Below are 57,671 nucleotides of genomic sequence, written 5' to 3' on the forward strand. Positions count from 1 at the left end.
AGGAACGTTGAAGACGACGACGTTGATAGGCCGGGTGTGTAAGCGCAGCGATGCGTTGAGCTAACCGGTACTAATGAACCGTGAGGCTTAACCTTACAACGCCGAAGATGTTTTGGCGGATGAGAGAAGATTTTCAGCACTGATTCAGATTACATCAGAACGTAAAAACGGTCTGATAACAGAATTTGCCTGGCGGCCGTAGCGCGGTGGTCCCACCTGACCCCATGCCGAACTCAGAAGTGAAACGCCGTAGCGCCGATGGTAGTGTGGGGTCTCCCCATGCGAGAGTAGGGAACTGCCAGGCATCAAATAAAACGAAGGGCCCTGTCGGAAGACAGGGCCTTTTGTTTTATCTGTGGTCTGTCGGTGAGCACTCTCCTGAGGAGGAGAAATCCGCCGGGAGCGGATTTGAACGTTGCGCAGCAACGGCCCGTAGGGTGGCGGGCATCAGACAAGTGAAGAAGCCCGTTCTGACGGACGGGCTTCTTTGCGTGTGTGGTAACTGTAAAACCGTAGGCCTGATAAGCGCAGCGCCATCAGGCAACCGGTACCGCCGGATGGCAGCTTCGCCTTATCCGGCCTACAAGGAACGTGCTTTCTCTAACCACCGCAAAATGAAGGCAGAAATCTGCGATACATCATTAAGATCCAAAACGGGTACCGCTACGGCAAGTGGAATATCACTGGCAACCGCAATAACATGCTCATCAAGAATCAATTCCTCCTCGCTGTGCCCACATCCCTGACGAAAAAGTAAGATCTTCGCAACTGCCTCGTGTTTAAACCCTTCTACCAGCACCATATCTAGCTTTGATGCATCCATCCGGCTCACCAGCCATGCCAGATCCAACTCTTCTTGCCCCGGCGTTTCAGTCATTAACGCCCAGCGCTGCTGACTGGCAACCAGCGTTTGTGCTGCCCCGGCCTTACGTAATTCGTAGCTATCTTTACCCGGTTTATCAACATCCATATCATGATGGGTATGCTTAATCAGCCCTGGCCGAATACCGTGCGCACAAAGTGCTGGGATCAGTTTTTTCAGCAGTGTTGTTTTTCCCGTGCCGCTCCACGCGGCAATGGCGAGTAGCGGTATCATGGTCTCTTTTGCCATTGCGCGAGTTCCTCCGGCGTGTTGACGTTCACAAATGCCTCCTTACAATCGCTGAAATCAACGGCGTGTCCGCCTACCTGGCGCATAAAAATCATTACCCGCCGCTCGCCTGCTTGCAAATAAGCTGTCAACTGGGGCTCAACGGCACGATTAATCAACGCGATCGTTGGATGATCGCGCTCTCCATCATGAACCCAAACCACGGGTGCGCCATGACGCTGCGCTGCTAAACGATCGACCAGGTTGTGGGGGATACAGGGATTGTCACAGGGGCAAAACAGAAACCAGTCGCCTGCTGCCTGCTGAAAAACGGAAAGCATACCCGCCAGCGGACCGGGAAAGTCAGCGATTGAATCCGGAATGACTTTCAGGCCGCTGGCCTGGTAGATATCCAGATGGCGATTAGCACTAATGACGACCGTAGCCAGTTGCGGCGCGAGCGCATCGGCAACGTGCCGCCAGAGCGGTTTCCCGTCCAGTTCAAGCAGACCTTTATCCGCACCTCCCATCCGCCTGGCTTTACCGCCTGCCAGCACCACGCCGGTTATTACTTCATCCAGATTCACCGATATCGCCTCTTTTATTGTGGGATTGACCCTGCTACCGTGTCTGTATCAAGAATAAGGAGCACAGCTATGAAATGTAAACGCCTGAATGAAGTCATTGAACTCCTCCAGCCAGCCTGGCAGAAAGAGCCTGATCTTAATCTGACGCAATTTTTGCAGAAACTGGCGAAAGAGTCAGGTTTTGACGGCAAACTGGAAGATTTAACTGATGATATCCTGATCTACCATCTGAAAATGCGCGATTCCGCCAAAGACGCCGCCATTCCAGGGATTCAAAAAGACTATGAAGAGGACTTTAAAACGGCGCTTTTACGCGCCCGCGGCGTTATTAAAGAGTAAAACCTTGTAAGCGGCGCCACCGAAATCGCCACGAAATGATATCCTGAATCATTCGTAGTATTTTCCGGATGATGGGATGAACGACAACGCTTTTACTTTCCAGACGCTACACCCGGAAACCATCATGGATGCGCTGTTTGAACAGGGGATCAGGGTGGATTCCGGGCTGACTCCACTAAACAGTTATGAAAACCGCGTCTATCAGTTTCAGGATGAAGACCGTCGACGTTTTGTCGTTAAGTTTTATCGTCCTGAACGCTGGTCTGTTGATCAAATTCGGGAAGAACACCAATTCGCGCTTGAACTGGTGAAGGATGAGGTTCCGGTTGCTGCTCCGCTCGCGTTTAATGGCCAGACGCTGTTAGCACATCAGGGCTATCATTATGCCATTTTCCCCAGCGTAGGCGGTCGTCAGTTTGAAGCAGATAATATCGATCAGATGGAGGCGGTAGGGCGTTATCTTGGTCGATTGCATCAGACGGGGCGAAAACGTCCTTTCACTTTCCGGCCTGACATTGGGCTTGCAGAGTATCTTTTTGAACCTCGCCAGGTATTCGAAGATGCCGCACTGATTCCCTCCGGGCAAAAAGCGGCTTTCCTGAAAGCCACTGATACTCTACTGTCTGCAGTTACCGAATGCTGGCGCACCGATTTCGCCACGCTGCGATTGCACGGCGATTGTCATGCCGGCAACATTCTATGGCGTGATGGACCGCTGTTTGTCGATTTAGATGATGCCCGTAACGGCCCGGCGATACAGGATTTATGGATGCTGCTGAACGGCGACAAAGCCGAACAGCGAATGCAGCTTGAAACCATTATTGAAGCTTATGAAGAAGTTAGTGAGTTCGATACGGCTGAAATTGGTCTCATTGAACCTTTACGCGCCATGCGTTTAGTTTATTATCTTGCCTGGTTGATTCGTCGTTGGGGCGATCCTGCGTTTCCAAAAAACTTTCCCTGGTTAACAGGGGAAGATTACTGGCAGCGACAGACAACGACTTTTATTGAGCAGACTAAAATTTTGCACGAACCCCCTTTACAATTAACGCCAATGTATTAATCGGAGAGAGTTGATCATGAAAAAGATTTGGCTGGCGCTGGCTGGTATGGTTTTAGCTTTTAGCGCCTCGGCAGCACAGATCAGCGACGGTAAACAGTATATCACGCTGGATAAACCGGTCGCTGGCGAACCCCAGGTACTGGAGTTTTTCTCCTTCTACTGCCCACATTGTTATCAGTTTGAAGAAGTGCTTCATGTGTCTGACAATGTGAAGAAAAAGCTGCCGGAAGGCACCAAAATGACCAAGTACCACGTTGAGTTCCTGGGGCCGTTGGGCAAGGAGCTCACCCAGGCATGGGCGGTGGCGATGGCGTTGGGTGTAGAAGATAAAGTCACGGTCCCGCTGTTTGAAGCCGTACAGAAAACCCAGACAGTACAATCTGCCGCGGATATCCGTAAAGTGTTCGTTGATGCGGGCGTCAAGGGCGAAGATTACGATGCGGCATGGAACAGCTTCGTGGTGAAATCACTGGTTGCGCAACAGGAGAAAGCCGCGGCTGACCTGCAACTGCAGGGCGTTCCGGCGATGTTCGTCAATGGCAAATACCAGATTAACCCACAAGGTATGGATACCAGCAGCATGGATGTTTTTGTTCAGCAGTATGCTGATACCGTGAAATATTTGGTTGATAAAAAATAAAAAGAACGCCGGTCACTGACCGGCGTTTTTATAAGATGTTTTAATCTCTTCTATCTGTATATCTTTCTTATCCCACAGCGTATTAAGCCAACGTTGAAAACGGCGTTTGAATGTTTTGTCGTTCACGTAATCGCCGTGCAGTTCTTCATTTATGGGTTCCAGTTGCACCCGAACAACAATACGCGTCAGCCTACCGCTTAGCATATCGTAGAAAGGGTGGCGATCGTTGTTTGGGTAACACAACGTAATATTAAGCAGCTTATCGAACTGTGAGCCTAAAACGTTAATCGCCATTGCAATACCGGCTGCTTTTGGCGGCAACAGATGTTGATAAGGTGAATGCGTTTGCTGACGTTTCTCATGCGTAAATCGCGAGCCTTCAACAAAGTTAACGATAGTGGTGGGATACCGACGAAACTTTTCGCAAGAGCGACGAGTTGTTTCAACATCTTTGCCGCGTCGATCGGGGTGTCGGAGCAGGTAGCTACGGGAGTAGCGCTTCATAAACGGCATATCTAATGCCCAGCACGCCAGGCCGATGAACGGCACCCAGGCCAATTGCTGTTTAAGAAAGTACTTATTCATTGGGATATGCTTGCGGAACAGAACGCAAAGCACAACGATATCGGCCCAGCTGCGATGATTACAAATCAGTAAATACCAATTTTTCTTGCTCAGCCCTTCTAACCCTTCTACATCCCATTGCAAGTGCGGATTAAGGCGTAACAGCGCTGCAAGACCAGCACACCAGCAATACATCATGAAATTGCAGAAAATGGAGACCTTGCGCCAGATACCGGGAACAGGCAAAAGGAGCTTTACCATACCGGCAACGATGATCGGTACGGAGCAAACAATAGTGACCAGGATGGTCAATACGATACTCAATGGGAGCGTGATAGCCGCGAGTATTCTCGTCATAATAAATTATTCAAAAGTTAGCCATAAACGGTGCGCGAAAAGGGCGCAAGAGGCTGATTCTATCAGAAAACGATGCTAATGATGGCGCTGAGTGAAATAGAAACACTCGTAACAACTATCCACATTATGATAACGGCATGAATCAGATAATCAGAAAAACGTGATGTTAACAACTCATTGAAAATAATGGTTAATTATTAAGATGAGAAGGCTATCGCGCTGATTTTAAAGTAATGGTAAGAATTTACACACAAAGTTATCCACAGGTTGTTTTGCGAGCGATCCTGAAGATCGACAAAACTTTTCCGCAAATGCGGCGAAAAACTCAAGTTTTCCTCCTGTATGTGGCATCCTTTAACCATAATCTGTTATACAGGCACGGACATTATGGTTCAGATCCCAGAAAACCCACTTATTCTCGTAGATGGCTCATCCTATCTCTATCGCGCCTATCATGCGTTTCCGCCGTTAACCAACAGCGCGGGAGAACCTACGGGCGCAATGTATGGTGTTCTCAACATGTTGCGCAGCCTGATCATGCAGTATCAGCCGACGCATGCTGCGGTGGTGTTTGACGCCAAAGGAAAAACCTTCCGTGATGAGCTCTTTGAACATTACAAATCGCATCGTCCTCCGATGCCGGATGATCTGCGAGCGCAAATAGAGCCGTTACATGCCATGGTTAAAGCCATGGGGTTACCTCTGCTGGCGGTCTCTGGCGTAGAAGCGGATGACGTTATCGGTACACTGGCGCGAGAAGCGGAGAAGGTGGGGCGTCCGGTATTAATCAGCACCGGCGATAAAGATATGGCACAGTTGGTGACGCCGAATATTACGCTGATCAACACCATGACTAACACTATCCTCGGCCCGGATGAAGTCGTTAATAAGTACGGCGTGCCGCCTGAGCTGATTATCGACTTTCTGGCGCTAATGGGGGACTCCTCGGATAATATTCCAGGCGTACCAGGCGTGGGTGAGAAGACGGCGCAAGCCTTGCTTCAGGGATTGGGCGGCCTGGATACGCTGTACGCCGAGCCGGAAAAAATTGCCGGTCTCACTTTCCGCGGCGCCAAAACGATGGCCGGTAAATTAGCGCAGAATAAAGACGTAGCGTACCTGTCTTATAAACTCGCCACCATTAAAACGGATGTTGAGCTGGAGCTGACCTGCGAACAGCTTGAAGTGCAGCAGCCGATTGCGGATGAACTGCTGGGCCTGTTTAAAAAATATGAGTTTAAGCGCTGGACGGCGGACGTTGAGTCAGGCAAGTGGCTACAGGCAAAGGGCGCGAAACCGGCGGCCAAACCGCAGGAAACGGTCGTTATTGATGAATCGCTCAGCGAACCGGCAGCGGCGCTCTCTTATGAAAATTATGTCACTATTCTGGACGACGTTACGCTGGAAAGCTGGATTGAAAAGCTGAAAAAAGCGCCAGTTTTTGCTTTCGACACGGAGACCGACAGTCTGGATAATATCGCCGCCAACCTGGTGGGCCTCTCTTTTGCTATCGAACCTGGCGTTGCCGCATATGTACCTGTCGCGCATGATTATCTGGACGCTCCGGATCAAATCTCCCGCCAGCGTGCTCTGGAACTGCTGAAGCCGCTGCTGGAAGATGAAAAAGTGCGCAAAGTGGGGCAAAACCTCAAGTACGATCGCGGCGTCTTGCAAAATTACGGTATTGAGCTGCGCGGTATCGCCTTCGATACCATGCTTGAGTCTTACATTCTGAACAGCGTCGCCGGACGCCATGATATGGACAGCTTGTCCGATCGTTGGCTGAAGCACAAAACTATCACCTTTGAAGACATTGCCGGTAAAGGTAAAAACCAGCTCACCTTTAACCAGATCGCACTGGAGGAAGCGGGGCGCTATGCGGCAGAAGATGCGGATGTCACGTTACAGTTGCATCTCAAAATGTGGCCTGAGCTCCAGCAGCACAAAGGCCCGCTGAATGTTTTCGAAAACATCGAAATGCCGCTGGTGCCGGTACTGTCACGCGTTGAGCGCAATGGTGTAAAAATCGATCCTGCCGTCCTGCACAAACATTCGGAAGAAATCACGCTACGTCTGGCGGAACTGGAAAAGAAAGCGCATGACATTGCGGGCGAGGCGTTCAACCTGTCCTCGACGAAGCAGTTGCAGACTATCCTGTTTGAAAAGCAGGGTATTAAGCCGCTGAAGAAAACGCCTGGCGGCGCGCCGTCAACGTCGGAAGAGGTGCTGGAGGAGCTGGCGCTGGACTATCCGCTGCCGAAAGTGATTCTGGAGTATCGTGGTCTGGCGAAGCTAAAATCCACCTATACCGATAAGCTGCCGCTGATGATTAACCCGAAAACCGGGCGCGTCCATACGTCCTATCATCAGGCGGTAACGGCGACGGGACGTTTATCGTCCACCGATCCGAACCTGCAAAATATTCCGGTGCGCAATGAAGAGGGCCGCCGCATTCGTCAGGCATTTATTGCGCCTGAGGATTATCTCATCGTGTCTGCGGACTATTCACAGATTGAGCTGCGTATTATGGCGCATCTTTCCCGTGATAAAGGACTACTCACGGCGTTCGCTGAAGGGAAGGATATTCACCGCGCAACGGCGGCGGAAGTCTTTGGCTTGCCGCTGGATAGCGTGACCGGGGAACAGCGCCGAAGTGCGAAAGCCATTAACTTTGGCCTGATTTACGGGATGAGCGCCTTCGGTCTTTCTCGCCAGCTTAATATTCCGCGTAAAGAGGCGCAGAAGTATATGGATCTCTACTTCGAACGCTATCCTGGCGTGCTGGAATACATGGAGCGCACCCGCGCTCAGGCAAAAGAACAAGGCTATGTGGAAACGCTGGAGGGACGCCGCCTTTACCTGCCGGATATTAAATCCAGCAACGCGGCGCGGCGCGCGGGGGCGGAACGCGCGGCGATCAATGCTCCCATGCAAGGAACGGCTGCCGATATCATCAAGCGCGCCATGATTGCCGTCGATGCCTGGCTACAGGCCGAGCAGCCGCGCGTGCGGATGATTATGCAGGTACACGATGAATTAGTGTTCGAGGTGCATAAAGACGACTTAGATGCGGTAGCAAAACGTATCCATCAGTTGATGGAAAACTGCACGCGTATTGATGTGCCGTTGCTGGTAGAAGTCGGTAGCGGGGAAAATTGGGATCAAGCGCACTAAGCATTTAAGGAATAACGCGCTTTTTTCGTAATTAAGCAACATAAGCACGGGAGTTTTGTGATGGGTATTAGAATTCCCTATGTAAAGAATGAAAAAAAATTACGAAAAGGTCTTTCTGTGTTGCTCAAAAAAGAGTAAAGTTATTCACGTAGGGTACAGAGGTAAGATGTTCTATCTTTCAGACCTTTTACTTCACGTAATCGGATTTGGCTGAATATTTTAGCCGCCCCAGTCAGTTTATGACTGGGGCGTTTTTTATTGGGCGTAAGAAAAGTTTCGCTCACACCGTAGGCCGGATAAGACGCGCAGCGGCGCCATCCGGCATAGCGGGTGATTATTCCCCGTCCTGAATCTCTTCGACCGGTGCCAGTTCGCTAAACCAGCTATCCAGTTTCTGACGTAACTTATCCACTCCCTGCTTTTTCAGCGAGGAAAACGCTTCTACCTGCACATCGCCATTAAAAGCCAGCACGGCTTCACGTACCATATTCAACTGCGCCTTGCGCGCGCCGCTGGCCAGTTTGTCCGCTTTGGTCAGCAGAACCAGAACCTGGATATTGCTCTCTACAGCCCACTGGATCATCTGTTGGTCGAGGTCTTTCAACGGATGGCGGATATCCATTAAAACGACTAAGCCCTGTAGGCTTTGACGTTTCTCCAGATATTCCCCCAGCGCGCGTTGCCACTTGCGTTTCATCTCTTCCGGGACTTCCGCGTAGCCATAGCCCGGCAGGTCGACCAACCGTTTGCCATCTACGACTTCAAACAGGTTAATCAATTGGGTACGGCCCGGCGTTTTAGAGGTACGCGCCAGGCTTTTTTGGTTGGTCAACGTGTTCAGGGCGCTGGATTTGCCTGCATTGGAACGGCCAGCAAAAGCCACTTCAATTCCGCAATCGGAAGGTAAATGGCGAATATCAGGCGCACTCATCACAAAATGCGTCTGTTGATAATTCAGGTTAGTCAAAGCGGTCGTCTCCGTCAGTCAAAGCATTGTGGCGATTATACCTGAACGCCAGCAAAAGACGGATTTTTCGGCGCGGCGGTGCTGTAAGTAAAAGCCATACGCTTTGTGAGACATTGACCATTGCACTTATGCGACATGACAGAGTCGTTGTCAGGCTCAAAGCCAGTTAATATAGTTAAATCATGAATTTATAGAAAGGTAATTGTCTGAAAAAAAGGGATTTGCCGTGTCGGTATCTTGTGAGTTTACCCCAAAAGAGTAAAGTAATGCACATAGCGAGGACGCTAACAGGATCAACGACTCAGGATGAGGGTCAGGAGCGCCAGGAGGCGAAGACACAGGATTGTCAGGAAGACAAACGTCCGGAGACGTTAGTAAAAGGAAATGGAAACAACATGGAATGTTCCAGGCTAAGGGAAAAACAGGGCGTGTTGATAGCCAACAGGGATGGTGGAACCCGTTAAGGGTCGTGAGTCAAGAAAAAAGGCGGCAGATTACTCTGTCGCCTTTTTTCTTTGCTTGCTTTCTGCTAGATTCCGCCTCAATTCTATACTGAATAAAACGGCTTAAAGATCTGACATCATGAAAAAACCAACCTCTGCACCGCGCAGTAAAGCCTTTGGCAAACAGCGTCGTAAAACGCGTGAAGAGTTAAACCAGGAGGCGCGCGACCGTAAACGCCTGAAAAAACATCGCGGTCATGCGCCGGGAAGTCGCGCGGCGGGCGGCAATTCCGCTTCGGGCGGCGGCAATCAGAATCAACAAAAAGATCCACGTATTGGCAGTAAAACACCTGTTCCATTGGGCGTGACTGAAAAAGTGACCCAACAGCATAAACCGAAAAGTGAGAAACCTATGCTTTCACCGCAGGCGGAGTTGGATTTACTGGAAACGGATGAGCGCCTGGATGCGCTGTTAGAACGTCTGGAAGCGGGCGAAACCCTGAGTGCGGAAGATCAAGCCTGGGTAGATGCCAAACTGGATCGTATTGATGAACTGATGCAGAAGCTTGGTCTGTCTTACGATGACGACGAAGAAGACGACGAAGAGGACGAGAAGCAGGAAGATATGATGCGCCTGCTAAGAGGCGGCAACTAACGGGTTTACACCGTGGGCTTGCCCGTCCTGCTTATAACCCTTCCGGTTATATGTTATCTGGTGTGGTTATTCGTTAAACTACAGCGATTGTCGCGGCGACAGAAATGGCTGCGCAGCCGGCTTGCCGCCCGTCATGGCGTGAAGCCGGTACGCCGTACCCGCCAGAGACGCCATCGGAAGGAGTGAGCATGTCTGAACAGCAAATAGACTGGGATCTGGCCCTGATCCAGAAATATAACTATTCCGGGCCACGATATACCTCGTACCCAACCGCGCTGGAGTTTTCTGAAGACTTCGAGGACGCCGCATTCTTGCAGGCTGTGGCGCGTTATCCTGAACGTCCGCTCTCGCTGTATGTGCATATCCCGTTTTGTCACAAGTTGTGTTATTTCTGCGGCTGCAACAAGATTGTCACCCGCCAACAGCATAAAGCTGACCAGTATCTTGACGCGCTTGAGCAGGAAATTCGCCATCGCGCGCCGCTGTTTGCAGACCGTCATGTCAGCCAGCTTCACTGGGGCGGCGGTACGCCTACTTACCTGAATAAAGCGCAAATCAGCCGCTTAATGACGCTGTTGCGTGAAAATTTCCACTTTAATACCGACGCGGAAATCTCGATCGAAGTCGATCCCCGTGAAATTGAGCTGGATGTGCTCGATCATTTACGTGCGGAAGGTTTTAACCGCCTGAGTATGGGCGTGCAGGACTTTAATAAAGAGGTGCAGCGCCTGGTTAACCGCGAGCAGGATGAAGAATTCATCTTTGCGTTGCTTAATCACGCCCGCGATATCGGCTTTACCTCGACCAATATCGACTTGATCTACGGTCTACCGAAACAGACGCCGGAAAGCTTCGCTTTCACGCTGAAGCGTGTGACGGAGCTGAACCCCGATCGTTTGAGCGTCTTTAACTATGCGCATCTGCCAACGCTTTTTGCCGCCCAGCGTAAAATTAAAGATGCCGATTTACCCAGTGCGCAGCAGAAACTGGATATTTTGCAGGAGACCATCGTATCGCTTACTCAGGCCGGTTATCAGTTTATCGGGATGGACCATTTTGCCCGTCCGGACGACGAACTGGCCGTCGCGCAGCGCGAAGGCGTGTTGCACCGTAATTTTCAGGGCTATACGACCCAGGGCGATACCGATCTGCTGGGGATGGGGGTTTCTGCTATCAGCATGATTGGCGATGGCTACATGCAGAACCAGAAAGAGCTGAAGCGTTATTACCAGCAAGTGGATGAGCGGGGCAATGCGCTATGGCGTGGTATTACGCTGACCCGTGATGATTGCATTCGTCGCGATGTTATCAAGGCGCTGATTTGTAACTTCCGCCTGGATTTTAACGCTGTCGCACAGCAGTGGGGTTTGCATTTCGCTGAGTATTTTGCCGAAGATTTGCAGTTACTGTCGCCGCTGGCGAAAGATGGGCTGGTGGATATTAGCGAGAAGGGAATTCAGGTGACGGCGAAAGGTCGTTTGCTGATCCGCAATATCTGCATGTGCTTTGACGCGTATCTGCGCCAGAAAGCGCGGATGCAGCAGTTCTCGCGCGTCATTTAGCCGGGTTGCACGGTGGCGCTGCGCTTACCGGGCCTACACGTTGCGACAACCTGTAGGCCGGATAAGCATTAGCGCCATCCGGCACATTGTCAGCTGAACAGTCCTACCAGCGCGGCACACAACACGGCGGCTAGCGCAGTTTGTGGCGTGTGGCTGTCGACCGCTCCACTCGATACCAGATTAATAATAGATTCTAACATAATGAATCCCCCCGTTTGCCGGGCATGATCATACTGAACTCATCGGAACAGTAAAGCGCAAAATAGCAGCGTTTTGCGCTCAATTATTAATCTTTACACTCGCGGGTAATGTTTACTCCATTCCCAGCTCTTTCAACTTCCGCGTTAGGGTGTTTCGCCCCCAACCGAGCAGCCTGGCGGCTTCCTGTTTATGACCCTGCGTATGGCGTAACGCCGTGGTCAGTAGCGTTCTTTCCAGTTCTGGCTGCGCTTCAGAAAGCAGGTTTTGATGACCGGATCGCAAGGCGCGGTCCGCCCATTGCGCCAGTAATGTAGCCCAGCTATCCGGCGGCAGGTGAGACGGGCTATCCGGCGCCGAGGCTTCAAACAGTTCGCCTGGTAAATCCTGGATCAATACCTCCTGTCCGGCGGCCATGACGGTGAGCCAGCGGCAGGTATTTTCTAACTGACGCACGTTACCAGGCCATGCCAGGCGTGTTAACGCCGTTTCGGTTTCTGGATGTAATAATTTGGCTTCCACGCCTAATTCACGGGCGGCGACCTGCAAAAAATGGCGCGCCAGGCGCGGAATATCCTCACGGCGTTCACGCAACGGCGGAAGATGGATACGAATCACGTTCAGGCGGTGGAACAGGTCTTCGCGGAATTTCCCTTCCTGAACGCGTCGTTCGAGGTTCTGGTGGGTGGCGGCGATAATGCGCACATCCACTTTTACCGGCGCGTACCCGCCCACACGGTAGAACTGTCCGTCAGCCAGCACGCGTAACAGACGAGTCTGGACATCCAGCGGCATATCGCCAATTTCGTCCAGAAACAGCGTGCCGCCGTCAGCCTGCTCGAAACGGCCCTGCCGGATGGTATTCGCCCCGGTAAAAGCGCCTTTCTCATGGCCAAACAGTTCGGATTCAATCAAATCTTTCGGGATGGCCGCCATATTGAGCGCGATAAACGGCGCTTTGGCGCGTGGGCTATGGCGATGTAGCGCATGGGCGACCAGTTCTTTACCGGTTCCTGATTCGCCGTTAATCAGCACGCTAATCGAAGAACGCGACAGCCGACCAATAATGCGAAACACATCCTGCATGGCGGGCGCTTCGCCTATCATGTCTGTTGTCGGGCCGTTAACCTCGATATTACGCGGCTGCTGCTGCTCCTGATAGTGGCTAATCGCGCGCTCGACCAGAGCGACGGCTTCATCAATATCAAACGGTTTAGGCAGATAATCAAACGCCCCCTGCTGATAAGCGCTCACGGCGGCATCTAAATCGGAATGCGCGGTCATAATGATGACCGGAAGCATCGGGTGACGCTGTTTAATCTGCTTTAATAGCGCCAGCCCGTCCATTCCCGGCATTCGGATATCCGACAGCAAGACGTCCGGCGTTTTACTGGCCAGCGCAGCCAGTACTTCATTACCATTCTCAAAGGTGGTACAGGTCAACCCTGCCCCGGCGAGAGCACGTTCAAGCACCCAACGGATGGAACTATCATCATCGACGACCCAGACTATTCCTCGTTGCATAAACACCTCTATTTCCGAATCGGCAGGTAAACCGAAAACTCGGTATGCCCCGGCCAACTGGTAAATTCAATTTTGCCGGCGTGTTGATCGATAAGATTACGGGCGATAGATAACCCAAGCCCGGTGCCTCCTTCGCGACCGCTGACCATCGGGTAGAACAGCGTATCCTGTAAATGGGGAGGAATGCCCGGCCCATTGTCTTCAACGTCTATACGCGCCGCCAGGCGATAGCGTTCGCCATGCAGCGTTAACTGGAAGGCGGTACGGGTACGCAGCGTAATTTCGCCGCCTTCCGGCCCCAGCGCCTGCAAGGCATTGCGGACAATATTCAGCAGTACTTGCTCAATTTGTTCCGGATCGTGCGGCAGTTCTGGCAGACTGGGGTCGTAATCGCGGATAAGCCGGACATTATCCGGCAGTTCCATCGACACCAGCGCCACCACGCGCTCCGCGACTTTATGTATGCTCTCGGTAATGTGCATTCCCGGGTGCTGCGGCCCCAGCAAACGATCGACAAGGTTGCGTAGCCTGTCGGCCTGTTCAATGATGACTTTGGTATATTCCGTTAGCGCCGGGTCGGGCAGCGCCTTGCTGAGTAGCTGCGCCGCGCCGCGCAGGCCGCCGAGCGGATTTTTGATTTCGTGCGCCAGACCGCGCACCAGATCGCGGGCGGCGATTTGCTGCGCGTGCTGCAACTGCTCCTGACTCAGACGACGCTGGTTATCCATCGGCGCCATTTCGAGCAGTATAAAATCGTCGGGCAGACGTTGGGCGGTCAAAGAGAGAATATGCGAGCGACTATCAATCACCAGCGTCACTTCGTTATCGGTAAAGCCTTGCCCTGCCGCTAAACTTTCGCGCATCAGGTCAATGTTTAACGAAAAATAGCTCAACAGTTCAGGTAACGGCGTCCCGAACAGTTTGCGTGAGCTTTGCGCGAGCAACTGCTGCGCGGCAGGATTGGCGTAATGGATTGCCAGCGCGTCGTCGACCACCAGCACGCTGTTGATTAACGAATTGAGGATCTGCCCAGCATCGGGCTGTATGCCGCTTGCCATTCAGCAGTCTCCTGGAAAAGGTTGCACCATTTTAGTGCATTATAGCTTTTTACTACTAAAAAGCGCGTGAGATCAGATTGTTGGTGGAGAAAAAAGCCCATCCTGGGATGGGCTGAAAGTTTCCACGGCAACTCAAAAACTCCTGACGCCTTTCACGCTGCTGCTGCGTTGGCTGCCTTCGCTTACCCCAGTCACATCGCTATCTATGCTCCTGGGGATGTGCTCAGTTGCCGCCTTGCAGCAACGCGAAATTCGTCGGATTTTTAATATACGATTAAACGCTGTAGTACAGCTCAAACTCTACCGGGTGCGGGGTCATACGCACGCGGTCATCTTCTTCGCGACGCAGCGCAATATACGCATCGATCGCTTCATCCGTGAACACGCCGCCTGCTTTCAGGAACTCGCGGTCCAGGTCCAGCGCGTTCAGCGCTTCTTCCAGAGAACCCGCTACCTGTGGGATCTCTTTCGCTTCTTCCGGCGGCAGGTCATACAGGTTTTTGTCCATGGCTTCGCCCGGGTGAATCTTATTCTTAATCCCGTCCAGACCGGCCATCAGCAGGGCGGCAAAGCACAGATACGGGTTAGCCGCCGGGTCCGGGAAGCGAACTTCGATACGGCGCGCTTTCGGAGACGCCACCACCGGAATACGGATGGAGGCGGAACGGTTACGGGCGGAGTAGGCCAGCATCACCGGCGCTTCGTAACCCGGGACCAGACGCTTGTAGGAGTTGGTGGTCGGGTTCGCCAGGGCGTTGATGGCTTTGGCGTGTTTGATGACGCCGCCGATGTAGTACAGCGCCTGCTCAGACAGACCGGCATATTTGTCGCCAGAGAACAGGTTGGTGCCGTTCTTCGCCAGCGACATGTGGCAGTGCATACCGGAACCGTTATCGCCGAACATCGGTTTTGGCATAAAGGTCGCGGTCTTACCGAAGCGGTGAGCCACGTTATGCACGACATATTTGTAAATCTGAATTTCGTCGGCTTTTTTGGTCATGGTGTTAAAGCGGGTCGCCACTTCGTTCTGACCTGCGGTCGCTACTTCGTGGTGGTGCGCTTCAACGACCAGGCCCATCTGCTCCATGACCAGACACATTTCAGAACGGATATCCTGCGCGGAGTCAACTGGCGGAACCGGGAAATAACCGCCTTTCACGCCCGGACGATGGCCTTTGTTGCCGCCTTCGTACTTGGTAGAGGAGTTCCAGGCGCCTTCAATATCGTCAATCGCCACATGTGAGCCGGAGATAGATGCGCCGAAGCGGATGTCGTCGAACAGGAAGAATTCAGGTTCCGGCCCAAACAGGACGGTATCGGCGATACCGGTCGCGCGCAGGTAGTCTTCCGCACGTTTTGCGATGGAACGTGGGTCACGGTCATAACCTTGCAGAGTGCCAGGCTCCAGGATGTCGCAACGGATAATCAGGGTAGAGTCCGCGAAGAACGGGTCAATCACTGCGGTGGATGCGTCTGGCATCAGCACCATGTCGGATTCGTTAATGCCTTTCCAGCCGCCGATAGAGGAGCCGTCAAACATTTTGCCTTCTTCAAAGAATTCGGCATTTACCTGATGAGCAGGAATCGTGACGTGCTGTTCTTTGCCTTTGGTATCGGTGAAGCGCAGATCAACAAACTTCACTTCGTGCTCGTTCAGCATCGTCAAAACGTGTTCAGCGGACATACTTGTACTCTCCCGGATTGGTCATGGTCGGTCGTCGTGGTAACGAGATCTTCAATTCTGCTGGCCGTGTCGCCGTAAAAATATAAAGCGAAATCTGTGCCAACTTTCACATTGCCCCCAAAAGGCGTTATCATGCGTACCATCGTGCAAAAGGGCTGCACCACGGTGACTATGTTGCACCAAAATAGTGCTTTAATGTGAACATTGAGCACCACATTGGTGCAATAGAACGCAAGCCACCCTTTTAACGCTCCGTGAAAGCGATCACAAAGAGACTCTGCAATACTTGTTTGCGGAGGATGTTTGTGATCCTGTTTTGTAGTGCGATTAATCCGTGTACAATAACGCGCTATTTCTAATGCCTGAGGCAAAGTTGTGATCGAAAATTTGCGTAACATCGCCATCATCGCGCACGTTGACCATGGTAAAACTACCCTGGTTGATAAGCTGCTCCAGCAATCCGGTACGTTCGACGCGCGTGCCGAAACTCAAGAGCGAGTGATGGACTCCAACGATTTGGAGAAAGAGCGTGGTATTACTATCCTCGCTAAAAACACCGCTATTAAATGGAATGATTACCGTATCAACATCGTTGATACTCCCGGGCACGCTGACTTCGGTGGTGAAGTAGAGCGCGTCATGTCCATGGTTGACTCTGTGCTGCTGGTGGTTGACGCATTTGACGGCCCGATGCCGCAAACGCGCTTCGTGACCAAAAAAGCCTTTGCTCATGGCCTGAAACCTATTGTGGTTATCAACAAGGTTGACCGTCCTGGCGCGCGCCCTGACTGGGTTGTTGACCAGGTATTCGACCTGTTTGTTAACCTCGACGCGACCGACGAACAGCTGGACTTCCCGATCATCTACGCTTCGGCGCTGAACGGTATCGCGGGTCTGGACCACGAAGATATGGCGGAAGACATGACCCCGCTGTATCAGGCGATCATTGATCATGTTCCGGCGCCGGACGTTGACCTCGATGGTCCGTTGCAGATGCAGATCTCCCAGCTGGACTACAACAACTACGTTGGCGTTATCGGCATCGGCCGTATCAAACGCGGCAAAGTGAAGCCGAACCAGCAGGTCACTATCATCGATAGTGAAGGGAAAACCCGTAACGCGAAAGTAGGTAAAGTGCTGACGCATCTGGGTCTGGAGCGTATCGACAGCGATATCGCCGAAGCGGGCGATATCATTGCGATCACCGGTCTGGGCGAGCTGAACATTTCCGACACCATCTGCGACCCGCAGAACGTTGAAGCGCTGCCGGCGCTGTCCGTTGATGAGCCGACCGTGTCTATGTTCTTCTGCGTTAACACCTCGCCGTTCTGCGGTAAAGAAGGTAAGTTTGTGACTTCTCGTCAGATTCTTGACCGTCTGAACAAAGAGCTGGTGCATAACGTGGCGCTGCGCGTTGAAGAAACCGAAGATGCGGATGCGTTCCGTGTATCCGGTCGTGGCGAACTGCACCTGTCCGTGCTGATTGAAAATATGCGTCGTGAAGGTTTCGAACTGGCGGTTTCCCGTCCGAAAGTTATCTTCCGTGAAATCGACGGTCGTAAACAAGAGCCGTACGAAAACGTGACGCTGGACGTCGAAGAGCAGCACCAGGGGTCTGTCATGCAGGCGCTGGGCGAGCGTAAAGGCGACCTGAAAAACATGAATCCGGACGGTAAAGGCCGCGTACGTCTCGACTACGTGATCCCAAGCCGTGGGCTGATTGGTTTCCGTTCAGAATTCATGACCATGACTTCCGGTACGGGTCTGCTGTACTCCACCTTCAGCCATTACGACGATATTCGTCCGGGTGAAGTGGGTCAGCGTCAGAACGGCGTACTGATCTCCAACGGTCAGGGTAAAGCGGTGGCGTTTGCGCTGTTCGGTTTGCAGGATCGCGGTAAGCTGTTCCTGGGTCACGGCGCGGAAGTTTATGAAGGCCAGATTATTGGTATTCACAGTCGCTCCAACGACCTGACGGTAAACTGCCTGACCGGTAAGAAACTGACCAACATGCGTGCGTCTGGTACGGATGAAGCGGTGATTCTGGTTCCGCCAATTAAAATGAGCCTTGAGCAAGCGCTGGAGTTCATTGATGACGACGAACTGGTAGAAGTCACCCCAACCTCTATCCGTATCCGTAAACGTCACCTGACGGAAAACGATCGCCGCCGTGCGAACCGTGGTCAGAAAGAAGAGTAATTAACGTTCTTACGGATAAAAACCCTGCCGAAATGAAAACTCGGCGGGGTTTTTTTATTCACATTGATAAAGGGATAAGGTTGTCAAAAAATCAGCAATCGCTGGCGTATTATGCCGACCAATGACGCTATCCGCATACATCTTTGCCCGAGCGCTGGCATTCCCCATCGCGACGCCCAATCCGGCTAAACGTAGCATTTCCGCATCGTTATCATTATCGCCAAACGCCATCACTTCGCGCATTGCGATATGCTGTTGCTGTGCATATCTGGCGAGGCTTTGTCCTTTGCTACACCCCTTCTGGAGAATATCCAGTTGATGATGCCAGGACCAGGTACAGCTTAGCTGTAATTCATGCTGTATAAACTCAGCAATATTTTGTAGTTGTTTTATGTGCCGATGAACGACGCTGATTTGCCAGATATTCTCCCTACTGCTTAGCTCATCAGCCTGAAAGATTATTTTATCATCAGCACGAATTGTCGGTTTAAGCGGATATACCCGCGCCAGTATTTTTTCCGTTTGTAAGTGCGTCAGCGGCAGCGGATGAAGGATCTGCTGTTGAGCCGGTTGATAAATATAACTTCCGTTACAACAGATCATCGGTTCGGTGAGCGCCAGCGTTTGATAATACGCATAGGCTTCACGATGAGAGCGACCGGTGACAAGCATTATTCGGCAGCCCATGTCCTGCATCTGACGGATAGCGGTTAGCGACTCTGGCAGAATTTGTTTATTACGGTTTAGCAGCGTTCCATCAAGATCAAAAGCGATTAAACGATATCGCATGAGCGTCCGATCCTAAAACAGCGTGAGGCATCCAGGTGATTCAGCAATGGAATATCGAGACGGTGCTGATAAGCGAGAAAACAGTGGCATTGTTTTGCCTGGCAGGCGGGAGAATTAAGCCGTTGCTGATATAAATTACCCATTTTAATTTTGCTGATATGACAAGCAAAAAGATCGCCTTCTGCATTCATAAAAATACTTTTTCTTCCTGCGGTACAGATATCCAGCTGCGCTGGCCACTGCTGCGTTTCAATCACATACAGCGGATCGAGTTCGCCGAAGGAGATGGTTTCCTCAACGGTATGCCGGGTATTGGCACACTCGTTGGCGTTAAACCAAAAATAATTCTGGTCAGGCAACTGCTGGCGGAGCCAACGAAACTGGTCGATATCTTTCATACTGGCGACAGCCCCCGCGCACCAGGTTATTCCGGCGGCAGAGAGCGCTAAACACTGCTGGAGAAAGCGCTCAGCGGTAATTTGTGAGGGATGAAAAGAACACCATAACCGAAGCTTTGAGATATCTCCGCCGCCAGCACGAAATGATTCCAGCAATGACATTAACGAAAAAGAGGCGTTAGTTTGTATGCCGACCGCCTGAACATGAGGATAGCGGCTAATTTCTGCCAGCGCCGCCATGTAATAACGCAAGCGTAGCGCCTCGCCATAAGGCGTAATCATCACATTCAACGGCGTACCTAAAAGAGGCAAATGGTCAACCATGCGCCATAGCGCGGCTTCGTCGCGTTTTTTATCGTTACGGGCGTGTTTATGGAACGGGCAATAGCCGCAATGATAATTACACGATTTAAGATAGCCGCGATAAAACAGCGTGTGAATATCGCGCAGGGCGGGGGCGCTCATCTCTGCCGATTCTCCCGTAGCATCACCTCAGGCGAAACGAACACAGGAGCAAGGCAATCGGATAATGCCATACCGGTCTCCGTTAGCCGGAGGCGACTGCTATTCTGATAACAGTAGCCTTGCTGTATAAAGCGTTCCAGGTCGGGGAAATCCCTTAGCGCATCGCTGGCAAAATATTGCTGATAATCGCTAAGAGAAAGTCCCTGCCAGAAAAATAGATTTTTAATGATAAAGCGGCGTTTCATTTCATCAGGGGGGAGCAGATAACCGTGATTAATGACGGTTTTATCCGGGCTGTCGATAAACGCCTGAATGATTTTTCGTGATGTCTGCAGGTTCGACGACCACGGCGAACAGTAATGCAGATTGCCAAGATAACTTCTGCCGCCCGCGCCGAGCGCCAGTGAGTTTTCAAATCCGCAGCTTTCCGCCGCGGCGGATGGCGCTGGATTAAGGACGAAACGGCGCATGGACGTTTGGGTATAGCCCGCGTTGCGTAAAAGATCGCGGGCTAAAACGTAGTAGCTATGCATATTTTCCTGGCGAGGCATATTATAAAGCGGATAAAGAAAAAGCTCTTCCGGTTGATAAACGAGCGCCTGATGTAACGATTCCGTCAGGCTTGCGTGAGTCTGGCCGGGAATGCCGTAAATAATATCAATATTGAGTGATGGAAAATGACCCGCCTTTAGCCATTCCAGCGCCTGGTGCGCGCTGGCGGCATTGTGGCGGCGATGCAGCGTATGTAACTCGCTATCATGAAAACTTTGTACGCCAATACTGACGCGATTAACGGAAAAGGCGTTTAATAGCGCTACTTTTTCTGCCGTGGTATCCGTAGGGGAAGTTTCAATTGTTTTATAAATATTCCAGTCAACATTGAGCACATCAAAGACGGAAAAAAATAACTTCTCTAATTGCGCAATGTTTAATAGCAGAGGTGTTCCGCCGCCTACGGTAAAGCTTGCCCAGTGGACGGGCGCCAGCGCCATTTGTTGGCCCTGGGTAATAATCGCGTCGATATAGCTATCAATGAACGTATTATCTGCGCCTGTACAGGTAAATAAATTACAGAACCCGCAGCGACTTTGACAAAACGGCATATGAACATACAGATGTGTGTCGTGCTCGTAAATGCGCGGTTTTACTTCGCTAAAGCTGACGTTCTCCAGCTCCCGATAAGCCGTCTTATGCGGATAACTGTACATATACTGACGATAAATATCATTGTTATTCATATTAATGATTACCGCTCAGCAAGAAATGCATATAGGGAACGGTATTAACGATCGGATGATTAAAACTATGGAAATATTTCCCGTCTTCGCCATAGCAGGTACCGTGATCGGAACAGACAATAACGAACGTTTCGCCGCCGGTTTGGCGGAAAATGTTCAGTAATCCGTCGATGCGGGCGTCGATATAGCGTAGCGCGGCGGCATGGGTCTCAACGGTATCGCCAGGGGCCGCGCCCTCAACGTAAAAATGGTTAGGGTAATGAATCGTGTCGATATTGATATACATCATGACCGGTTGGTTGCCAGCACGCTCGGCCATGATTTTCTGGATATAATGGATTTGGTTATCCATACTTTCTTTAACCGTACAGGCAAAGCGTGGATGCCAGTAACTCTCTTTAAACATCGACGGGAACACTTTTCCCATGCCGGAGCGGTTATTAAAGAAAGAGACGCCGCCAATACAGATGGTCTGGTAGCCTTTATTTTCCAGACTTTTTATCCATGTTGCGTCATCAAAGGCAAATGCATTTTTCGGCCCTTTACGACCAAGTCCGATATCTTTTGGGAAAAACAGCATGGTCTGATTAACGGTATCATCAATAGGTTTTGGCATAAAACCTGAAAACATGGCGTGATGCGAAGGCCAGGTAAAATTACCGGCCGCTTCGCATTTCGTCCATTGTCCATAATGATTAAGGTTGGGCGTATTTCCGGCGGTTTGTTCCTGAAGCGCAATGTCGTAGCGTAACGAGTCCAGCACAATAAAAAGAATATGAGCGTTATTACTAATTAGCGCATTCATATCGAATTCGCCATCGCCTGTGTCAATCGACGCGTGCAGCGAGACGGGGACTTCATCCATTGAATTATACATTTTGCTTCCTCATGGCCCGGATTTGCGCCTGATAAATTAGATTATTCTGCTGCGCATCCTGATAAATCAAATCACCCTGGCCATTAATTTCAATAATATACGGCGTCAGGCTGGTGGTAAGTAAAACATCAATACCCGCTAAGCGAATGCCAGGGAAAAGTCGCATGGCATTTTGACAGAGCGTATCGATCTCAGTCACTTTTGCGGCAGATAACTCCAGACTTTCGAAGCAGTAAGCCTGGTTTTGCAGATGTAAGTTAGTAATGGGCTGCGAGGAGGTTCTGACCACTCGCCAGATAATTTCGCCATCCAGGCAGACGATGCGTAAATCATAGGTTTTATGCTTTACGCTGGCTTTGGGCAGCCACTGTTCGACGAGGTTTTCCTGCTGAAGAACGCCATCAATAATGAGCTGGATATCTTCTTTCTGACGATACTGTTGGATTTTTTTGCTGTTAAATAGCTGTTGTCCTGATATGGCAATCGCGCTGTAAAGCACCTGCTTTATGCCATCAGGGTGGCGGCGCAAAGCGATAACGCCCGCCGCGCCAGAACCCAGCGAGGGCTTAATGAACACGCTGGCGACCCTTTTTTCCTCCATGATGGCGGTGAGCTGTGCAAAACTTTTTACGTCTTCCGCTACCAACGGCGGCGTGGGGATGCCGTGTTCCAGTAAGCGCCGCTTGCAGCGTTTTTTATCCAACAGGTGAATGAGGCCCGCCGGATGGTTAAGCCAGGTGACGCCAGGACGCGCCGCCATGTTCTGCAAAAAATGGATATAGTCCAGACCGATCGCGTTTATTTTGCGGATGTCTGTTTCACTGTGTACTGGCGGGTCGATTTTAACGATGCCAGAGGTCAGCGAAGCGTCCAGCGCTTGCGGATGAGTCAGCGCCGTGACGGATTCCCCAAGTACGGCGGCAGCCTGCATAAAATAATGCGTGCGCTTGCTCTGATGGGGGCCAATGAGCGTAATCACAATAAATCCCTTTATCGTTGAGTAGGGGAATGTGCACATTCCCCTACACAATCACTCGGTGTACATCGCATTCATATAAATATCGCCATCGTAATCATCAGGCTCCAGAGCTTCTGAAAGATTCAGGTTTATCGGCAGTGTGGCTTTTAGCTTTTCCTGCATCTCCGGCGTCAAATAGTGGTGGTGGAGATCGAGTGTTTCCAGATGCGCAATTCGGTCTTTATGCTCCAGCAGCGCCTCTGCGCCGTTGTCCGTTAAGGTACCGCATGAGAGTTCCAGCACGTTAAGCTGCGGCAGGATATTACTTTCCAGCACCCGGCGGGCGATATCATCCTGCTCTTCGCTATTCATCAACCCCAGATGGGTGAGCTGAGGGAAAAGATCTTTCGATGCCAGCGCCATCACGTCATCCAGCGAACCGTCAAAACCGTATCCCTCTACGCCCAGGAAGAGCTTCAGCGTTTTTAATGCAGGGAGCTGCGCATTTTGTAGTTCGGCAACTACGTTAGAAGGGATGCCGCCGGAAATGATTTCCAGGTGCTCCAGTTTCTCATGATGTATAGCGCCCAGTCGCAGATCCGACGCGCCTTTAATGATCAGTTCCTTCAGATTGGGTAACGCCGCATAGAGCCTGGAATAGTCACCTTGTTTAATCCAGGAGATCTCGCAGTCTTCGCTCTCCATATCACCGATAAACAGTGATTCCAGGTGAGAAAAGCGGGGGGCGTTCTCCACAATCATATCAATAATAGGCTGGCAGGTTTCGTCTTCCCAACAATCACCCCAGTTACCAATGGTCAGTGAGCGAAGCTTTGGCAGATCTTCATCGGTTAAAATCAAATTAATGAGCTGTTCCTGGGTTAATTCATTGTCCCAATCAATATTAAATCGCTTATTCATTTGTTTCCCTTCTCTATAAGCATGAATATGGTAAAACGCTTTGCGAATATTATCATGGCGCTTAGAGACGGGATATCGGGAGTCTGATTCAGGATGAATGAGCGGGCAGAACAACTACCCGCTGTGATGCAGATTCGGAAAATAGAGGCGATAATATCAGAAGAAATACTTCGCCCCGATACGAATCTGGTTTTGCTCTCTATGGTAGGGGCCCACGTTACGATCTAACCAGCGTAATTCAAAATAGGGCAACCAGTGTTCATTGATACGATAACGGAAGGTATTGGTGATTTCCCAATGATGCTTCGTACCATTACTACTATTAAAATCATTAACGTTATAAAAATAGTGTGGTTCAAAGGTATAAGAAAATTTATCGGTAATGATAAAATTCCAATAGTTACCGATTTCATAGCTGTCATTATTATCCAGTTCGCCATTCAAATCGGTTGAACTATAATTATTGTGATTATATCGGTTACGTACCGTAAGATTAAACCACGGGGTAAATTTATAGTTAACATCCAGATAGACGGCGCCGCCGGAACCAATGCTTTTGTCGTTTATTAACCCGCCAGGCTGGATGGTTAATTTATCTGTAGGTTTAAATAACGGATACCAGCCCTCAATCTCATTATAACCGTGCTTTAATTCATCATCACGCTGTAGCGTATAGGTATTGGTCAACATAATTCCGGCCCCCATATCGGAGTTATAGCCGACGCGCAGCATAAACTCCATTTGGTCAGACGCCAGGTTATAGGCCTCACGGTTTTCTACATAAGCGCCAGCAAAAACAGAGGTGGATATTACTGAAGTTAATATCACTAGAGTATTCAGAGATTTCATAATAAATCCATTTTTCAAATATAGGGAAGCCGCCATCCATCGGGATGGATAAAGCGGCAAGCGTCGTTTAATTATTTACAGTAGAAATACTTTGTTTATTATTAGTCGCGACAATTTGATTACCTGTTTTCTTTCGTTGGGCAATTTCCTCGATAATAAAAGCGAAACGTTGTTCATTGAGCTTATAAAAAAAGCCCATCGTTAGTGCTGCGATAATGGCAAGACCGCAAGGCCATAAAAAAATGAGCTGACGCAAACCAAGCAACGTGGTGTCACTTTGAGCTATGTTGGGGATATAACCGATTTGCGTCAGCATAATACCTGGCAAAAAGCCAGCAAGCGCAGCGGAAATTTTGCGGGAAAAGGTGTAACCCGTATACACCGAGCCTTCAGCGCGAATACCCGTTTTCCATTCACCGTAGTCAACCGTATCCGGAACCAGCGCCCAGTTCAGGCTGTTGACGAAAGCGGTACCGAAGAAGGCGATACAAGAGAAAATGACAAAATAAAAGGAGTTATAACCCCAAAAATAATTTAAAACATCGCCCGCGGCCCATAAAAGCATACCTGCTAAATACACGCGTTTCTTGCCAAAGCATTTTACGGTCCAGGGAACTAACAAAACACCAATAATTACACAGCCCATACTAAAAAAACCCATCCAGGATAATAGGTTAATGTCATTTAGTACATATTGGGTATAATAAACCTGAATAGCGAGCTTGATATTAAATGCTGCTAGTGTACACAAATTTGCAATGCATAGAACTAATAGTGGTGGGTTGTGAAAAATTGCACAAAATGATTTGATGATGCTTGCCTTATGTCCCGGCGATGGGGGCTCAATGTAATGTTCTTTGGTTCCTTTATAACATAACATAATAAAAATGAAACCAAAGATAGAGAAAGTTAAGGCTGCATAACCATAACCAATGGTAGTTGTAGAGAATAAAGATTGAAGTGGAATAAAAGCAACCGTACAGATTAATAATCCTATTGTTGCCCCTCCCTGCCGAAAAGCTGCCAGTTGTGCGCGTTCATTTGGATTTTTTGTTATTGCTGGGATCATAGCGCCATATGAACAGTTCATTAGACTGTAAAACAGTCCGAATAACATAAATAGACCGGTAGCAATAGCGGTCTTTATCGGCAGACTAAATGTTGTAGCAATAAACTGAACTGTCGCAATAATTGCTGATGGTACTGCTGCATACAGAATGAAAGGTCTAAATTTCCCTCTGATTCCAATGTTTTTTTGAGAATCGAGAAGAAATCCGGTTAGCATATCTGTAAATGCAGTAAAGAATTTTGCTATGAGGAAAATAACCCCGCCATAATATGCAGGCATTCCTAGCTCATCTGTGTAAAACTTGAGCAAATATAATGTGCCAATGCTTAGCATTAGATTAGAGCCAATATCACCCGCACCGTAAGCGAGTTTTTCTTTCAAGCTTAGTTTTAGCGTTAGCGGATCATGGTCAGGCATAACCACTCCTTACAACGCCCCGAAGGGCATCAGTCATTATTATTGTTAAGCAGTACGTTTACGTGCTTCTATTTCCTCAACGATACGTATGTACATTTTCTCGTTGAGGTTGTAAAAACAACCCATTGTAATCATGGCCAACACTGCGAGGGCACAAGGATATATGAAGATCAACTGACGTAATCCTTCAACAGTGCTGGTTGATTGCACCACGTTGGGTATGTAGCCAATTTGAGTAAGCATCCATCCGGGAAAAAATCCAGCCAACGCTTGGGACATTTTGCGAAAGAAGGTGAGCCCGGTATAAACCGTCCCTTCGGAACGAACACCTGTACGCCATTCACCATATTCCACTGTGTCCGAGACTAGCGCCCAGTTCAGGCTGTTGACGAATGCTGAACCAAAGAATGCCAGACAGGAGAAGGCCACGAAGCTCACCGAACTGTCGCCGAAGCTGTAGTTAAGCAAATCACCCACGGCCCAAATTAGCAGTCCGCCGATATAGACTTTTTTCTTACCAAAACGGCGTACAGCGGTAGGCATTAAAAATACGCCGATGAAGATACAACCCATACTGAAGAATCCCATATAGGACAACAGAATCGGATCGTTCAGCACGTACTGGGTGTAGTAGACCTGAATCGCCAGTTTGACATTAAATGCCGCAAGGGTGCAAAGGTTGGCGACGCACAGAATAAACAACGGGCGGTTACCGGCGATGGCGCGAAAGGATTGCAAAATTCCTGCTTTTTGTGCGGAATCAGCCTGTTTGACCTCGACATAACGCTCTTTGACACCCGCATAGCAAAGCCACATAAATAGCAGCCCGCATAACGAGAAAAGAGCAGCGGTTACGCCATATTGCAATTGTTGATTGCCTTCAATCAAATTCATTACTGGTACAAAAGCAACGGTGCCAATGAGAAGGCCTAAGGTGGATCCGCCCTGGCGCCAGGCTGCCAGCGAGGCACGTTCATTTGGATTTTTGGTTATAGCTGGCACCATCGCGCCATAAGAGCAGTTCATTAGGCTGTAGCATAATCCATACAGCATAAACAGCAGCGTTGCGACGACCGTTTTGCCCGTAATTTCTAACGGTGTTCCTATAAAGTTGGCTGTAGCCAACAGTGCTACTGGGAATGAGCCATACAGAACGAACGGGCGAAATTTACCTTTCGGTCCTATTTTTCGCCGCGAGTCGAGCACAATACCAGTGCCCATATCGGCAAATGCGGTAAAGAATTTAGCGATTAAGAAAATAATCCCACCATAGGTTCCCGGAAGACCGAGGACATCTGTGTAGAATTTCAACAAATAGAGTGTGCCAATATCCAGCAGAATATTGGAACCCAGATCGCCTATGCCATAAGCTATTTTTTCTTTAAGCGGCAGGCGTAGCGTTGCCGGATCAGCAGAGGTCTGACTCATTATTTTTCTCCATCTGCCCGCAGGTTTCCCTGCGGGCGAGCCGTATTAGATATTCCGTAAAGAAGCAAAAAGTGAAGCCCACTCGCTCTTTGCGCGATAGAAGACCGGCGGCTTGCCAATGGGCGCATACACGGTAATTTCACCGCCGTGGTGAACTTCGCCGGTCCAGATATTCACCCAGTGATCTTCCGGCAGGTACAGCGTCCAGTCGCAACGCCCCTGCTCGTGAACCGGCGCGACCAGCAGATCCTGACCGAGCAGATATTGATATTTCAGGGTGTAGGTTGCGGCATCGTTCTCGTAGTGCAGGAATAGCGGACGCATGACCGGCAGACCGGTAGCTGCGTTTTGCGCCACCGCCTGCTTGAGATACGGTTTCAGCGTGGTAAAGACGGTGGTCATGCGGGCAAAGTGGGCAATAGTTTCCGCGTCGCCGTCGAACTGCCAGTTATCGCCGGGGCGGTTGCCTTCATGGGTGCGCATCATCGGCGTAAAGGCGCTGAAATCGCACCAGCGCAGCAGCAACTCTTTGCTGCGTTTCATGTCAAACAGGGTGGTGTAGCCGCCGATATCGCTGTGATGCAGACCATGGCCGGTCATCGCCAGCGACAATGCCGCAGGTACTACAGAGGCCAGACCATCATCAAGGCTCCAGTCAACGTTCTGGTCGCCTGCCCACATCATGGTGGAATATTTCTGACTGCCGGTATAACCCGCACGCATAAAGAACAGGATCTCGCCGAGCTTGCCGGTCTCCTGTAGCGCTTCGTAGTTACATTTCGCCCACAGCGCAGGCCAGGCGTTATGCATGATCTCGGCGCTGACGCCGTTGTGCAGATACGTGTCGGTCGGCAGATATTCGCCGAAATCCGCCATCCAGCCGCTGCAGCCGAGCGCGATCATGTTCTTTTTGATGACGTCTTTGAACCAGTCGTAAGCTTCCGGATTGGTCAGATCGACCACGCCGCCATAGAATTCGCCAAACTCGACCAGATAGTCGCCGCCCGTGGCGTCTTTCGCCAGATAGCCGTGTTTCGCCGCCTCAGCGCAGAGGTCTTTATCACTGGCGACGTATGGGTTGATATAAGAGAGGAACTGTACGCCTTCTTCTTTCCACTGTTTGATCCGGCTATCCAGCTGTGGATAGTTGTCGCTATTCCACTTCCAGTTCCACATCACGCGCTTGCCAAAGGAGGTCATGCGGATACCGGACCAGTCCTGCGCCCAAATACCGTTCACTTTTACGCTTGCGTTGCGCATGGTATCCAGTTTTTGCTGGCAAACTTCCGTACCGCCCTGAATGCCTAGCGTGACGCCGTTGTAAACCCAGTCCGGCAGCTCCGGCTGGCGGCCTAACAGCGCAGTCAGTTTTTCCAGCAGGGCGATGTAGGTGGCGGCACACTCAAAACGCAGCGTAGTTTTATCTTCCCACAGCGCCAGTTCGTGATACTCCGGCGCGCTGAAGTCGAAATTCATATAGCAGCTATTATCGACGTGGCAGTAATACTTCTGCGTGCTGACAAAGGTCGGTTGCGGGAAGAAGGTCCAGTAATAGTCGCCGCCGGCATTCTCTTTACAGTCTGCCTGCCAGGTGACATAGCTGGTTTTATTACGGCCAACGCCCTGTTCGCTGGTCCACAGCGGGAACGGCTTGCCGCGCAAATCGAAATAAGAGAACTGTTCGCCGCAGCCGTAGATATGGTCGTCTGGATTAGCCGCGAGGCGTAACCAGATACGGTTATGGTGTAGGTCGTCGTTTTGCAGATCCAGCTTCAGGCGTCCCGCCTCATCGGCGGAGATGCGAAGGGTGGCGCTAATTGTTGCGCCACGGCTGAATTGTACCAGCCAGCCGTCGGGTAGCTCGCTGACCGTGGCCTCTGTTAATGCAATCTTCTCGTTAAGTTTGTCTTTGATGCTGAAGTTGCCGCGGAACATATCAATGTCGGCAACGCCCGCGCCAATCCACAGACAGGGGTTTTCGGCGCTGTGGCGTAAAATCAGGCGCTGGTGGTACGTCAGCGTAAAGCCCTCAATGTTCTTTTCTATCAGGACAGAGGATAAATGCTTACTTTGCGTGCTCATAAAATATTCTCCATGAAATTGAGGAACGCGAGCATACTGATTGTTTATGATTCGTTATTATTCATTAGCCTTAAATAGTTATGCGCTACTCTTGAAGTAGCGCCTGAACAAAGCAAGCACTTATTATTTGCTGGCATCCACTTTACGAATCTCAGCAATTTTTTTGCCTAAAAGTATTTGTAATATTGCCAACAGTACAAATGGTGGTAGAAGCGCAGTAGCCGCTGAAACACCTAATGCACCTTTTATTAACATTGCACCCGAAGCAATTAATAATAAAAATACTAAAACGCGGAATACTTTTACCGAAATACGCTTATGAACATATTGCCCGACTAAGGAACCGAGTATCATGGTAGGGATACAGAAAATAACCAGTTTAAATGTTGAAATTGTTAATATTCCACTGGTTGCCAGGCCGCCGACAACTGCAATGTTGTTTGCCGTAAAGAATGCATTCAGCGTACCGCGAAAAGCGGCTGGGCCAAGGTTACGTAGCATTCCATACATCACAACTGGCGGTCCATTTGTGGAAAAGGCCGCTCCTAGCGCCCCAGCTATCGCCCCTAACGGTGCAGCAATCCAACGTCTGTCATAGATGGGTAGACGGGGAATAAACATACTGTAGAATGAGTAGAGAATAAGAAAACCACCCAATCCTATTTTCATTATGTGATCAGGTAGATAGGAAAGTGCATATAAACCTACCGGAATGCCAAGAAAAGAGAAGCCGATAAGAACGGCAGCCGATCGCCAGTCCGTTTCTTTACGAGATAACCATGTGGCATAAATGGCGGTCGCTGTTCCGACAATAACAGAAAGTGGTGTTGCCATTTTTACAGGTAGCATTAGGGTTATGAGCGGCATGGTAGTCAATCCACCACCAAAGCCAGCACATATTCCTACGAATGTATAAAGAAACATTAAGGCGATAACGGTGTATATAACACCAGGTTCCAACATCACGCCATCAGGTGTAAATAAATTAAAGAAATCCATTATAATTCCTTCATTATCAAATTCTAAAATATTACTTTGACTGTTTTAAGTCAGGGTAATAGGTATCCTGCACAAATAAATACATGAACTATATGCATTCACCACAAATATTAAAAAACAATATATGCTGTTGTTTTGGTTTAAGTAATAGTAAGTCGATCCCAGAATTAAAGGCATTCGGCGGACAACTCATCGGTTCGATAGCTAATCCCCGGCGATTCAACTTTTCGCCACTATAGACCTGAAGCCACGGTTGATCGGAACATAAACTAACAGCCAGTTCCTGTTGATGGTTAATAATTTTCGCCTCCCATCGCTCGCTGTAAGTTTTGAAAGTATGATCAATCCGTTTATCACCAATTTTTTGTTGGATGGAATAGTCCAGATTCAGCTCATCGACGCGTAGTAACGTTGATGAGTTAGACTGTGTATCGAAAGCAAAAACCTCTTTTGCAGGAAGTTGCAGCGTATAATCATCAACAGGTGCTAAGTCACAGGTTAAATAGGGGTGAACACCGACGCCATAAGGTGCTGGTTTATCGCCGATATTTTGGCTAATTATTTCAACGGACAGCCCTGTTGTTGCGTCCAGTGAGTAAATAACCTGCGAAATCAATGCGAATGGGTAGCCATAGCTTGGCGGTAAAAATATGGAGAACGAGGCTTTTGTGGCTGTTAATTCATCAACTTGCCAGTCTCTCCATGCAAGCAAGCCGTGAATAGCGGCGTTAGAGCCATGTTCATTAATCGGCAACTGATACTCATGCCCATCATGCTGATAGATACCATTGGCAATACGATTTGGCCAAGGGATTAATACCTTACCAAGATGAGCAAGAGGCATCTCTTCTGGTTTATGAGGTATAACCAGATGCTTGCCCTGCCAGGTTAATTCGGCAAGACCGGCACCCACTGAAACTATTTGCGCCCGGTAATCACCTGCAGCGAGTAATATCGTATTCCCACCACTATGCATACATATCACCTTAATATTAGATACCCTTACTAAACAACGGCATATGCAATGTTTATTTGCTGATATGCCGTCGTTACCAGGCTTATTTATTTCGCATTGATATCTAACAAACCTGCTGCTACGGCTGGTGCCAGCCCTGGAGCGAGCGGGATGCGTGGAATTACCAGACAGTGCAGAAGATGGTATATATCCTGCTTACCGTCCCAGACTTTAGTGGTCACCTTGTTGTCAGCATCCAATTCTTGCCACCAGGAACCATTTTCATAGTCCATCAGGTATTTAATGCAGTAATCCCACCATGTTTGATACCAGGTTTCGTATTGACGATCCCCTGTTACGGTATAGAGGGCATAGGCTGTCCCCATCGCTTCTACAATTGGCCAGCGTACACGTTCACGTACAACGGGTTTCCCTTCCCAATCAACGGTATACACAATGCCGTCTGCTCCATCCGGAGCCCAGGCATCACGTACCGTAGCGTGGAACAAACCTTTCGCGTCTTCCAGCAGCCATGCAGGGGGTTGTTCGCATCTGGCTTCCAGTGCTGCGTGGATATGCAGCATTAAACGACCCCATTCGATCCAATGACCTGGAGTACCGCCAAATGCACGGAAACGGTGTGCTGGATTTTCTTTGTTATAGTCGCGGATAGGATTCCACTGTGAATCGAAATGTTCATTAACACGGTAATGATTATTTCTGGCTACATCATGAATAATGACTGATGCGATTCTGATAGCGCGATCCAGCCATTTTTTGTCATGGGTAACGTCATAAACAATCAGGAACGCTTCGACGGCGTGCATATTGGCGTTACCGCCACGGTAATCTTCGGTTTTGCTAAAGGCTTCGTCCCAGGACTCCAGGCACATCTGCTCTTCTTCACTCCAGAAGTATTTCTCAATCACTTCTATGGTGTAATCCAGCAATTTCCTGGCTTCAGGATGCCCGGTCGTGACGGCGCTGGCCGCGCCCAGCAAGGCGAAGAAGTGTTGATAACCCTGTTTAGAGGCATCTACCACGCCCTGATCATTAACGCAGGCATACCAGCCGCCGTATTTTTTGTCGCGCAGTGCGCCGTTCATGGCTTTGATGCCATGATCGACCAGATCATAAGCGCCCGGTCGGCCCATCGACGCCGCCACGGAATAAACGTGCAGCATACGCGCCGTGATCCAAAGATGGGTGCCCATCTCTTCTTTGATTTGCCCTTTATTTCCCAGCCAGCCGAAGCCTGTCGGCACCACGGCGTTTTTACCGAAATTAAAGATGCGGTCGGTTTCCTGCTCCAGCCAGCGGTTGTGGCTCAATGTGTTAAACCATTTCATTCTTTCATCCTCGTATTAGCGGCGACAAGCCATCATTTCATCGACAATGTCACCTAAACGTTGCAATTTAGGCGCGGAAACATCACGTAGCATCAGCTCGGTATCCGGTAGACCAATTACTGATGACCAGACCGCGCGTCCCGCCAGGAACCCGGATGCGCCAGCTTCCATGGCGACCCTGACCGCGCGAGGGAACAGTTTTTCGTCCACACCGGAAGAGAGGATGACCCACGGCATATTGATATGCCCATTCAGGCGTTGTGAGGCGGTAAGAAGATCGGAACGCGCGCCTTTGCCGTAGAGCGGCATTTCAACTTTGTAAAGATCGGCGCCGCTGTCGCCCAGCTCTTTGGCCGCATCGATAATCGCCTGCTCGCGATCGAACTTGTCGCCGCAGCGCGGCGGACGTACAACCGGTTCGATAATGCTCAGCAAACCATTGGAGTGACATAATTCATTGAATTCTTTGACCATATCCAGACGCTGCTGCGCGTCTTCGTCGCTGCGCCACAGTACCAACAGTTTTAAGGCTTTCGCGCCATCCCGTTTTACCGCCTGCGCATTAATTTTTTTATCAATGATCACGTTATCAACGGGAATACCGTTGCCCGGGATGAAATCATCCGCCGCGACGATCATGGCGCAGCTTTTAGCGACCGCGTTTTGTTCTACGGCCTGGCGATAACAGAACTGCTGATCCAGCAGAACGGCAGAGGCATACGGGGAAAGAATTTTCGCCGCATTCACTTTGAAATCCGTCAGCACGCTATCGGCAACGGGTGTTTTCGCACCAGCAGCAGCAAACATTAAACGCATCGCCTCGCGCTGATCGACAGCCAGCATGGCAAACCCGCCGGACGCTCGCGTAATGTCTTTGATGGTGTAGTTGTTCATTCAATTTTCCTTTATACAGTCGTTACTTTTTTACGTTGGCGGTCAGCCCGGCGCTGATGCGCACCTGTTCCAGGATGGCGCTCCAGTCTTCCCGACCGCGGCCTGCGGCCCGCGCCAGGTTATAAACTTCACGGGAGGCGGCGCCGAGCGGCATCGGTACGTGCAGTTGATTGGCGACATCCAACGCGATGCCAAGATCTTTGTGCGCCAGATCGATCATGAAGGCGGGAGACAGATCCCCTTTCATCACTTTATTCGGCCAGGTGGTGGTGAAATGCCCTTTGCCTGCGGCAGTGCCGCTCATCACTTTTAAAGCCACGTCGAAGGAAAGCCCCAGCGCTTCACACAGCACGGCGGCTTCGGCGGAGAGCGCATTTAGCGCAATACTCATGTAGTTGTTGATCAGTTTTACGCGAATACCCATTCCCGGGCCGCCGGTGTTGACCAGCTCATTACCCATCGCCATCAGAACAGGGGTAGCACGCTCTACTTGCTCCGCCGTACCGCCTGCCAGCAGCAACAATGTGCCGGTAATCGCGTTGTCGGATGTCCGGCCTACCGGCACATCCATCATGCTGAACCCTTTGCTCTGCATGTCGGCAATCAGCTTATCGGTTTGCAACGGATGAATAGTGGACATATCAATGACCAGCGCTTCACGGGAAAGAGTTTCACAAACGCCTTGCTCGCCAAACAAAACGGAACGAACCAGATCGCCGTTCGGGAGCATGGTGATAACAAATTCAGCGCCGATGGTTGCCTGAGCCGGGCTGCTTGCAGGTTGCGCGCCTTTGTCTACCAGACGCTGTACGGCGTCGGGATTAACATCGAAGACGCTGAGTTGATGGCCCTGCTTTAGCAGATTGCTCGCCATAGGGGAGCCCATCTGTCCCAACCCGATAAATGCTATAACTGCCATATCGTTCTCCTGAACACGGTGGTGTCATTTTTTGTCATTAATGAGCCTTTTTCTGTCTGTTTGTGATCGTATTTGTAATTTATAGTCAAAAAATTGACAGCCGTCACTTTTTAAACATTTCGTGAAATTAAAATGAGCACATCGAAAATGCTTGAGGAATGACCATGGTTCGTATTGCTTGTGTAGGTATTACCGTGATGGATCGCATCTATTACGTGGAAGGATTACCGACAGAAGGGGGTAAATATGTGGCGAAGCGCTATACGGAAGTGGGCGGCGGGCCTGCGGCGACCGCTGCCGTGGCTGCGGCGAAATTGGGCGCGCAGGTGGACTTTATTGGCCGTGTGGGCGATGACGACACCGGAAACAGCCTGCTGGCGGAACTGGAATCCCTGGGGGTAAATACCCGCTATACCCGCCGCTACACGCAGGCCATGTCGTCGCAGTCAGCGATTATGGTGGATGCCAAAGGAGAGCGGATTATCGTTAATTATCCCAGCCCGGATTTACTACCTGACGCCGACTGGCTTAACGACATCGATTTTTCGCAGTGGGATGTGGTGTTGGCGGATGTGCGCTGGCATGACGGCGCAAAACAGGCGTTTACGCTGGCGCGTCAGGCTGGCGTCATGACTGTTCTTGATGGCGATATTACGCCACAGGATATTAGCGAGCTGGTGGCGTTAAGCGACCACGCCGCCTTCTCCGAGCCAGGGCTGGCACGCCTGACGGGGATGAGCGAAGCCATTGATGCGCTAAAAAAAGCACAAATGCTCACAAATGGACATGTCTATGTCACGCGAGGCAGTGAAGGCTGCAACTGGTTGGAAAAAGCAGCGGTACGCCACCAACCGGGTTTTACCGTGGAGGTGGTGGATACTACCGGCGCGGGCGATGTTTTTCATGGCGCACTGGCATTTGGCCTGGCAAGCGGATACGCCATCGAAGAGGCTGTCAGATTCGCCAGCGGCGTTGCCGCGCTGAAGTGTACGCGCCCGGGTGGCCGGGCGGGTATCCCTGATTGTGAGCAAACCCGATCTTTCTTGTCACTTTTTGTATAATATGAGCAGTAGGAAGCTTTTAGAGGAATGCTCATGAGTCTTACCGAACTGACCGGTAATCCGCGACACGATCGGCTGTTAATGCTAATTGATGAGCGCGGCTATATGAATATCGATGAGTTAGCCAGTTTGTTGGAGGTCTCTACCCAGACGGTTCGCCGCGATATTCGTAAATTAAGCGAGCAGGGGCTGATTACGCGTCATCACGGCGGCGCTGGCAGAGCGTCCAGTGTGGTCAATACCGCCTTTGAGCAGCGAGAGGTCTCCTGGACGCAAGAGAAAAAAGCCATTGCGGAAGCCGTGGCTGACTATATTCCGGATGGCTCCACGATATTTATCACGATTGGAACGACGGTTGAGCAGGTGGCGCGCGCGCTGCTCAACCATAATCATCTGCGCATTATCACCAATAGCCTGCGCGTCGCGCACATTCTTTATAATAACCCTCGCTTTGAAGTGATGGTGCCTGGCGGCACGCTGCGCCCGCATAATAGCGGCATTATCGGGCCATCCGCGGCGGCGTTTGTGGCGGGGTTCCGGGCGGACTATCTCGTCACCAGCGTAGGCGCGATAGAGAGCGATGGCGCGTTACTGGAGTTTGATGTCAACGAAGCCAGCGTAGTGAAAACCATGATGGCCCACTCGCGACATATTTTGCTGGCCGCCGATCATACGAAATACCATGCTTCTGCGGCGGTTGAGATCGGCAATGTGTCACAGATTACCGCTCTGTTTACGGACGAGTATCCCGGTCCGGCATTACAGAATTTACTTCAATCCCAGCAAATCGAAGTGGTTCAGGTGAGTCCTTCGCTGGACGACGCCGTTTCAGCGTGACAAGCGCCCTTGCGCCGGATGGTCGCGTCAGCGCTTTATCCGGCCAATAAAACGGCGCTGTGATGCAGGCGATATTGAACATCGTCTGCGTTTCTATTGTCTTTTTGTTAATTGATTTATAAAGGGATACATAGTCAAACTTCTCCTTTCCCGCTACAGTTATTCATCCCCGGTTAGCAAGGAGAATGACATGCTCTACATCTTTGATTTAGGTAATGTGATTGTCGACATCGACTTTAACCGCGTATTAGGTGTGTGGAGCGATCTGAGTCGAGTACCGCTGGCTTCGCTGAAGCAAAAATTTACGATGGGCGAGACTTTTCACCAACATGAACGCGGTGAGATAACGGACGAAGCGTTTGCTGAAGCTTTCTGTCATGAAATGGCGTTATCGCTCAGTTATGAACAATTTGCGCACGGCTGGCAGGCGGTATTTGTCGGATTACGGCCCGAAGTGATTGCTATCATGCATAAACTGCGCGAGCAGGGGCATCGCGTGGTGGTGCTATCCAATACTAACCGACTGCATACCCACTTCTGGCCGGAGGAATACCCGGAGGTGCGCGCTGCCGCCGACCATATCTATTTATCGCAGGATTTGGGAATGCGTAAGCCGGAAGCGCGTATTTATCAGCACGTCCTGCAGAAAGAAGGTTTTTCCGCTGCCGATGCGGTCTTTTTCGACGACAATGCCGATAATATAGAAGGGGCCAACCAGTTGGGGATCACCAGTATTCTGGTGAAGGATAAAGCCACCATCCCTGACTATTTCGCGAAGCTGTTATGCTAAAAACCGTTCACCAAAAAGCTGGACGCCATACGCGCCCTGTTCGGGCCTGGCTCAAGCTATTATGGCAGCGTATTGATGAGGATAATATGACGACTCTGGCGGGAAATCTCGCCTATGTCTCATTACTCTCCTTAGTACCGCTTATTGCCGTCGTTTTTGCCCTTTTCGCTGCTTTTCCGATGTTTTCTGATGTCAGCATTCAGTTACGCCATTTTATTTTTGCTAACTTTATGCCAGCCACCGGAGACGTGATTCAGCGCTATATTGAGCAGTTTGTCGCTAATTCCAACAAAATGACGGCGGTGGGCGCCTGTGGACTGATTGTGACGGCATTGCTGTTGATGTACGCCATTGATAGCGCCTTAAACACAATCTGGCGCAGCAAACGCACACGGCCAAAAGTGTACTCTTTTGCGGTGTACTGGATGATCCTCACGCTCGGCCCGCTTCTCGCTGGCGCCAGCCTGGCGATCAGCTCCTACCTGCTTTCTTTACGCTGGGCCAGCGATCTGAATACGGTCATCGACAATGTATTGCGCATCCTTCCGCTGCTGCTTTCGTGGATCTCATTCTGGTTACTTTACAGTATTGTCCCAACAACTCGTGTACCGAACCGTGACGCCCTTGTCGGCGCGTTTGTCGCAGCGTTGCTGTTCGAGGCCGGAAAGAAAGGTTTCGCGCTTTATATCACCATGTTCCCGTCATATCAGCTCATTTATGGCGTACTGGCAGTGATCCCTATCCTGTTTGTCTGGGTATACTGGACCTGGTGTATAGTCTTGCTTGGCGCAGAAATAACTGTCACTCTCGGGGAATACCGAAAACTCAAACAAGCCGCAGAACAAGAAGAAGCTGACCAACCATGATTGCATTAATTCAACGCGTAACCCGTGCCAGCGTCACCGTGGAGGACGAGGTGACGGGTGAAATCGGCCCAGGACTTTTGGTGTTATTGGGTGTCCAAAAAGAAGATGACGAACAAAAAGCGAATCGTCTGTGCGAGCGCGTGCTGGGATACCGTATCTTCAGCGATGCTGACGGCAAGATGAATCTGAATGTACAACAGGCTGGCGGCAGCGTGCTGGTGGTGTCGCAGTTTACGCTGGCGGCAGATACCGAGCGCGGTATGCGACCAAGCTTTTCCGGCGGGGCTGCGCCGGATCGCGCGCAGGCGCTTTATGAATATTTTGTCGAACGCTGCCGCCAGCAGGCGATAAACACGCAAACCGGACGCTTCGCTGCCGATATGCAGGTTGAGCTGGTTAATGACGGTCCCGTGACATTCTGGCTCCAGGTATGAGTCAGCTTCCGGCGTGGCCGCGGATAACAAGAGAGAGTACGGCTATGTATCACCTTCGAGTTCCGCAAACAGAAGAAGAATTAGAACGTTACTACCAGTTTCGCTGGGAGATGCTGCGTAAACCGCTGCACCAGCCGAAAGGGTCGGAACGGGATGGCTGGGATGCGTTGGCGCACCATCAAATGGTGGTGGACGAAGAAGGAAATTTAGTCGCAGTGGGCCGCCTGTATATCAATGCAGATAACGAGGCGTCTATCCGTTTTATGGCTGTACATCCCTCGGTACAGGATAAAGGGCTGGGGACATTAATGGCGATGACCCTGGAGTCTGTCGCCCGCCAGGAAGGCGTTAAGCGCGTCACCTGCAGCGCGCGCGAAGATGCGGTTGAGTTCTTTGCCAAACTCGGGTTTGTCAATCAGGGGGAGATTACTACGCCCACAACCACGCCAATCCGCCATTTTCTGATGATTAAACCGGTAGCATCGCTGGATGATATCCTGCATCGCGGCGACTGGTGCGGGCAGCTTCAGCAGGCCTGGTATGAGCACATTCCATTGAGTGAAAAGATGGGGGTGCGCATTCAGCAGTACACCGGGCAAAAATTTATCACCACGATGCCGGAAACCGGTAATCAAAATCCGCATCACACGGTGTTTGCCGGCAGCCTGTTCTCCCTGGCGACGCTGACCGGATGGGGACTTATCTGGCTGATGCTCCGTGAACGCCATCTTGGCGGGACGATTATTCTTGCTGACGCCCATATTCGCTACAGTAAACCCATTAGCGGAAAGCCAAACGCCGTGGCTGATTTGGGGTCGCTAAGCGGTGATTTGGACAGGCTGGCGCGGGGTAAAAAAGCGCGTGTCCAGTTGCAGGTTGAACTGTTGGGCGGCGAGACCGCCGGGGCAATTTTCGAAGGCATTTATATCGTACTACCTGCGAAACCGTTCGGCCCGTATGAAGAGGGCGGGAATGAGGAGGAGTAGCTGGACATCTCCAACTACTCGATGAAGGCATCTGCTGGTAGTTTGAAGCGTTGTGTAAGCGCTTTAATATGATTAACCGTTAGTGCTCTGCGGCCATTTAAGATGTTGCTGACGTTCGATTTAGAGCCAAGTTCGTTGGCAAGATCTGCTGCTTTGAGACCGTATTGATCCATGAGCGTTCGCAATACTGAAACGCCAGGGGGCGTTTTCTCCAGGTGTTGGTTGAGTGCTTTGAATTCCGGCGCATGTTTTTCGTATTCACTGATTCGGGCACAGAGCAATTCAAATAGTGGGTTTTCAAGATCGTCGTGGTCGACCAGAAACTCCACTAGCGCTAGTGCCCTGCGATACTCATTGTCATTTCGGTCTTCCCCCATCAGTGGGACGGTTTTTACCGCATCGCTGAAGGTATCAACGATCTTTTTTGCGCTGGTTGCATCCATCTGACGATGAGTTCTCATTCTTTATTACCCCGATAATATGCAGTTAGTTTGTCATATTCGGCATGGGAAACGATATGTTTCACAAATATCTTATGTAACCTGAAATCTATGTAGGAAATGAGTCTCAGGCTGTTACCAGAAACATCAATCACCCACCATTTATCTCTGTACTTAAAATTATCCAGTGAAGGAATATACCGCTTCATCTCTTCAGGCTGAGTGAATGTTTTTTTCTCCAGAACATTCAGCAACTCAGTGAGAGCAAGCTCATGGTTTGGATACATGAGCATCGCTTCATTGAACGGTTTTCGGCTGATAACATGCACAATGTAGTTCCATTACAAAGTTTTCAACCTGAAAACAATTTAGCGCAACGTTATCCAGTTTTCAAGTTGAAAACAAAATTGAATTTTAGGTCATTTTGCCTGTTGATGGACTTACAACACGCCAGGCCACATCTCGCATGGCGCTTCGTGCCGCCTGGCTCACGCCTCCGAGCTGGAAAAAGCCATGAATGACACCGAGATAGCGCTGGCAAGTACACGCCACGCCCTGGTCGTTCAGACGGTGATATAGCGCTTCGCCTTCATCACGCAGTGGGTCGAACTCTGCGGTGAGGATATGCACCGGCGGTAAACCGGCAAAATCTTCACGCCATATCGGACTGGCTTCCGGGTGGCGGAGGTCGGTATCCTGGAGATACATTTCGAAACCCGATAACAGCGTATCGCGGGTGATGATGTAGTCTTGCCCGTTGCTGGCATAGCTGGGGAAACTGGCAGTAGCGTCAAGCATCGGGTAGATCAACAGCAGCTTCGCCGGAGACCAGTGGGCGGTGGATTTCAGGCGTAGCGCGCTGACCAATGCCAGGTGCCCGCCTGCGCTGTCGCCAGCAAGCGTGATATGTTCACGATCGATGCCTAACTGCTCCGCGTATTGATGGACGATATTGGCCCCGCGTTCAGCGTCGTCATGAGCCGCAGGGAAGGTGTGTTCTGGCGCAAGGCGATACTGAATGGCAATCACCTTACAGCCGCTTTTCCAGGCTAGTTGCCGTAGCTGGGGGTCATGAGTCAGAAAGCCGCCGCTAACAAAACAGCCGCCGTGATAGTAGAGGATACAGGGTAGAGAACCGGATGCGTTTGGCGGCGAAACGACGCGAAATGTCATCCCTTCCAGCACGATATCTTCCGAACTCACCCGAATTTCTTTCTCACCCGCCAGCGTCGTGCTGGCAATATAGCCCGCTCTCCGGTCATCAATATTCTGCTCTCGTGAAGAGGGACGGCCCGCGGCGATAAACCCAGCGACCAGTTCGGCAATTCCTTTTTCCAGTGGCATATAACGCTCCTTTGACTGTATGTATATACAGTTTATAACCTGGTTCGTTGGGGATGGAAAGTGGTGAAACGAGGGGATGATGATTCTGGATAGAGGTTCGCAAAAAATGGAATGCGGTTGGCGCTGGGTTTTTAATTTTTGTACTGTGAAATGATGATGCTATACGCCATTGACGTATAGATTATTTTCACTACTATAAGCCAATGGCGTATGGAATATGCAATTTATAGAAACGGAACTCTTTACTGAAGATGTTAAAAAACTGCTCGATGATGATGAATACCATAAGCTTCAGGTTTTTATGGCTCAGCATCCAGATTGTGGTGATGTCATTCAGGAAACGGGCGGCCTGAGAAAAATGCGCTGGGGATCGCGAGGCAAAGGAAAGCGTAGTGGCGTGCGAATTATCTATTTTCACCGTAGTCAACGGTATGAGATTCGCTTGCTTCTGATTTATCAAAAAGGCATTAAAGATGATCTCACGCCGCAGGAAAAAGCGGTGCTTCGTATGCTGAATGAGAGGTGGTAGATGGATAAAGTGTTATTTGAGCGATTAACTCAAAGTATGTCTCAAATGAATGAAATCATTGAAGGGACCCGTGAGCCTTCTCGTACCTTTCATATTGATGCAATGAAGGTTAAAGAAATACGGCAGGCATCTGGGTTGTCGCAATCTAAGTTTGCAGAACTGATTTCGGTCAACGTGGATACGCTGCGCAACTGGGAGCAAGGAAGACGTTCACCGACAGGGCCAGCCAAAGCGTTACTTCGCGCCATTGCCAACGACCCGAGAAACGTTATACAAGCATTGCGGTATTGAGCAATGATCCGGCTAACGTAGATTGCTAGCCGGTATACCAGAGAACTTATTCCCCTTCCCCCGGGAACAGGAACGGGTTGATAGAGCTTCGGGCGAAGCCCTCCTGTTCCATGCGCGCGTCCAGCACCAGCGAGGCGAGGTCGTCGGCCACGGCTTCCACTTTCGGGTCTTTTTCCTGATAGAGAATCTTCAGGTAAGTCCCGCAATCGCCGCAGCTTTCGGCTTTCACCGCAGCCTGCTCATTTTCCAGTGACCAGTAGTGTAAGTCGCGGCTCTGTTCGCAGTTACTGCATTTTACGCGCACGACATGCCATTCGGTTTCGCACAGGTTACAGTGCAGATAACGCAGCCCCTGCGTGGTGCCGATCTGCACCATGCTGGAGACCGGCATCGAACCGCACACCGGGCAATACTGGCGCGCTTCACCGTATTCCGCGCGGGCTTTGCCTGGAATCAAGCTGGCCATTTGCGCCCAGTAAAGGGAGAGCGCGGCCCAGATAAACGGGGCTTTATCGCTGCTGACGGAGGCAAAATCCGAGGCAAACAGCGCGCTGGCCATCTGCTCCAGCTCCTGTTCTGAGGCTTTCTCCAGGTTCTCAATCACCGCCAGCGCGGGGCCGCTCATCTCGGGTTTTAGCTCGGCAATCAACGAATGCAGCAGTTTTTGCCAGTGCTTATCACGCGGCAACACGTGGATATCCAGCGGCGGCTTGCCCTGGTCGTTCGCTTCTTTAATACGTGCGGTCAGATCCATCTCCAGCGGATGGTCGTACAGCACCACTTCCTGCGCGTGCGCGATAAGCGCGGCAAAGCGCAGGTAATCGCCCAGCGGGTTATTTTCAGCCAGCTCGCGCAGACGTTCGGCGCGGCGGTTGTAGACGTTTTTGAGTCGGGGGAACAATAACGGCGGAATCATATCCGCCGTACGTTTCTCGCTCGACCCCAGCTCATCTTGCGGGATTATGCGAATACTCATTCAGTTTCTTTTTCCGTTGTCTTGCGGACTTCTCGGTACCAGCGCGGGTGATGCTTCTTCGCCCACGACCGGGTTACCCAGCCTTCCACCATCGCGGTAATGGTGCCTTTCACCCAAAGGGCGGCGTAGATATGCACCATGATAACCACAATTAACGCTACTGCGGCAAAAGAATGCAACATTAACGCGAATCGGATCACCGGGATTGAGAAAGCAGGCGCAAAGTACGGACGCCAGATAATTACCCCGCTCACCAGCAGCAGCACCAAGAAGATAATCGCCGCCCAGAATACGCATTTCTGACCGAAGTTATAACGCCCGGTGTCACCCACTTCCTCGTTGACGACGATCTTACGAATATTCTTCGCCCAAAAGATATCATCCCGATTGATTAGATTGTGGTGCCAATAACGGAAAAACATGATGATGAACGAGGCAAACATAACCACGCCCACAAACGGGTGCAGAATTCGCGCCAGTTGTGGGGTGCCCAGGATATGCATCAACCAGTTGAAGGATGGGAATAAAAAGCCCAGCCCACTCACCGCCGCCAGCACGAAGCAGAAGGCGACGATCCAGTGGTTGATGCGTTCCGGCGCCGTATAGCGCACGATGGTGTCACGTCGTTTCATTTGCGCACCTCGTCTTTCTCTTCATGCAGGTTGTCATCTTCCTCTTCCGCGCGGTTCGGGCCGACGCCGACATAGTGGAAGACGCTGGCGGCAAAGGTCGCGGCAAAACCGAACGCGGCGAGCGGTTTCCAGACGCCTTTCCAGAACTTAACGGTTTCGCTGATTTCCGGGTTTTCCGGCAGACCGTGATACAGATTCGGCTTGTCGGCATGATGCAGCACGTACATGACATGCGTACCGCCTACGCCCGCCGGATCGTACAGACCCGCGTTGTCATAACCACGGGTTTTGAGTTCCGCCACCCGCTCGCCCGCCAGCGTTTTCATATCCTCTTTCGAGCCAAAATGAATGGCGCCGGTTGGACAGGTCTTCACGCAGGCCGGTTCCTGGCCGACCACCACACGGTCAACGCACAGCGTACATTTATAGACGCGGTTGTCTTCCGGGTTGAGGCGCGGCACGTTGAACGGGCAGCCAGCGATACAGTAGCCGCAGCCGATACACTGCTCGGACTGGAAGTCGACAATACCGTTAGCGTACTGAATGATTGCCCCTTCCGCCGGACAGGCCTTCAGGCAGCCGGGATCGGCGCAGTGCATACAGCCATCCTTACGGATCAGCCACTCCAGTTTGTCGTTCTGTTCCACTTCCGAGAAGCGCATCACCGTCCAGGATTTCGCGGTCAAATCAGCCGGGTTGTCATACACCCCGACGTTATTGCCCACTTCATCACGGATGTCGTTCCACTCGGAGCACGCCACCTGACACGCTTTACAGCCGATACAGGTGGTGACGTCGATGAGTTTCGCCACCTCTTCCTGGTGGTCCCGCGCCTGGGGCGCGGGGGTGAAACCGTTAGTGGCGGAACGACGAATGATGTCTTGCGATTGATAAGCCATAGGTCGTCTCCGTTACACCTTTTCCACGTTCACAAGGAAGGATTTAAACTCCGGCGTTTGCGTGTTCGCATCACCGACGAAAGGCGTTAACGTATTGGCGATAAAGCCTTTTTTCGCCACGCCTTCGTAGCCCCAGTGAATAGGAATACCGATGGTATCGATATCCTTGCCGTCCGCTTTCAGCGTGCGAATACGCTTGGTCACCACCGCTTTGGCTTTGATATAGCCGCGGTTCGAGGAGACCTTCACGGTATCGCCATGCGCGATGCCGAGCTTATTCGCCAGCTTCTCGCCAATTTCCACAAACTGTTCCGGCTGGGCGATAGCGTTAAGCAACGCGTGCTTGGTCCAGTAGTGGAAGTGCTCGGTCAGACGGTAAGTGGTTCCGACATACGGGAACTTATCCGCTTTACCCAGCGCGTCGGCATCGTCTTTAAAGATACGGGCGGCAGGGTTAGAGATAACGTTCGGGTGCAGCGGGTTAGTGCCCAGCGGCGTTTCAAACGGCTCGTAGTGTTCCGGGAACGGCCCTTCCGCCATCTTATCGATAGCAAACAGGCGGCCCATCCCTTCCGGCTGCATGATAAACGGTCCGACGTCGCTGCCGGGCGCGGCAGCGCTGTAGTCCGGAATATCCCATCCGGCCCATTTTCCGCCTTCCCATTTCAGTAGCTGACGTTTCGGGTCCCAGGGATTACCCTGCGGATCGGCGGAGGCGCGGTTATAGAGGATGCGGCGGTTGAGCGGCCACGCCCAGGCCCAGCCCAGCGTGTTGCCGAGACCAGACGGGTCGGCGTTATCACGACGCGCCATCATGTTGCCTTCCGGCGTCCAGCTACCGGCGAAAATCCAGCAGCCGCTGGACGTCGTACCGTCATCGCGCAGTTGCGCGAACGAACTGAGCTGTTGACCTTTCTTCACCACCACCGCGCCGGTTGCCGGGTCGATAAGATCGGCCAGCGCTTTACCGTTACTTTCCATCGCCACTTCTTCAGAGGCGGGTTCGTATGGTTTGGTGTAGTTCCAGGTCATATTCAGCACCTGTTCCGGGTTGGCGCCGCCCTGTTCAGAGTACATCTTACGCAGGCGTAAGAAGATACCGGCGAGGATTTCGCCGTCGGTCATGGCAATTCCCGGGGCGTCCGCGCCCTTCCAGTGCCACTGTAACCAACGACCGGAGTTAACGATGGAACCATTTTCCTCGGCAAAACAGGTGGAAGGCAGACGGAACACTTCGGTCTGGATTTTTGCGGGATCAACGTCGTTCGACTCACCGTGGTTTTGCCAGAAAGTGGACGTTTCGGTGTTGAGCGGATCGATAGTCACCAGGTACTTCAGTTTGGAAAGCGACGCGACCACTTTGTTTTTGTTCGGGAATGAGGCCACCGGGTTAAAGCCCTGGCAGATATAGCCGTTGACCTTGCCCTGTTTCATCATCTCGAAGTACTGCAACACGTCGTAGCCTTTGTCCCACTTCGGTAGCCAGTCGAAGCCCCAGCTATTTTCCGCTGTCGCTTTATCACCAAAGAAGGCCTTCATCATTGAGACGAAGAATTTCGGATAGTTGCCCCAGTAGTTGACCTGATCCTTCAACAATGGCTTCGGCGTATTGGCAGCCAGATAGGTTTGCAGGTCGGTCTGTTTTTCGCTCGGCAGCGTCAGGTAGCCCGGCAGACTTTGCGACAGCAGTCCTAAGTCGGTCAGTCCCTGAATGTTGGAGTGACCGCGCAGGGCGTTAACGCCGCCGCCCGCCATCCCCATGTTACCGAGCAGAAGCTGGATCATCGCCATAGTACGGATGTTCTGCGCGCCGATGGAATGCTGCGTCCAGCCCAGCGCGTACAGGAACGACGCGGTTTTATCTTTTGCGCTGGTTTCTGCAATGTACTCGCACACTTTCAGGAAGTCCGCTTTCGGCGTACCGCAGATATTTTCTACCACGTCCGGCGTATAGCGTGAGACATGCTGTTTCAACAGATTCCAGACACAGCGCGGGTGTTGCAGTGTCGTATCGCGTTTGGCAAAACCGTTTTCGTCCAGCTCATAGTGCCAACTGGTTTTATCGTACTGCCGCCTATCTGCGTCGTAGCCGGTGAACAGACCATCATCGAAGCCAAAATCTTCACGCACGATCAGGCTGGCATTGGTATAGGCCTCGGTGTATTCACGGTTGTATTTTTCGTTGGTCAGCAGATACAGCATCACGCCTGACAAGAAGGCAATGTCAGTACCAGAGCGTATTGGCGCATAGAAATCGGCCACCGACGCGGTACGCGTAAAGCGCGGATCGATCACAATCAGCTTCGCGCCGTTGTGAATTTTGGCTTCCATCGCCCAGCGGAACCCGACCGGGTGAGCTTCTGCGGCGTTACCGCCCATCACCACGACGAGGTTGGCGTTCTTGATGTCGACCCAGTGGTTGGTCATCGCACCGCGACCAAATGTTGGAGCAAGACTTGCTACCGTTGGTCCGTGTCAGACACGCGCCTGGTTGTCGACCGCGAGCATACCCAGCGCGCGGGAGAATTTTTGCGTTAAATAACCCGTCTCGTTACTGGATGCGGAAGCGCACAGCATCCCGGTGGTGAGCCAGCGGTTAACGGTAACGCCTTCGGCGTTCTGCGCCTGATAGTTGGCGTCGCGATCTTCCTTCATCAGTTTAGCGATTCGGTCAAACGCTTCTTCCCAACTGATCTGTTGCCACTTATCTGAACCCGGCGCGCGGTATTGCGGGAATTTCAGGCGGCTTTCAGAGTGGATAAAGTCCACCAGACCGGCCCCTTTCGGGCACAGCGCGCCACGGCTTACCGGATGATCCGGGTCCCCTTCGATATGGAAAATAGATGCTTTGGCGTTTTTCGCACCGTCGCCGAGGCTGTACATCAACAGCCCGCAGCCAACGGAACAGTAGGTGCAGGTGTTACGGGTTTCGCGGGTGCGCAGCAGTTTATATTGCCGTGTTTCCGCTAGCGCTACGCCGGGCGCGAAGCCCAGTGCCGCCGCCGTGGTGCCTGCCATACCGCCAGCGCAGATCTTAAAGAACTGCCTTCTGCTGACCTGCATGGTTTGCTCCTTGTTTCGACATTGTCACTTCTCTTTCACATTTCTCTATCCGAAACGCTCAGGGAGTGGTTGTTATTTTTCTTTGCGGACGGGCCCGCAAAGGTTCAGAATTGGATAAATTTTCCTCCATCCGGGAGGAGTTGTAACAGAATACCATAATGTTGGTGTGCGTGTTCTTATATGGTTAAAAGAAAGTGAACAATATACTGTCTGAAGAAGTCCTAAATGTGACTGATTTCACAACCTCACGCCAGTTGACTCTCTGGAAACGCGAGGATTTGCAGTCCCCCCAACTTGATGATGTTGCCGAGGAAGTGCCAGTGGCACTGGTGTATAACGGTATTTCGCATGTCGTTATGATGGCCTCTCCGAAAGATCTGACGCATTTCGCAATGGGGTTTTCTCTGTCGGAAGGGATCATTGACAGCCCGCGTGAAATCTATGGCATGGACGTTGTGCCGTCCTGTAACGGACTTGAAGTGCAGATTGATCTTTCCAGCCGTCGATTTATGGGGCTGAAAGCGCGTCGTCGCGCGCTGGCCGGACGCACCGGTTGCGGCGTGTGTGGCGTGGAACAGCTCAATGACATTGGTAAGCCGGTGCAACCGCTGCCGTTTAGCCAAACGTTTAATCTCGGTAACCTTGATCGCGCGTTAAAACATCTGAATGATTTTCAACCGACGGGTAAGCTGACGGGTTGTACGCACGCTGCGGCATGGGTCATGCCGTCGGGTGAACTGGCGGGGGGCCATGAAGATGTCGGACGCCACGTTGCGCTGGATAAACTGCTCGGCCGCCGCGCTACGGAAGGTGAGGAATGGCGGCAAGGCGCGGCGCTGGTTTCCAGTCGTGCGAGTTACGAAATGGTGCAGAAGTCGGCGATGTGCGGTGTGGAAATTTTGTTTGCGGTTTCTGCTGCCACCACGCTCGCGGTTGACGTCGCTGAACGGTGTAATCTTACGCTGGTGGGGTTCTGTAAGCCGGGTCGGGCGACGATTTATACCCATCCGCAGCGGTTAATCGCAGACTAAAATAGTACCCTCTACATTTGCGTAAAATATATATTTCAGCCTCTCTTGATAACGGAATCACGTATACACGTATAGTGGCGAGGCCATACAGGTTTTAATCATTTTTATGCTGGACCGCAGCTTATTCCAGCCATTCACGAGGCGCTTGCTACCCGGTAATACTTCGAACGAAAAAAGCGCCCCTGGGGCGCTCTTTCGGCAGTCGCTAACGACTTATTTGCTCAGTTCAGCGGTCATATGCACGCGATTTGCAGCGTGAAAAGCTTAGAACTCACGCTCAAGATGATAGCCATTATAGGTATCGATGAGCTCGTTATAAGCTTTAACCACAGCCTCATAAGAACCATCTACCATATCGCCGCTGCCGCTATTGAGGTAGTCCTGCTCATGCGAGGTATACGCCACGTTATCGCGCACGCGCCGAATGCGTTTTTTCACCTTGCCCTGGAATTTTTCCAGCTCAGAAATAAAACCAGGGAAGCTACGATGTTTATCTATATCAACGTTGATCTTCTCGTTTAGCTTCTGAGTATGCTCTTCAAAATCAGCGAGCTGTTTGCTTACTGCCGCCACATCAAAAGAATCATCAGCTACAGCGTCATTAAGCGTCTCGGCTTCCTGCATCGTCAAAAGCGTATAGTACTTAATGGATTTACCTTCTTTCTTCTCGGTCGCCTTAATTTCATTAGCCGCATGCTGCCCACTCATAATGGTAATCTCGGCGATATATTTCTTCGCAATGGGATCAAACTCATCGAACTGTTTTATAAACGTTTTATGAAACGCTTTAGCGCCAGCAAAGGCATCATCCTTAAAGTTATCTTGATCATAGTATTTATTCATACTATTGATTGTTTCAGCTAGTGGCCCAGCCGCATTAATAAATGCCAGAGCAGCACTATCCAGAGAGGCAAACGCCGGCTTTAATTCAGCCGCCGCCTTGATGTCTTTCCGGCAGTCCTGGATAAATGCAGGATACACAGGAACCAGCGGAGAGGGATCGTCTTCCTTACCGGTAGGACCGGTGCGGAAATCGTCGAATGTGTTAGCATAACGATTTACAGCACGGTAAATATCTGCCTGGAGATTATTATAACAATCAATGTAAACATTCAGCTTTTGGTTAAGAACATCGTTCGCATCTGCGCTTTCCGCTGATGTGGATTGTGTATTGCTCGCTGATGAATCCGCACTTTGAGCTACAGGTTGTTCGTCCGCTTTTTTTTCATCACAAGCGCTTAGCCCGGCAGTCATCAGCATAGCGATAATAATTGATGATAACAAATCCTTTTTCATTAGAATAACCTATAAATAATATCATTGAAATTTACAGATTCATTTTAATGAAAAAAAACAGGTATGTGATTTATTCAACACGAAAAATACTTAATCCATATTTCATTATAATTAACATTATCAATATCAATGTGTTCGTTAAAATAAGAAAACCAATCAGCTTTTGCAAAATGACGGATTTAATGTGGATGACGCGATGAAGCAAGTACAGGCGTTGAATGAGCATGTTGCGCAACTGAAAGCCAAACAAAATGACACCAAAAGTGGTTCTTTTCAGCGCGAGCAGTTTCTTGAGGCTGCAGACAAATATGTGCTGGCTGTAAAAACGCGAGTTCGTCGTGAACGAGATCACATCCCTTTGACCGACAGCGATAAAGAGAATCCGGCATGGGCTGAGGGTTCTTTTGATAAGGTAATCAGAGGTTATAATGATTTAGTGACAAGGTTTAATTTAATGAACTGAATGATTAAACTTTCAGGTAAAGTGTTTTTATTGGGAAGAATTACTTAAGCAACGTGATAAACGTCTGATGGTCCGTTAACCTCGTAAATAGAACGGAATGTACCAGCGACTAAAAAACATTAAATATTATTTGGTTATTGTGACAATATCAGCATTTCCGCACGGCTTGGTTAATGAACGATTTTATTTTTTATTGAAATTTGTTAATGATATTCATGTGATTTATATTGTTTATTTTTTTGAAAATATAATTATGTTGAATAAGTTACAATAATTTTTACATTATTAATACAATCGTTAATATCGTAACTATTCCCGATTATGTATATACTCATTGCGCCTCGTCATGATGCTTTAGCATCATGACGGTAACATTAATTATTTGTCCGATTTTTACATATACACGAAATCATTCAAGTTGCATCAAGGCAGCAAGGGAATGAATCCCCTGGAGCGTACATAAGTACGTGACTGGGGTGAATGAGCGCAGCCAACGCAGAGGCAGCTTGAAGGATGAAATGTATAGCCAAGAAACAATCATCGTATCAATAATGAATATGAGCTGGATGCGATGATTGCGTGTTAAACCGAAAATTACGCACCGACTGTAAAAATAAAACTTTTCAACAGCAGGTGATGGATTATGAGTGTTGAAAAATGAGTGCATTGCAGCTATCCGACAGTTCTTTTTCTACTGAAGTCAATTTAAATGGATTAATAGAAGTTCTCAGTAAGCATCTTTATTCAACGCCCGTTGTTGCGATAAGAGAGCTGGTGCAGAACGGGCACGATGCGATTGTCCGCAGACGAATCGAACAGCCCGATGCCCCGCAGGATAACCACATCCGCGTTGTGGCGGATGTGGCAAAATCGACTATAACGATATCTGACACCGGCGCGGGCCTGACGGAAAGCGAAATTCATGGTTTTTTGGCGACCGTCGGGGTGGGCTATACCCGGATGCTGCGCCAGCAGGATGATGACACAGGGTTAATCGGCATGTTCGGGCTGGGCTTTTTGTCGGCGTTTGTGCTGGCGAAAGATGTCACCGTGCTGACCACGTCCTGGCAAACGCCGGACCAGGGCTGGAAATATCACTCTGTTGATGGGCAGCGCTATACCGTTACGCCTTCTGACGCCGTCGCGCCGGGAACCCAGGTGATCCTGACGCTGAAAGAAGAATACAGCCATCTTGCCAGTAATAATCTGCTTAATCGCGTACTCTCAAGGTACTGCATTTTGTTGCATGAGCCAGTTTTTGTCGGCGATGCGACCGAACCGGTAAATAAACTCCAGCCGCCCTGGCGCGAATCGACGCCGGAAGGCGTGACGATGCACCGTGCGTTGGTCCAGCGTAAAAACCTCGCGTTCGCGGCGCAGTTCGAATCGTCCTTCGAACCTATCTGCACCCTGCCGGTGGTTCCGCAGGGGGGCAGCGATGCCGTGGGCATTCTGTGGATTCAGGACGGCGCGACTTACGGCACCAGCGACAACCGTAATCTATCCCTCTTTTTACGCGGAATGCTGCTTGATGACGAAGCGCGTGAACTCCTGCCGCCGTGGGCGGGGTTTATTGGCGGCGTGATTGAATCGTCGAAACTCACGCCGACGGCAAGCCGGGAAGATTTGCAGCGGGACGAAACCTGGGTTGCGGTACAGGAGGCATTGAAAGAAGCGCTGATTACCGGTTTGTCGGATCTCGCGCAAAACCAGCCGGAGATATGGCGACGCGTTTTAATGCGTCATAACGAAGCGCTGCTGGGCGCGGCGCTGTGTGACGATCGTCTTTTTGATCTGCTGAAGGATCGGTTGCAGGTGCCCACGTCGAAAGGCGCGGTGCTGGCGAAGGAACTCCGCATTAATAACAGCATCCATATTTTGTTGGGCGCTGATGGCGGCTTTGAAGAGATGCTATTCCATATTCTGCAACGGCCCGTCGCCAGAGGCGATCGCTATGCTGTGGTCCCGTTTTTACGACGCTGGGCGCTGTTATACCATTGTCGGATTATTGAAGTCGGCACGCAAAGCGGCAACGAGCAACTCTTTACGCTCGCCGATTTACCGGCGGAACAGGTCGATTATCTGGAAGCGCATTTATGCGACGGCGAGCAATTAATTATCTCCCGCTTTGACCCGGATGTTTTGCCGCTGGTGGTGACCCTCGATCGTGAAGCCGAATTAAAACAAATCCTTGAACAGGACGATGCGGACAAGCGAATGAGTACCGCCGCATTAATGCTGGCGCGCCAGTTTACTTCGCAGATTAAACAAACCAAAACCTCCAGCTTATATCTCAATTTGAATAACGCCTGCGTCAAACAATTAGTTACGGCATTGCAGAATCATCAGCAACCGGTGGCGGCGCTGCGGTTATTAAAATCCCTGAAAGTTATTTTATGTAGTAATGGAAATAAAGAACAACAATGGGATTTGCATCAGGCACTGGAAGATTTCACGCAGATTATCCCCTCATTAATTAAGCAAGGAATATAAAAATGGATACATGGGAATGGTACAACAACTACAGTAAAGAGTTGCGGGATGCCGGGCAGGGATATATTCCCCAGATAATTGATGACTTTTCTGAAGGCGCGCTAAATTTACAACTGGAAAAGTGTGATGCGCTGTTGCCAGAAATGAAAGCCCTGAATCAGGTCGCCAAAAATCCGTGGCTGGAGATATTTATCGGGCACTGGGAGATGCGTCACCGCCTGACGAATTATAGCGAAGGCGAAAAGGTCCTGCCTGATGTTGTCGCCCTGTTTGAAAAAGCGCACCGGGAAGAAGCGAAAGATTGTCCGCAATCCATCTGCGTCACCCAGGATTTATCCGCCTGCTATGAAAACATAGATGGCCCTGGCTGGGCGGCAGAGCGAATGGCGGTCTGCGAAGAGACGATTGCGCGCATCGACCCCACCTGGAACTGTTTTCAGTGTTTGTCCACGGAATATGCCAGCGCCCTGATGGACACCCATCGGCACGAAGAAGCGTTAGCGTATGTGGATAAACAGATTGCGGCGGTGAAGGATTCGGGAGAGGAATACGTTGAGGCATTGCTCTCGACGCGAGTCGATATCCTGATCGCGCTGCAACGCTATGAAGAGGCGCGTGAGCTGGTTGAACATTTGATCGCTGAAAATGACTACTGGGGGCGCGATCGCATCGGTTATCCGCTGAAAAAGCTGTACATCATGGCGCTGAGCGGCGGGCAGGACGAGGAGGTCTGGGAAGCGTTACCCGCCTGGTCGGATCTTACGCCTTACTCCTGGGATCTGTGGCTGGATATTTTGATTGTGTTGCTTCCCCGTTATCCGGAACGTAACCACTGGCGGCTGGCGAGAATTTTCCAGCACATGCTGGAACACTATTCTAAGGTGGGGGCGCACCGTAAATTGGTGGATCTGGCGAAAATGCAGATTAACCTGGCGCTGGATCGTGAATCCGTCTGGGTCGCGAAGCAGGCGTTTAAACTTGCCCAGCGGCATATGCCAAAACTGCGCGCCCTGTTGGGCGTTGACCGGGAGTATCTGGAACTCAGCGAGAAAATTGCCGCCAAAGAAGCAGAACTGTCGGCGCGCCCCGCTATGCCACAAACTGAAAATACGGCGGAAGACGCAGAGGCCGATCCAGAAAAAGATGTTGAAGAGTTCCGCCGCGCCTTTATGCAGTCACCTGAGGATGCGGAGTTACTTGGCCGACTGGTCAATGCGCTGAACGCCTGTTACGCGCGGGACGAGTCGATCGCGCTTTTGCGCCATTATGTTGAAAACCATCTGCAAGAGGACAACGGCCTTCCTTTTGATCTGCTGGACCTGCTGTTGGCGAAAGGCGAGCTGGAGGAGATTGAACAACTGGCCCGGCAGTATGACGCATCCGGGCAGGAGCATATGGCGCTGTGGTTCCGTGCGCGGGTTCTCGGCTCGCAGGAAGACTGGGCGCAGCTGGAAGCGACAGGGCAAAAACTGCTGCAAACTAAAATTGGCGGCGAGTGGATTGGCGCTTACCGGATGTGCGCATGGGCGGCGCAAAAACAGGAAGCCTACGACAGGCAACTGGAATATTTACAGCAGCTACTGGCACTGCTCACACGGCGCGAAGAAGATCCCCGCAACACCCAGTGGGATATGATGGCGGCGGCCAGCATTTTGCAGAAATGGGATATCGTGCGCAGGCTTGCGGCGGAGCTGGAGATTGAACTCACCGAAGGCGAAGGTTTTATCGATGAAAACTGGGGGCTAATAAACCTGCGTTTCCGCGAAGATTACGAATACCGATACTATTTCGCCCAGCGCATTGGGCCGGTGACGGCAAGAGTGGTTGAGCCCACTTATCGTACTGATTACCCGCAGCATGTCGGTGAAATCGTGGTCTTTGACGCCGAGCGACTGAATACGCCGCCGGAAGACGAAGAAGAGCGGAAGAACTTCACGCCTTTATATGCCAGCCTGAAAACGGTGATTCCAACAGAGTACGGCGAATCCTGGTTTTGCGACGGCGTCATGCCGGAGGAAGCGCAGTACAACGCTTTTCGCGAGGCTATCAGGGAGCTGGGGTGGTATTACTGGAGCAGTAGCCCGGATGATTACACCTTAACCGATAGCCATCAGGGCGACGATGCGACTCCCCTCCCAGGATTTTACTTTGTTATCAGCGCGCCGCAGTCGGTAACGAAGGCGGATATCGATAAAACGCTGACGCGTTTGACCGCCGACTGGGAGCATCCGCTATGCTGGTGGCGGCTGGCGCAGGCCGCAGGCGTAAATGAAGAGAAACACCGCGCCATTGCTGAACGGTACGGGATGTAACCTGCGGGGCTATATTCCCCGAATACTGTCAGAAATAGTGTAATTTGTTGAAATTAGCGTTGTTTGTAGGCCGGATAAGGCACAAGCGCCGCCATCCGGCAAAACTCAGGCAAGGCTTGTCAATCATCTGAGACAGCGGGAAATGCTCCCGCTGTCTGTTGTGATGACAAACTCAGTATCTGATGGAGCGCAGCTTTAAGGCTTGCGAGATCGTTTTACAACATATTGATATTGCGGACTTTGTAGACAGGGTGGCGCGAAGCGAAACCCAACATTCAACATCCGCCACCGTAGGCGCTGGGCGAGAGTTGGGTCTCGGCAAGTCTTACTGTAAATAGACCCGTTTTAGTTCTATGCATTTTTTGAGATCCGGCCAGATTGGTGATAACAAATTCTCTTTCATTAGAGTAACCTATAAATAACATTATTGAAATTTACAGATTCATTTTAATGAAGAAAATAGGTATGTGATTTATTCAACACGAAAAATACTTAATGCATATTTCATTATAATTAACATTATCAATATCAATGTGTTCGTTAAAATAAGAGAACCCCAACGTAAATATACAAAAGGCAATTAAATGAAAAGGAATTTATTATCCTCAGCGATAATCATTGCGCTAATGACCCTGGGCGCAACAGGATGTGATGACAATAATGTTAAAACCGAGGCGACGCCGGCCGCCAGCAGTCAGCCTGCGACGCCAGCGCCTTCTCAGACGCCGGAAACGCAATCTGGCGAAAGTCCAGCACAGCCCCCAGCAGCGAAGCCAGAAACGGCAACTCAGCCCCCGGCGGCGAAGCCAGAAACGCCAGCTCAGCCGGAGGTTGACGCTGAAGAAGTTTATAGTGAAAAAATGGATGTCTATATCGATTGTTTTAATAAACTTCAATTGCCCGTTCAGCGCAGTCTGGCGCGTTACGCGGATTGGGTGAAAGACTTTAAAAAAGGCCCGACAGGGAAAGAGAGCCTGGTTTATGGCATTTATGGTATTACGGAGTCTTACATAACGAATTGCCAGAAAGAGATGAAACAGGTGGCCGCCTTAACGCCATTACTTGAGCCTATTGATGGCGTTGCCGTTAGCTATATTGATAGCGCCGCCGCGCTGGGTAATACCATTAACGAAATGGAAAAATATTATACCCAGGAAAACTATAAAGATGATGCCTTTGCTAAAGGTAAGGCGCTGCATCAGACATTACTGAAGAATATCGAGGATTTTAAACCCGTCTCGGAAAAATATCATGAGGCTATTCAGGAGATAAATGACAGGCGGCAATTGACACAGTTGAAGAGAATAGAAGAAGCGGAAGGTAAAACATTTAACTATTATTCTCTGGCTGTCATGATCTCGGCAAAGCAGATCAACAAGGTTATTTCTGCCGATACCTTTGATGCCGAAGCGATGATGAAAAAAGTCGCGGAACTGGAAACAATGATTGCGCAATTGAAAGAAGTGAATACTGATGGCCGTAATTCTTCTTTCATCAGCTCTGCGGCTGATTATCAGCTACAAGCTAAAAAATATATTCGTCGCATCAGAGACAATGTTGAGTATTCTGATTTTGAAAAGAAACGGGTGCAGGACCCTGCAACAGGATGGATGGTTGCGGATTCTTATCCGGCGTCGTTGAGAAGTTATAATGAGATGGTGGATGATTATAACCGCCTGCGTTGAGTGACGGCACATTAACTGCGCACAGGCTGGCGCAAGTGCCTATAAAATTACGCGATAACGCCAATAAAAAGCGCCGATCAGGCGCTTTTTTCGTTCATGTATTCTTCATCAGGCAATATCCGTAAAAATAGCTGACGTAAACATTACCTAAAGAGAGCTATTAGAAAAACCAGTAATCTGAAGCTATCACAAGATGTTGACGTCACGCTGGAAGGTACTGGTAGTGTCATTGAGGATCGGCATTTATATGGATAGCATTTATCCCCCTGATGCGAAAATTCTGAGCCACTTCAGCATAGGGCGGCCCAGCCTTCATCACTTATAGGGTGTCACGTCCAACTGTTCTGTAAGACGTTAATTAATACCCGCCATTCGTAATAACGCGGTCACTACCGCGGCGGCGATAATCACCACAATAAGCGGCATTTTACGCCAGGCTAAAAATACGGCGAAGCCAACCCCAAGAACGCGCGCCATTCCGGCAAAATGTTCGCCTTCGTAAAAGGTGGTCGCCAGCGCGACGGAGAATAGC

At 50.6% G+C, this 57,671-nt stretch carries 53 protein-coding genes and 2 rRNA genes (1 of these 55 running past the window's edge); 23 read left to right on the forward strand and 32 right to left on the reverse strand.

Annotated features, from left to right (window positions below; genetic code table 11):
- Window positions 1–95: ribosomal RNA gene (locus ACH0WD_RS19495) — 23S ribosomal RNA — on the forward strand; the annotation flags it as partial.
- Between the two features lie 93 nt (window positions 96–188).
- Window positions 189–304: ribosomal RNA gene (rrf, locus tag ACH0WD_RS19500) — 5S ribosomal RNA — on the forward strand.
- A 276-nt stretch (window positions 305–580) separates the two neighbouring features.
- On the opposite strand, the gene mobB is transcribed toward rrf, so the two are convergent.
- Window positions 581–1,096 (reverse strand): molybdopterin-guanine dinucleotide biosynthesis protein MobB, encoded by a 516-nt coding sequence (mobB, locus tag ACH0WD_RS19505; protein WP_010989085.1) that lies wholly within the window; start codon window positions 1,094–1,096, stop codon window positions 581–583.
- Entirely contained in the window at window positions 1,093–1,677 is a 585-nt protein-coding gene (mobA, locus tag ACH0WD_RS19510) for a molybdenum cofactor guanylyltransferase MobA (RefSeq protein WP_001046873.1), read from the reverse strand. The genes mobB and mobA overlap by 4 nt, the downstream gene beginning before the upstream one ends.
- A gap of 69 nt (window positions 1,678–1,746) precedes the next feature.
- Here mobA and ACH0WD_RS19515 point away from each other — a divergent pair, with 69 nt between their 5' ends.
- The 3 genes from ACH0WD_RS19515 (at window position 1,747) to dsbA (ending at window position 3,719) form a co-directional block, all read left to right on the forward strand.
- The gene (locus ACH0WD_RS19515) at window positions 1,747–2,016 is read left to right on the forward strand and encodes a YihD family protein (protein WP_000649858.1); all 270 of its coding nucleotides are present in this window, start codon (window positions 1,747–1,749) and stop codon (window positions 2,014–2,016) included.
- A 76-nt stretch (window positions 2,017–2,092) separates the two neighbouring features.
- On the forward strand, window positions 2,093–3,079 hold the full coding sequence (locus ACH0WD_RS19520) for a serine/threonine protein kinase (protein WP_000999264.1): 987 nt from the start codon (window positions 2,093–2,095) through the stop codon (window positions 3,077–3,079).
- 16 nt (window positions 3,080–3,095) lie between these two features.
- Complete coding sequence (dsbA, locus tag ACH0WD_RS19525; RefSeq protein WP_000725364.1) at window positions 3,096–3,719, forward strand: thiol:disulfide interchange protein DsbA; 624 nt, start codon at window positions 3,096–3,098, stop codon at window positions 3,717–3,719.
- A gap of 12 nt (window positions 3,720–3,731) precedes the next feature.
- Here dsbA and ACH0WD_RS19530 read toward each other — a convergent pair whose 3' ends face one another.
- Window positions 3,732–4,640 carry an acyltransferase gene (locus ACH0WD_RS19530; protein ID WP_000196902.1) on the reverse strand — a complete coding sequence of 303 codons (909 nt, stop codon included), beginning with the start codon at window positions 4,638–4,640 and terminating at the stop codon, window positions 3,732–3,734.
- Window positions 4,641–5,027: 387 nt separating this feature from the next.
- Between ACH0WD_RS19530 and polA the strand changes: the two genes are divergently transcribed.
- Complete coding sequence (polA, locus tag ACH0WD_RS19535; protein WP_000249969.1) at window positions 5,028–7,814, forward strand: DNA polymerase I; 2,787 nt, start codon at window positions 5,028–5,030, stop codon at window positions 7,812–7,814.
- Window positions 7,815–8,148: 334 nt separating this feature from the next.
- Here the strand turns inward: polA and yihA are convergent, their stop codons facing one another.
- Window positions 8,149–8,781: a ribosome biogenesis GTP-binding protein YihA/YsxC gene (gene yihA, locus ACH0WD_RS19540; RefSeq protein ID WP_000183327.1), complete on the reverse strand. Its 633-nt coding sequence runs from the start codon at window positions 8,779–8,781 to the stop codon at window positions 8,149–8,151.
- Between the two features lie 239 nt (window positions 8,782–9,020).
- On the opposite strand from yihA, the gene ACH0WD_RS19545 reads away from it, so the two are divergent.
- The 3 genes from ACH0WD_RS19545 (at window position 9,021) to hemN (ending at window position 11,441) form a co-directional block, all read left to right on the forward strand.
- Window positions 9,021–9,245: a hypothetical protein gene (locus tag ACH0WD_RS19545; protein ID WP_001541209.1), complete on the forward strand. Its 225-nt coding sequence runs from the start codon at window positions 9,021–9,023 to the stop codon at window positions 9,243–9,245.
- A gap of 118 nt (window positions 9,246–9,363) precedes the next feature.
- Entirely contained in the window at window positions 9,364–9,879 is a 516-nt protein-coding gene (yihI, locus tag ACH0WD_RS19550) for a Der GTPase-activating protein YihI (RefSeq protein ID WP_000743292.1), read from the forward strand.
- A 188-nt stretch (window positions 9,880–10,067) separates the two neighbouring features.
- Window positions 10,068–11,441 carry an oxygen-independent coproporphyrinogen III oxidase gene (gene hemN / locus ACH0WD_RS19555; protein WP_000003519.1) on the forward strand — a complete coding sequence of 458 codons (1,374 nt, stop codon included), beginning with the start codon at window positions 10,068–10,070 and terminating at the stop codon, window positions 11,439–11,441.
- 89 nt (window positions 11,442–11,530) lie between these two features.
- Here the strand turns inward: hemN and ACH0WD_RS19560 are convergent, their stop codons facing one another.
- The 4 genes from ACH0WD_RS19560 to glnA form a co-directional block, all read right to left on the reverse strand.
- On the reverse strand, window positions 11,531–11,641 hold the full coding sequence (locus ACH0WD_RS19560; RefSeq protein WP_001578131.1) for a YshB family small membrane protein: 111 nt from the start codon (window positions 11,639–11,641) through the stop codon (window positions 11,531–11,533).
- A gap of 112 nt (window positions 11,642–11,753) precedes the next feature.
- The gene (gene glnG, locus ACH0WD_RS19565; RefSeq protein WP_001188782.1) at window positions 11,754–13,163 is read right to left on the reverse strand and encodes a nitrogen regulation protein NR(I); all 1,410 of its coding nucleotides are present in this window, start codon (window positions 13,161–13,163) and stop codon (window positions 11,754–11,756) included.
- Between the two features lie 8 nt (window positions 13,164–13,171).
- Window positions 13,172–14,221 (reverse strand): nitrogen regulation protein NR(II), encoded by a 1,050-nt coding sequence (glnL, locus tag ACH0WD_RS19570; protein ID WP_000146194.1) that lies wholly within the window; start codon window positions 14,219–14,221, stop codon window positions 13,172–13,174.
- Window positions 14,222–14,495: 274 nt separating this feature from the next.
- On the reverse strand, window positions 14,496–15,905 hold the full coding sequence (gene glnA / locus ACH0WD_RS19575) for a glutamate--ammonia ligase (protein WP_001271699.1): 1,410 nt from the start codon (window positions 15,903–15,905) through the stop codon (window positions 14,496–14,498).
- A 375-nt stretch (window positions 15,906–16,280) separates the two neighbouring features.
- Here glnA and typA point away from each other — a divergent pair, with 375 nt between their 5' ends.
- Complete coding sequence (typA, locus tag ACH0WD_RS19580) at window positions 16,281–18,104, forward strand: ribosome-dependent GTPase TypA (protein ID WP_000572060.1); 1,824 nt, start codon at window positions 16,281–16,283, stop codon at window positions 18,102–18,104.
- Between the two features lie 54 nt (window positions 18,105–18,158).
- Here the strand turns inward: typA and ACH0WD_RS19585 are convergent, their stop codons facing one another.
- From ACH0WD_RS19585 to yihU, 15 genes are all read right to left on the reverse strand, one after another.
- On the reverse strand, window positions 18,159–18,893 hold the full coding sequence (locus ACH0WD_RS19585; RefSeq protein WP_001270594.1) for a Cof-type HAD-IIB family hydrolase: 735 nt from the start codon (window positions 18,891–18,893) through the stop codon (window positions 18,159–18,161).
- The gene (locus tag ACH0WD_RS19590) at window positions 18,878–19,756 is read right to left on the reverse strand and encodes an STM4011 family radical SAM protein (protein WP_001747615.1); all 879 of its coding nucleotides are present in this window, start codon (window positions 19,754–19,756) and stop codon (window positions 18,878–18,880) included. The genes ACH0WD_RS19585 and ACH0WD_RS19590 overlap by 16 nt, the downstream gene beginning before the upstream one ends.
- Entirely contained in the window at window positions 19,753–20,994 is a 1,242-nt protein-coding gene (locus tag ACH0WD_RS19595) for an STM4012 family radical SAM protein (protein ID WP_001062052.1), read from the reverse strand. Before ACH0WD_RS19595 ends, ACH0WD_RS19590 begins: the two co-directional genes overlap by 4 nt.
- Before the next feature lies 1 nt (window position 20,995).
- Window positions 20,996–21,871 (reverse strand): STM4013/SEN3800 family hydrolase, encoded by an 876-nt coding sequence (locus ACH0WD_RS19600; RefSeq protein ID WP_000282791.1) that lies wholly within the window; start codon window positions 21,869–21,871, stop codon window positions 20,996–20,998.
- Window positions 21,864–22,889: an STM4014 family protein gene (locus ACH0WD_RS19605; protein ID WP_023785427.1), complete on the reverse strand. Its 1,026-nt coding sequence runs from the start codon at window positions 22,887–22,889 to the stop codon at window positions 21,864–21,866. The genes ACH0WD_RS19600 and ACH0WD_RS19605 overlap by 8 nt, the downstream gene beginning before the upstream one ends.
- Window positions 22,890–22,901: 12 nt before the next feature.
- The gene (locus ACH0WD_RS19610) at window positions 22,902–23,750 is read right to left on the reverse strand and encodes an STM4015 family protein (protein WP_001042082.1); all 849 of its coding nucleotides are present in this window, start codon (window positions 23,748–23,750) and stop codon (window positions 22,902–22,904) included.
- Between the two features lie 156 nt (window positions 23,751–23,906).
- On the reverse strand, window positions 23,907–24,599 hold the full coding sequence (gene ompL / locus ACH0WD_RS19615; protein ID WP_000838828.1) for a porin OmpL: 693 nt from the start codon (window positions 24,597–24,599) through the stop codon (window positions 23,907–23,909).
- Window positions 24,600–24,666: 67 nt separating this feature from the next.
- Window positions 24,667–26,085, reverse strand: coding sequence for an MFS transporter (locus ACH0WD_RS19620; protein WP_001112778.1), 1,419 nt, complete (start codon window positions 26,083–26,085; stop codon window positions 24,667–24,669).
- Between the two features lie 45 nt (window positions 26,086–26,130).
- Entirely contained in the window at window positions 26,131–27,513 is a 1,383-nt protein-coding gene (locus tag ACH0WD_RS19625) for an MFS transporter (RefSeq protein WP_000084233.1), read from the reverse strand.
- 45 nt (window positions 27,514–27,558) lie between these two features.
- Entirely contained in the window at window positions 27,559–29,595 is a 2,037-nt protein-coding gene (locus ACH0WD_RS19630) for an alpha-glucosidase (RefSeq protein ID WP_000107277.1), read from the reverse strand.
- A gap of 123 nt (window positions 29,596–29,718) precedes the next feature.
- Complete coding sequence (locus ACH0WD_RS19635; RefSeq protein ID WP_000345334.1) at window positions 29,719–30,594, reverse strand: sulfite exporter TauE/SafE family protein; 876 nt, start codon at window positions 30,592–30,594, stop codon at window positions 29,719–29,721.
- 88 nt (window positions 30,595–30,682) lie between these two features.
- Entirely contained in the window at window positions 30,683–31,585 is a 903-nt protein-coding gene (locus ACH0WD_RS19640; protein ID WP_024131638.1) for an aldose-1-epimerase, read from the reverse strand.
- A gap of 71 nt (window positions 31,586–31,656) precedes the next feature.
- Entirely contained in the window at window positions 31,657–32,898 is a 1,242-nt protein-coding gene (gene yihS, locus ACH0WD_RS19645; protein WP_000870940.1) for a sulfoquinovose isomerase, read from the reverse strand.
- 15 nt (window positions 32,899–32,913) lie between these two features.
- On the reverse strand, window positions 32,914–33,792 hold the full coding sequence (yihT, locus tag ACH0WD_RS19650; protein WP_001067409.1) for a sulfofructosephosphate aldolase: 879 nt from the start codon (window positions 33,790–33,792) through the stop codon (window positions 32,914–32,916).
- Window positions 33,793–33,814: 22 nt separating this feature from the next.
- Window positions 33,815–34,711 carry a sulfolactaldehyde 3-reductase gene (yihU, locus tag ACH0WD_RS19655; RefSeq protein ID WP_000268248.1) on the reverse strand — a complete coding sequence of 299 codons (897 nt, stop codon included), beginning with the start codon at window positions 34,709–34,711 and terminating at the stop codon, window positions 33,815–33,817.
- Window positions 34,712–34,875: 164 nt separating this feature from the next.
- On the opposite strand from yihU, the gene ACH0WD_RS19660 reads away from it, so the two are divergent.
- The 6 genes from ACH0WD_RS19660 (at window position 34,876) to fabY (ending at window position 39,685) form a co-directional block, all read left to right on the forward strand.
- Window positions 34,876–35,772 carry a sugar kinase gene (locus ACH0WD_RS19660; RefSeq protein WP_001520529.1) on the forward strand — a complete coding sequence of 299 codons (897 nt, stop codon included), beginning with the start codon at window positions 34,876–34,878 and terminating at the stop codon, window positions 35,770–35,772.
- A gap of 33 nt (window positions 35,773–35,805) precedes the next feature.
- Window positions 35,806–36,609, forward strand: a complete 804-nt coding sequence (locus ACH0WD_RS19665) for a DeoR/GlpR family DNA-binding transcription regulator (protein ID WP_000059693.1) — start codon at window positions 35,806–35,808, stop codon at window positions 36,607–36,609.
- Window positions 36,610–36,799: 190 nt separating this feature from the next.
- Window positions 36,800–37,399 (forward strand): glucose-1-phosphatase, encoded by a 600-nt coding sequence (gene yihX, locus ACH0WD_RS19670; protein ID WP_000965695.1) that lies wholly within the window; start codon window positions 36,800–36,802, stop codon window positions 37,397–37,399.
- Complete coding sequence (locus tag ACH0WD_RS19675; RefSeq protein ID WP_000921423.1) at window positions 37,393–38,265, forward strand: virulence factor BrkB family protein; 873 nt, start codon at window positions 37,393–37,395, stop codon at window positions 38,263–38,265. The genes yihX and ACH0WD_RS19675 overlap by 7 nt, the downstream gene beginning before the upstream one ends.
- Window positions 38,262–38,699 carry a D-aminoacyl-tRNA deacylase gene (gene dtd, locus ACH0WD_RS19680; protein WP_000560973.1) on the forward strand — a complete coding sequence of 146 codons (438 nt, stop codon included), beginning with the start codon at window positions 38,262–38,264 and terminating at the stop codon, window positions 38,697–38,699. The genes ACH0WD_RS19675 and dtd overlap by 4 nt, the downstream gene beginning before the upstream one ends.
- A gap of 44 nt (window positions 38,700–38,743) precedes the next feature.
- The gene (gene fabY, locus ACH0WD_RS19685) at window positions 38,744–39,685 is read left to right on the forward strand and encodes a fatty acid biosynthesis protein FabY (RefSeq protein ID WP_001518251.1); all 942 of its coding nucleotides are present in this window, start codon (window positions 38,744–38,746) and stop codon (window positions 39,683–39,685) included.
- 14 nt (window positions 39,686–39,699) lie between these two features.
- Here the strand turns inward: fabY and ACH0WD_RS19690 are convergent, their stop codons facing one another.
- From ACH0WD_RS19690 to ACH0WD_RS19700, 3 genes are all read right to left on the reverse strand, one after another.
- Entirely contained in the window at window positions 39,700–40,146 is a 447-nt protein-coding gene (locus tag ACH0WD_RS19690; RefSeq protein WP_001259011.1) for a type II toxin-antitoxin system HigA family antitoxin, read from the reverse strand.
- Window positions 40,143–40,454 carry a type II toxin-antitoxin system HigB family toxin gene (locus ACH0WD_RS19695; protein WP_000558166.1) on the reverse strand — a complete coding sequence of 104 codons (312 nt, stop codon included), beginning with the start codon at window positions 40,452–40,454 and terminating at the stop codon, window positions 40,143–40,145. The genes ACH0WD_RS19690 and ACH0WD_RS19695 overlap by 4 nt, the downstream gene beginning before the upstream one ends.
- An 85-nt stretch (window positions 40,455–40,539) precedes the next feature.
- Window positions 40,540–41,469: an alpha/beta hydrolase gene (locus tag ACH0WD_RS19700; protein ID WP_001127697.1), complete on the reverse strand. Its 930-nt coding sequence runs from the start codon at window positions 41,467–41,469 to the stop codon at window positions 40,540–40,542.
- A gap of 217 nt (window positions 41,470–41,686) precedes the next feature.
- Between ACH0WD_RS19700 and ACH0WD_RS19705 the strand changes: the two genes are divergently transcribed.
- Window positions 41,687–41,998 carry a cytotoxic translational repressor of toxin-antitoxin stability system gene (locus ACH0WD_RS19705; RefSeq protein WP_001159632.1) on the forward strand — a complete coding sequence of 104 codons (312 nt, stop codon included), beginning with the start codon at window positions 41,687–41,689 and terminating at the stop codon, window positions 41,996–41,998.
- The gene (gene nadS, locus ACH0WD_RS19710) at window positions 41,999–42,289 is read left to right on the forward strand and encodes a NadS family protein (RefSeq protein WP_000362051.1); all 291 of its coding nucleotides are present in this window, start codon (window positions 41,999–42,001) and stop codon (window positions 42,287–42,289) included.
- Window positions 42,290–42,335: 46 nt separating this feature from the next.
- On the opposite strand, the gene fdhE is transcribed toward nadS, so the two are convergent.
- The 4 genes from fdhE to fdnG are packed head-to-tail and all read right to left on the reverse strand — an operon-like array spanning window position 42,336 to window position 47,859.
- Window positions 42,336–43,265: a formate dehydrogenase accessory protein FdhE gene (fdhE, locus tag ACH0WD_RS19715; protein WP_000027730.1), complete on the reverse strand. Its 930-nt coding sequence runs from the start codon at window positions 43,263–43,265 to the stop codon at window positions 42,336–42,338.
- Window positions 43,262–43,897, reverse strand: a complete 636-nt coding sequence (gene fdoI / locus ACH0WD_RS19720) for a formate dehydrogenase cytochrome b556 subunit (protein ID WP_000829025.1) — start codon at window positions 43,895–43,897, stop codon at window positions 43,262–43,264. The genes fdhE and fdoI overlap by 4 nt, the downstream gene beginning before the upstream one ends.
- Window positions 43,894–44,796: a formate dehydrogenase subunit beta gene (fdxH, locus tag ACH0WD_RS19725; protein ID WP_000331364.1), complete on the reverse strand. Its 903-nt coding sequence runs from the start codon at window positions 44,794–44,796 to the stop codon at window positions 43,894–43,896. The genes fdoI and fdxH overlap by 4 nt, the downstream gene beginning before the upstream one ends.
- 12 nt (window positions 44,797–44,808) lie before the next feature.
- On the reverse strand, window positions 44,809–47,859 hold the full coding sequence (gene fdnG / locus ACH0WD_RS19730; RefSeq protein ID WP_077905761.1) for a formate dehydrogenase-N subunit alpha: 3,051 nt from the start codon (window positions 47,857–47,859) through the stop codon (window positions 44,809–44,811).
- A 194-nt stretch (window positions 47,860–48,053) separates the two neighbouring features.
- Between fdnG and fdhD the strand changes: the two genes are divergently transcribed.
- Complete coding sequence (gene fdhD, locus ACH0WD_RS19735) at window positions 48,054–48,890, forward strand: formate dehydrogenase accessory sulfurtransferase FdhD (RefSeq protein WP_001059743.1); 837 nt, start codon at window positions 48,054–48,056, stop codon at window positions 48,888–48,890.
- Between the two features lie 264 nt (window positions 48,891–49,154).
- Here the strand turns inward: fdhD and ACH0WD_RS19740 are convergent, their stop codons facing one another.
- Window positions 49,155–50,186: a YiiG family protein gene (locus ACH0WD_RS19740; protein WP_000710967.1), complete on the reverse strand. Its 1,032-nt coding sequence runs from the start codon at window positions 50,184–50,186 to the stop codon at window positions 49,155–49,157.
- 196 nt (window positions 50,187–50,382) lie between these two features.
- On the opposite strand from ACH0WD_RS19740, the gene ACH0WD_RS19745 reads away from it, so the two are divergent.
- The 4 genes from ACH0WD_RS19745 to ACH0WD_RS19760 all read left to right on the forward strand — a co-directional run bounded on the left by ACH0WD_RS19745 (window position 50,383) and on the right by ACH0WD_RS19760 (window position 57,139).
- Window positions 50,383–50,649, forward strand: a complete 267-nt coding sequence (locus tag ACH0WD_RS19745) for a DUF3829 domain-containing protein (RefSeq protein ID WP_001747924.1) — start codon at window positions 50,383–50,385, stop codon at window positions 50,647–50,649.
- A 657-nt stretch (window positions 50,650–51,306) separates the two neighbouring features.
- Window positions 51,307–53,142, forward strand: a complete 1,836-nt coding sequence (locus ACH0WD_RS19750; protein WP_023167408.1) for an ATP-binding protein — start codon at window positions 51,307–51,309, stop codon at window positions 53,140–53,142.
- 2 nt (window positions 53,143–53,144) lie between these two features.
- Window positions 53,145–55,454, forward strand: coding sequence for a hypothetical protein (locus ACH0WD_RS19755; RefSeq protein ID WP_000382019.1), 2,310 nt, complete (start codon window positions 53,145–53,147; stop codon window positions 55,452–55,454).
- 584 nt (window positions 55,455–56,038) lie between these two features.
- Window positions 56,039–57,139 carry a YiiG family protein gene (locus tag ACH0WD_RS19760; RefSeq protein ID WP_000828048.1) on the forward strand — a complete coding sequence of 367 codons (1,101 nt, stop codon included), beginning with the start codon at window positions 56,039–56,041 and terminating at the stop codon, window positions 57,137–57,139.
- Between the two features lie 354 nt (window positions 57,140–57,493).
- On the opposite strand, the gene ACH0WD_RS19765 is transcribed toward ACH0WD_RS19760, so the two are convergent.
- A protein-coding gene (locus ACH0WD_RS19765) for an AzlD domain-containing protein (RefSeq protein ID WP_000527677.1) crosses the window boundary here: on the reverse strand, window positions 57,494–57,671 show its 3' portion. It continues 146 nt past the right edge of the window; 178 of the gene's 324 nt are visible here — the last part of the coding sequence; its start codon lies off the right edge, out of view; the stop codon is at window positions 57,494–57,496.

It is taken from the genome of Salmonella sp. 2020_1395 (assembly GCF_043848115.1).
Classification (GTDB): domain Bacteria; phylum Pseudomonadota; class Gammaproteobacteria; order Enterobacterales; family Enterobacteriaceae; genus Salmonella; species Salmonella enterica.

What these genes read in the sequence shown, in the direction of transcription:
- mobB (WP_010989085.1), bottom strand. Translation starts at nt 1,096, where the DNA reads ATGATACCGCTACTCGCCATTGCCGCGTGGAGCGGCACGGGAAAAACA.
- ACH0WD_RS19515 (WP_000649858.1), top strand. Translation starts at nt 1,747, where the DNA reads ATGAAATGTAAACGCCTGAATGAAGTCATTGAACTCCTCCAGCCAGCC.
- ACH0WD_RS19520 (WP_000999264.1), top strand. Translation starts at nt 2,093, where the DNA reads ATGAACGACAACGCTTTTACTTTCCAGACGCTACACCCGGAAACCATC.
- dsbA (WP_000725364.1), top strand. Translation starts at nt 3,096, where the DNA reads ATGAAAAAGATTTGGCTGGCGCTGGCTGGTATGGTTTTAGCTTTTAGC.
- ACH0WD_RS19530 (WP_000196902.1), bottom strand. Translation starts at nt 4,640, where the DNA reads ATGACGAGAATACTCGCGGCTATCACGCTCCCATTGAGTATCGTATTG.
- polA (WP_000249969.1), top strand. Translation starts at nt 5,028, where the DNA reads ATGGTTCAGATCCCAGAAAACCCACTTATTCTCGTAGATGGCTCATCC.
- yihI (WP_000743292.1), top strand. Translation starts at nt 9,364, where the DNA reads ATGAAAAAACCAACCTCTGCACCGCGCAGTAAAGCCTTTGGCAAACAG.
- hemN (WP_000003519.1), top strand. Translation starts at nt 10,068, where the DNA reads ATGTCTGAACAGCAAATAGACTGGGATCTGGCCCTGATCCAGAAATAT.
- ACH0WD_RS19560 (WP_001578131.1), bottom strand. Translation starts at nt 11,641, where the DNA reads ATGTTAGAATCTATTATTAATCTGGTATCGAGTGGAGCGGTCGACAGC.
- glnG (WP_001188782.1), bottom strand. Translation starts at nt 13,163, where the DNA reads ATGCAACGAGGAATAGTCTGGGTCGTCGATGATGATAGTTCCATCCGT.
- glnL (WP_000146194.1), bottom strand. Translation starts at nt 14,221, where the DNA reads ATGGCAAGCGGCATACAGCCCGATGCTGGGCAGATCCTCAATTCGTTA.
- glnA (WP_001271699.1), bottom strand. Translation starts at nt 15,905, where the DNA reads ATGTCCGCTGAACACGTTTTGACGATGCTGAACGAGCACGAAGTGAAG.
- ACH0WD_RS19585 (WP_001270594.1), bottom strand. Translation starts at nt 18,893, where the DNA reads ATGCGATATCGTTTAATCGCTTTTGATCTTGATGGAACGCTGCTAAAC.
- ACH0WD_RS19590 (WP_001747615.1), bottom strand. Translation starts at nt 19,756, where the DNA reads ATGAGCGCCCCCGCCCTGCGCGATATTCACACGCTGTTTTATCGCGGC.
- ACH0WD_RS19595 (WP_001062052.1), bottom strand. Translation starts at nt 20,994, where the DNA reads ATGAATAACAATGATATTTATCGTCAGTATATGTACAGTTATCCGCAT.
- ACH0WD_RS19600 (WP_000282791.1), bottom strand. Translation starts at nt 21,871, where the DNA reads ATGTATAATTCAATGGATGAAGTCCCCGTCTCGCTGCACGCGTCGATT.
- ACH0WD_RS19605 (WP_023785427.1), bottom strand. Translation starts at nt 22,889, where the DNA reads ATGTGCACATTCCCCTACTCAACGATAAAGGGATTTATTGTGATTACG.
- ACH0WD_RS19610 (WP_001042082.1), bottom strand. Translation starts at nt 23,750, where the DNA reads ATGAATAAGCGATTTAATATTGATTGGGACAATGAATTAACCCAGGAA.
- ompL (WP_000838828.1), bottom strand. Translation starts at nt 24,599, where the DNA reads ATGAAATCTCTGAATACTCTAGTGATATTAACTTCAGTAATATCCACC.
- ACH0WD_RS19620 (WP_001112778.1), bottom strand. Translation starts at nt 26,085, where the DNA reads ATGCCTGACCATGATCCGCTAACGCTAAAACTAAGCTTGAAAGAAAAA.
- ACH0WD_RS19625 (WP_000084233.1), bottom strand. Translation starts at nt 27,513, where the DNA reads ATGAGTCAGACCTCTGCTGATCCGGCAACGCTACGCCTGCCGCTTAAA.
- ACH0WD_RS19630 (WP_000107277.1), bottom strand. Translation starts at nt 29,595, where the DNA reads ATGAGCACGCAAAGTAAGCATTTATCCTCTGTCCTGATAGAAAAGAAC.
- ACH0WD_RS19635 (WP_000345334.1), bottom strand. Translation starts at nt 30,594, where the DNA reads ATGGATTTCTTTAATTTATTTACACCTGATGGCGTGATGTTGGAACCT.
- yihS (WP_000870940.1), bottom strand. Translation starts at nt 32,898, where the DNA reads ATGAAATGGTTTAACACATTGAGCCACAACCGCTGGCTGGAGCAGGAA.
- yihT (WP_001067409.1), bottom strand. Translation starts at nt 33,792, where the DNA reads ATGAACAACTACACCATCAAAGACATTACGCGAGCGTCCGGCGGGTTT.
- yihU (WP_000268248.1), bottom strand. Translation starts at nt 34,711, where the DNA reads ATGGCAGTTATAGCATTTATCGGGTTGGGACAGATGGGCTCCCCTATG.
- ACH0WD_RS19660 (WP_001520529.1), top strand. Translation starts at nt 34,876, where the DNA reads ATGGTTCGTATTGCTTGTGTAGGTATTACCGTGATGGATCGCATCTAT.
- ACH0WD_RS19665 (WP_000059693.1), top strand. Translation starts at nt 35,806, where the DNA reads ATGAGTCTTACCGAACTGACCGGTAATCCGCGACACGATCGGCTGTTA.
- yihX (WP_000965695.1), top strand. Translation starts at nt 36,800, where the DNA reads ATGCTCTACATCTTTGATTTAGGTAATGTGATTGTCGACATCGACTTT.
- ACH0WD_RS19675 (WP_000921423.1), top strand. Translation starts at nt 37,393, where the DNA reads ATGCTAAAAACCGTTCACCAAAAAGCTGGACGCCATACGCGCCCTGTT.
- dtd (WP_000560973.1), top strand. Translation starts at nt 38,262, where the DNA reads ATGATTGCATTAATTCAACGCGTAACCCGTGCCAGCGTCACCGTGGAG.
- fabY (WP_001518251.1), top strand. Translation starts at nt 38,744, where the DNA reads ATGTATCACCTTCGAGTTCCGCAAACAGAAGAAGAATTAGAACGTTAC.
- ACH0WD_RS19690 (WP_001259011.1), bottom strand. Translation starts at nt 40,146, where the DNA reads ATGAGAACTCATCGTCAGATGGATGCAACCAGCGCAAAAAAGATCGTT.
- ACH0WD_RS19700 (WP_001127697.1), bottom strand. Translation starts at nt 41,469, where the DNA reads ATGCCACTGGAAAAAGGAATTGCCGAACTGGTCGCTGGGTTTATCGCC.
- ACH0WD_RS19705 (WP_001159632.1), top strand. Translation starts at nt 41,687, where the DNA reads ATGCAATTTATAGAAACGGAACTCTTTACTGAAGATGTTAAAAAACTG.
- nadS (WP_000362051.1), top strand. Translation starts at nt 41,999, where the DNA reads ATGGATAAAGTGTTATTTGAGCGATTAACTCAAAGTATGTCTCAAATG.
- fdhE (WP_000027730.1), bottom strand. Translation starts at nt 43,265, where the DNA reads ATGAGTATTCGCATAATCCCGCAAGATGAGCTGGGGTCGAGCGAGAAA.
- fdoI (WP_000829025.1), bottom strand. Translation starts at nt 43,897, where the DNA reads ATGAAACGACGTGACACCATCGTGCGCTATACGGCGCCGGAACGCATC.
- fdxH (WP_000331364.1), bottom strand. Translation starts at nt 44,796, where the DNA reads ATGGCTTATCAATCGCAAGACATCATTCGTCGTTCCGCCACTAACGGT.
- ACH0WD_RS19740 (WP_000710967.1), bottom strand. Translation starts at nt 50,186, where the DNA reads ATGAAAAAGGATTTGTTATCATCAATTATTATCGCTATGCTGATGACT.
- ACH0WD_RS19745 (WP_001747924.1), top strand. Translation starts at nt 50,383, where the DNA reads ATGAAGCAAGTACAGGCGTTGAATGAGCATGTTGCGCAACTGAAAGCC.
- ACH0WD_RS19750 (WP_023167408.1), top strand. Translation starts at nt 51,307, where the DNA reads ATGAGTGCATTGCAGCTATCCGACAGTTCTTTTTCTACTGAAGTCAAT.
- ACH0WD_RS19755 (WP_000382019.1), top strand. Translation starts at nt 53,145, where the DNA reads ATGGATACATGGGAATGGTACAACAACTACAGTAAAGAGTTGCGGGAT.
- ACH0WD_RS19760 (WP_000828048.1), top strand. Translation starts at nt 56,039, where the DNA reads ATGAAAAGGAATTTATTATCCTCAGCGATAATCATTGCGCTAATGACC.